47 protein-coding genes, 1 other RNA gene and 1 pseudogene are annotated in these 57,671 nt (G+C 51.0%); 24 read left to right on the top strand and 25 right to left on the bottom strand.

Annotated elements, in window-relative coordinates:
- Nucleotides 1-372: 372 nt before the first annotated feature.
- The 3 genes from ptsH to crr all read left to right on the top strand — a co-directional run bounded on the left by ptsH (nt 373) and on the right by crr (nt 3,063).
- Nucleotides 373-630, top strand: a complete 258-nt coding sequence (gene ptsH / locus ACKQAD_RS07795) for a phosphocarrier protein Hpr (RefSeq protein WP_009114311.1) — start codon at nt 373-375, stop codon at nt 628-630.
- Between the two features lie 46 nt (nt 631-676).
- On the top strand, nt 677-2,404 hold the full coding sequence (ptsI, locus tag ACKQAD_RS07790; protein WP_409159632.1) for a phosphoenolpyruvate-protein phosphotransferase PtsI: 1,728 nt from the start codon (nt 677-679) through the stop codon (nt 2,402-2,404).
- 149 nt (nt 2,405-2,553) lie between these two features.
- Nucleotides 2,554-3,063: a PTS glucose transporter subunit IIA gene (gene crr / locus ACKQAD_RS07785; protein WP_409159631.1), complete on the top strand. Its 510-nt coding sequence runs from the start codon at nt 2,554-2,556 to the stop codon at nt 3,061-3,063.
- A 66-nt stretch (nt 3,064-3,129) separates the two neighbouring features.
- Here the strand turns inward: crr and ACKQAD_RS07780 are convergent, their stop codons facing one another.
- The gene (locus ACKQAD_RS07780) at nt 3,130-4,500 is read right to left on the bottom strand and encodes an ATP-binding protein (RefSeq protein ID WP_409159630.1); all 1,371 of its coding nucleotides are present in this window, start codon (nt 4,498-4,500) and stop codon (nt 3,130-3,132) included.
- Nucleotides 4,500-5,180: a response regulator transcription factor gene (locus ACKQAD_RS07775; protein ID WP_409159629.1), complete on the bottom strand. Its 681-nt coding sequence runs from the start codon at nt 5,178-5,180 to the stop codon at nt 4,500-4,502. The genes ACKQAD_RS07780 and ACKQAD_RS07775 overlap by 1 nt, the downstream gene beginning before the upstream one ends.
- A 447-nt stretch (nt 5,181-5,627) precedes the next feature.
- Here ACKQAD_RS07775 and ACKQAD_RS07770 point away from each other — a divergent pair, with 447 nt between their 5' ends.
- Both ACKQAD_RS07770 and ACKQAD_RS07765 read left to right on the top strand, forming a co-directional pair.
- Nucleotides 5,628-6,824, top strand: coding sequence for an efflux RND transporter periplasmic adaptor subunit (locus ACKQAD_RS07770; RefSeq protein WP_409159628.1), 1,197 nt, complete (start codon nt 5,628-5,630; stop codon nt 6,822-6,824).
- Between the two features lie 3 nt (nt 6,825-6,827).
- On the top strand, nt 6,828-8,789 hold the full coding sequence (locus ACKQAD_RS07765) for a MacB family efflux pump subunit (protein WP_409159627.1): 1,962 nt from the start codon (nt 6,828-6,830) through the stop codon (nt 8,787-8,789).
- A 39-nt stretch (nt 8,790-8,828) separates the two neighbouring features.
- On the opposite strand, the gene cysM is transcribed toward ACKQAD_RS07765, so the two are convergent.
- From cysM to ACKQAD_RS07720, 9 genes and pseudogenes are all read right to left on the bottom strand, one after another.
- Complete coding sequence (gene cysM / locus ACKQAD_RS07760; RefSeq protein ID WP_409159625.1) at nt 8,829-9,710, bottom strand: cysteine synthase CysM; 882 nt, start codon at nt 9,708-9,710, stop codon at nt 8,829-8,831.
- A gap of 112 nt (nt 9,711-9,822) precedes the next feature.
- Nucleotides 9,823-10,160: pseudogene (locus ACKQAD_RS07755) on the bottom strand (hypothetical protein); the annotation flags it as partial.
- A gap of 359 nt (nt 10,161-10,519) precedes the next feature.
- On the bottom strand, nt 10,520-11,419 hold the full coding sequence (locus ACKQAD_RS07750) for a Dyp-type peroxidase (protein ID WP_409159624.1): 900 nt from the start codon (nt 11,417-11,419) through the stop codon (nt 10,520-10,522).
- 164 nt (nt 11,420-11,583) lie between these two features.
- Nucleotides 11,584-12,195: an RpoE-regulated lipoprotein gene (locus tag ACKQAD_RS07745; protein WP_409159623.1), complete on the bottom strand. Its 612-nt coding sequence runs from the start codon at nt 12,193-12,195 to the stop codon at nt 11,584-11,586.
- Between the two features lie 305 nt (nt 12,196-12,500).
- Nucleotides 12,501-14,174, bottom strand: a complete 1,674-nt coding sequence (locus ACKQAD_RS07740) for an ABC transporter ATP-binding protein/permease (protein WP_409159622.1) — start codon at nt 14,172-14,174, stop codon at nt 12,501-12,503.
- Nucleotides 14,171-16,945 carry a M16 family metallopeptidase gene (locus ACKQAD_RS07735; protein WP_409159621.1) on the bottom strand — a complete coding sequence of 925 codons (2,775 nt, stop codon included), beginning with the start codon at nt 16,943-16,945 and terminating at the stop codon, nt 14,171-14,173. The genes ACKQAD_RS07740 and ACKQAD_RS07735 overlap by 4 nt, the downstream gene beginning before the upstream one ends.
- 105 nt (nt 16,946-17,050) lie before the next feature.
- Entirely contained in the window at nt 17,051-19,645 is a 2,595-nt protein-coding gene (locus ACKQAD_RS07730) for a TonB-dependent receptor plug domain-containing protein (protein WP_409159620.1), read from the bottom strand.
- 76 nt (nt 19,646-19,721) lie between these two features.
- Complete coding sequence (locus tag ACKQAD_RS07725; protein WP_409159619.1) at nt 19,722-20,666, bottom strand: TonB family protein; 945 nt, start codon at nt 20,664-20,666, stop codon at nt 19,722-19,724.
- Between the two features lie 335 nt (nt 20,667-21,001).
- Nucleotides 21,002-21,427, bottom strand: a complete 426-nt coding sequence (locus tag ACKQAD_RS07720) for a GNAT family acetyltransferase (RefSeq protein WP_409159618.1) — start codon at nt 21,425-21,427, stop codon at nt 21,002-21,004.
- Between the two features lie 181 nt (nt 21,428-21,608).
- On the opposite strand from ACKQAD_RS07720, the gene hemF reads away from it, so the two are divergent.
- Together hemF and ACKQAD_RS07710 are read left to right on the top strand one after the other, a co-directional pair.
- Entirely contained in the window at nt 21,609-22,541 is a 933-nt protein-coding gene (gene hemF, locus ACKQAD_RS07715) for an oxygen-dependent coproporphyrinogen oxidase (protein WP_409159617.1), read from the top strand.
- A 3-nt stretch (nt 22,542-22,544) separates the two neighbouring features.
- Nucleotides 22,545-22,997, top strand: a complete 453-nt coding sequence (locus tag ACKQAD_RS07710; protein WP_180743372.1) for a YaiI/YqxD family protein — start codon at nt 22,545-22,547, stop codon at nt 22,995-22,997.
- A gap of 190 nt (nt 22,998-23,187) precedes the next feature.
- Here the strand turns inward: ACKQAD_RS07710 and mtr are convergent, their stop codons facing one another.
- The 4 genes from mtr to ACKQAD_RS07690 all read right to left on the bottom strand — a co-directional run bounded on the left by mtr (nt 23,188) and on the right by ACKQAD_RS07690 (nt 29,244).
- A complete protein-coding gene (gene mtr / locus ACKQAD_RS07705; protein WP_409159616.1) occupies nt 23,188-24,462 on the bottom strand; it encodes a tryptophan permease in 1,275 nt (424 codons plus the stop codon).
- Nucleotides 24,463-24,921: 459 nt separating this feature from the next.
- Nucleotides 24,922-27,201, bottom strand: a complete 2,280-nt coding sequence (maeB, locus tag ACKQAD_RS07700) for an NADP-dependent oxaloacetate-decarboxylating malate dehydrogenase (RefSeq protein WP_409159615.1) — start codon at nt 27,199-27,201, stop codon at nt 24,922-24,924.
- Between the two features lie 249 nt (nt 27,202-27,450).
- Complete coding sequence (locus tag ACKQAD_RS07695) at nt 27,451-28,416, bottom strand: sugar-binding transcriptional regulator (RefSeq protein ID WP_409159614.1); 966 nt, start codon at nt 28,414-28,416, stop codon at nt 27,451-27,453.
- A gap of 3 nt (nt 28,417-28,419) precedes the next feature.
- Nucleotides 28,420-29,244: a triose-phosphate isomerase gene (locus ACKQAD_RS07690; protein ID WP_409159613.1), complete on the bottom strand. Its 825-nt coding sequence runs from the start codon at nt 29,242-29,244 to the stop codon at nt 28,420-28,422.
- A gap of 245 nt (nt 29,245-29,489) precedes the next feature.
- Here ACKQAD_RS07690 and pdxA point away from each other — a divergent pair, with 245 nt between their 5' ends.
- The 8 genes from pdxA to ACKQAD_RS07650 all read left to right on the top strand — a co-directional run bounded on the left by pdxA (nt 29,490) and on the right by ACKQAD_RS07650 (nt 38,804).
- Complete coding sequence (gene pdxA, locus ACKQAD_RS07685; RefSeq protein WP_409159611.1) at nt 29,490-30,494, top strand: 4-hydroxythreonine-4-phosphate dehydrogenase PdxA; 1,005 nt, start codon at nt 29,490-29,492, stop codon at nt 30,492-30,494.
- 55 nt (nt 30,495-30,549) lie between these two features.
- Nucleotides 30,550-32,268: a four-carbon acid sugar kinase family protein gene (locus tag ACKQAD_RS07680; protein WP_409159610.1), complete on the top strand. Its 1,719-nt coding sequence runs from the start codon at nt 30,550-30,552 to the stop codon at nt 32,266-32,268.
- Nucleotides 32,269-32,385: 117 nt separating this feature from the next.
- Entirely contained in the window at nt 32,386-33,411 is a 1,026-nt protein-coding gene (locus tag ACKQAD_RS07675; protein WP_409159609.1) for a 2-keto-3-deoxygluconate permease, read from the top strand.
- A gap of 11 nt (nt 33,412-33,422) precedes the next feature.
- The gene (locus tag ACKQAD_RS07670; RefSeq protein WP_409159608.1) at nt 33,423-33,797 is read left to right on the top strand and encodes a PTS glucitol/sorbitol transporter subunit IIA; all 375 of its coding nucleotides are present in this window, start codon (nt 33,423-33,425) and stop codon (nt 33,795-33,797) included.
- 145 nt (nt 33,798-33,942) lie between these two features.
- A complete protein-coding gene (locus ACKQAD_RS07665) occupies nt 33,943-34,401 on the top strand; it encodes an RpiB/LacA/LacB family sugar-phosphate isomerase (protein ID WP_409159607.1) in 459 nt (152 codons plus the stop codon).
- A gap of 180 nt (nt 34,402-34,581) precedes the next feature.
- Complete coding sequence (gene tal / locus ACKQAD_RS07660) at nt 34,582-35,532, top strand: transaldolase (RefSeq protein ID WP_409159606.1); 951 nt, start codon at nt 34,582-34,584, stop codon at nt 35,530-35,532.
- Nucleotides 35,533-35,547: 15 nt separating this feature from the next.
- The gene (gene tkt / locus ACKQAD_RS07655) at nt 35,548-37,542 is read left to right on the top strand and encodes a transketolase (RefSeq protein ID WP_409159605.1); all 1,995 of its coding nucleotides are present in this window, start codon (nt 35,548-35,550) and stop codon (nt 37,540-37,542) included.
- A gap of 230 nt (nt 37,543-37,772) precedes the next feature.
- A complete protein-coding gene (locus ACKQAD_RS07650; protein ID WP_409159604.1) occupies nt 37,773-38,804 on the top strand; it encodes a LacI family DNA-binding transcriptional regulator in 1,032 nt (343 codons plus the stop codon).
- Nucleotides 38,805-38,895: 91 nt separating this feature from the next.
- Here ACKQAD_RS07650 and ACKQAD_RS07645 read toward each other — a convergent pair whose 3' ends face one another.
- From ACKQAD_RS07645 to nudK, 6 genes are all read right to left on the bottom strand, one after another.
- A complete protein-coding gene (locus ACKQAD_RS07645) occupies nt 38,896-40,416 on the bottom strand; it encodes a glycosyl hydrolase 53 family protein (protein ID WP_409159603.1) in 1,521 nt (506 codons plus the stop codon).
- Between the two features lie 184 nt (nt 40,417-40,600).
- On the bottom strand, nt 40,601-41,686 hold the full coding sequence (locus ACKQAD_RS07640) for an ABC transporter ATP-binding protein (RefSeq protein ID WP_409159602.1): 1,086 nt from the start codon (nt 41,684-41,686) through the stop codon (nt 40,601-40,603).
- A 36-nt stretch (nt 41,687-41,722) separates the two neighbouring features.
- Nucleotides 41,723-42,535, bottom strand: coding sequence for a carbohydrate ABC transporter permease (locus ACKQAD_RS07635; protein ID WP_409159601.1), 813 nt, complete (start codon nt 42,533-42,535; stop codon nt 41,723-41,725).
- A gap of 1 nt (nt 42,536) precedes the next feature.
- Nucleotides 42,537-43,415 (bottom strand): carbohydrate ABC transporter permease, encoded by an 879-nt coding sequence (locus ACKQAD_RS07630; RefSeq protein WP_409159600.1) that lies wholly within the window; start codon nt 43,413-43,415, stop codon nt 42,537-42,539.
- A 66-nt stretch (nt 43,416-43,481) separates the two neighbouring features.
- Complete coding sequence (locus ACKQAD_RS07625; protein WP_409159599.1) at nt 43,482-44,747, bottom strand: ABC transporter substrate-binding protein; 1,266 nt, start codon at nt 44,745-44,747, stop codon at nt 43,482-43,484.
- A 393-nt stretch (nt 44,748-45,140) separates the two neighbouring features.
- Nucleotides 45,141-45,722, bottom strand: a complete 582-nt coding sequence (gene nudK, locus ACKQAD_RS07620) for a GDP-mannose pyrophosphatase NudK (RefSeq protein ID WP_409159598.1) — start codon at nt 45,720-45,722, stop codon at nt 45,141-45,143.
- 372 nt (nt 45,723-46,094) lie between these two features.
- Here nudK and ACKQAD_RS07615 point away from each other — a divergent pair, with 372 nt between their 5' ends.
- The 3 genes from ACKQAD_RS07615 to ACKQAD_RS07605 all read left to right on the top strand — a co-directional run bounded on the left by ACKQAD_RS07615 (nt 46,095) and on the right by ACKQAD_RS07605 (nt 48,780).
- Nucleotides 46,095-47,192: a glycerol dehydrogenase gene (locus ACKQAD_RS07615; RefSeq protein WP_409159597.1), complete on the top strand. Its 1,098-nt coding sequence runs from the start codon at nt 46,095-46,097 to the stop codon at nt 47,190-47,192.
- A 192-nt stretch (nt 47,193-47,384) separates the two neighbouring features.
- Complete coding sequence (locus ACKQAD_RS07610) at nt 47,385-48,560, top strand: MFS transporter (protein ID WP_409159596.1); 1,176 nt, start codon at nt 47,385-47,387, stop codon at nt 48,558-48,560.
- A gap of 13 nt (nt 48,561-48,573) precedes the next feature.
- Nucleotides 48,574-48,780: a 2-hydroxymuconate tautomerase family protein gene (locus ACKQAD_RS07605; protein ID WP_409159595.1), complete on the top strand. Its 207-nt coding sequence runs from the start codon at nt 48,574-48,576 to the stop codon at nt 48,778-48,780.
- 69 nt (nt 48,781-48,849) lie between these two features.
- Here ACKQAD_RS07605 and ACKQAD_RS07600 read toward each other — a convergent pair whose 3' ends face one another.
- Together ACKQAD_RS07600 and grpE are read right to left on the bottom strand one after the other, a co-directional pair.
- On the bottom strand, nt 48,850-50,088 hold the full coding sequence (locus ACKQAD_RS07600) for an Nramp family divalent metal transporter (RefSeq protein WP_409159594.1): 1,239 nt from the start codon (nt 50,086-50,088) through the stop codon (nt 48,850-48,852).
- A 240-nt stretch (nt 50,089-50,328) separates the two neighbouring features.
- Nucleotides 50,329-50,916, bottom strand: coding sequence for a nucleotide exchange factor GrpE (gene grpE / locus ACKQAD_RS07595; protein WP_409159593.1), 588 nt, complete (start codon nt 50,914-50,916; stop codon nt 50,329-50,331).
- A gap of 148 nt (nt 50,917-51,064) precedes the next feature.
- On the opposite strand from grpE, the gene nadK reads away from it, so the two are divergent.
- The 3 genes from nadK (at nt 51,065) to bamE (ending at nt 54,174) form a co-directional block, all read left to right on the top strand.
- On the top strand, nt 51,065-51,943 hold the full coding sequence (nadK, locus tag ACKQAD_RS07590) for an NAD(+) kinase (RefSeq protein ID WP_409159709.1): 879 nt from the start codon (nt 51,065-51,067) through the stop codon (nt 51,941-51,943).
- Nucleotides 51,944-52,023: 80 nt separating this feature from the next.
- The gene (gene recN / locus ACKQAD_RS07585) at nt 52,024-53,685 is read left to right on the top strand and encodes a DNA repair protein RecN (RefSeq protein WP_409159592.1); all 1,662 of its coding nucleotides are present in this window, start codon (nt 52,024-52,026) and stop codon (nt 53,683-53,685) included.
- A gap of 153 nt (nt 53,686-53,838) precedes the next feature.
- Nucleotides 53,839-54,174 carry an outer membrane protein assembly factor BamE gene (bamE, locus tag ACKQAD_RS07580; RefSeq protein WP_039355545.1) on the top strand — a complete coding sequence of 112 codons (336 nt, stop codon included), beginning with the start codon at nt 53,839-53,841 and terminating at the stop codon, nt 54,172-54,174.
- Between the two features lie 237 nt (nt 54,175-54,411).
- Here bamE and ACKQAD_RS07575 read toward each other — a convergent pair whose 3' ends face one another.
- Both ACKQAD_RS07575 and ACKQAD_RS07570 read right to left on the bottom strand, forming a co-directional pair.
- Nucleotides 54,412-54,693: an RnfH family protein gene (locus tag ACKQAD_RS07575; protein ID WP_409159708.1), complete on the bottom strand. Its 282-nt coding sequence runs from the start codon at nt 54,691-54,693 to the stop codon at nt 54,412-54,414.
- A complete protein-coding gene (locus ACKQAD_RS07570; protein WP_409159591.1) occupies nt 54,683-55,129 on the bottom strand; it encodes a type II toxin-antitoxin system RatA family toxin in 447 nt (148 codons plus the stop codon). Before ACKQAD_RS07570 ends, ACKQAD_RS07575 begins: the two co-directional genes overlap by 11 nt.
- Nucleotides 55,130-55,284: 155 nt before the next feature.
- Between ACKQAD_RS07570 and smpB the strand changes: the two genes are divergently transcribed.
- The 3 genes from smpB to ACKQAD_RS07555 all read left to right on the top strand — a co-directional run bounded on the left by smpB (nt 55,285) and on the right by ACKQAD_RS07555 (nt 57,567).
- Complete coding sequence (gene smpB, locus ACKQAD_RS07565) at nt 55,285-55,767, top strand: SsrA-binding protein SmpB (protein ID WP_409159590.1); 483 nt, start codon at nt 55,285-55,287, stop codon at nt 55,765-55,767.
- Nucleotides 55,768-55,817: 50 nt separating this feature from the next.
- Nucleotides 55,818-56,180, top strand: a transfer-messenger RNA (tmRNA) gene (gene ssrA, locus ACKQAD_RS07560).
- A gap of 199 nt (nt 56,181-56,379) precedes the next feature.
- Entirely contained in the window at nt 56,380-57,567 is a 1,188-nt protein-coding gene (locus ACKQAD_RS07555) for an integrase domain-containing protein (RefSeq protein ID WP_409159589.1), read from the top strand.
- Nucleotides 57,568-57,671 lie beyond the last annotated feature (104 nt).

Raw genomic sequence — 57,671 nt, 5'->3', positions numbered from 1 at the left:
ACTTTTCACCACATACAGATTGCTTTTCTACATCAGGTTTAGTATTTAACCGAATAATTATTTTGATGCGTGAAATTAATGTCAGACAAATACCACACTCCATAACATTGTTTTTTGTCCTGCACAGAACGATTTTTTTCTGCGCACGATAGCTACATCGCCGTTTTGCGACTGAGGTTAAGATAATGGGTAGCGGAGGCTACGGTATTTGATGGTATTTTATCCAGGAAATACGTTTGACGGTTTTCTTGTCGCATCGTGGCCCGCCCCTGTAACATAAGTCAGGAGCTAACCAAACAGGCTAAAGTTCAGTGAATCAGCTAAACTTTAGTTCCACAACATTAATCTAATCCATAAGTTGGGGAAAAAAGCATGTTCCAACAAGAAGTGACTATCACCGCACCGAATGGCCTGCACACCCGTCCCGCTGCTCAGTTCGTCAAAGAAGCCAAAGGCTTCGCTTCTGAAATCACCGTGACATCCAACGGCAAGAGCGCTAGCGCTAAGAGTCTGTTCAAATTACAAACACTCGGCTTAACCCAGGGAACTGTGGTGACTATCGCTGCGGAAGGCGAAGACGAACAAAAAGCAGTTGAACATCTGGTTAAGCTGATGGCCGAGCTCGAGTAAGTAACGGGTCTTTTTAGTGAACATCAGAATCGAGTAAGGTAGGGTTATGATTTCAGGCATATTAGTATCACCGGGGATTGCTTTTGGTAAGGCACTGTTACTGAAAGAAGATGAAATTATCATCAACCGGAAAAAAATCTCTGCGGATCAGGTGGAGCAGGAAATTGAACGTTTTCTGACTGGCCGTTCCAAAGCATCCGCACAGTTGGAAGCTATCAAGAAGAAAGCGGGCGAGACGCTGGGCGCAGAGAAAGAAGCCATCTTCGAAGGCCACATCATGTTGCTGGAAGATGAAGAGTTCGAGCAGGAAATCATAGCCCTGATTAAAGATGAACATGCTTCCGCCGACGCCGCTGCGTTTTCCGTTATCGAAAATCAAGCCAAAGCACTGGAAGAGCTTGATGATGAATATCTGAAAGAACGCGCCGCAGACATGCGTGATATCGGGAAGCGTTTGCTGCGCAACATTCTCAATATGACCATCGTCGATCTGGGCGATATTCAGGATGAAGTCATTCTGGTTGCAACGGATCTGACGCCGTCAGAAACTGCTCAACTGAATCTGGACAAAGTGTTGGGCTTCATTACCGACCTCGGTGGCCGCACGTCCCACACCTCCATTATGGCCCGTTCGCTGGAACTGCCTGCGATAGTCGGCACGACCGATGTCACCAGCCAGGTCAAAAATGGCGACTATCTGATTCTGGATGCCGTAAACAACCAGATCTATCAAAATCCGACTGCGGAAAAAATTGAAGAATTAAAAACCATTCAGCAACAGTACAACGCTGAAAAATATGAGCTGGCCAAGCTGAAAGATCTGCCAGCCATCACACTGGATGGTCATCAGGTTGAAGTCTGTGCCAACATTGGTACCGTGCGTGATGTCGCCGGTGCTGAGCGTAACGGTGCAGAAGGCGTCGGCCTGTATCGTACCGAATTCCTGTTCATGGATCGTGATTCTCTGCCTACCGAAGAAGAGCAATTCCAGGCGTATAAGGCCGTTGCCGAAGCCGTTGGCGCTCAGGCGGTTATCGTCCGTACCATGGATATCGGCGGCGACAAAGACCTGCCTTACATGAACCTGCCGAAGGAAGAGAACCCATTCCTTGGCTGGCGTGCTATCCGTATCTGTCTGGATCGTAAAGAAATCCTGCACGCCCAGTTGCGTGCCATTCTGCGCGCGTCCAGCTTTGGCAAGCTGCGTATCATGTTCCCGATGATTATCTCCGTGGAAGAAGTGCGTGAGCTGAAAGCCGAACTGGAGATGCTGAAAGCACAGCTGAGAGAAGAAGGTAAAGCCTTTGACGAAAGCATTGAAGTCGGCGTCATGGTGGAAACCCCTGCTGCTGCTGCAATCGCGCCACATTTAGCCAAAGAAGTCGACTTCTTTAGTATTGGGACAAATGACTTAACCCAGTATACTCTGGCAGTTGATCGCGGTAATGAGCTGATTTCTCATCTCTATAACCCGATGTCCCCAGCCGTCCTTACCCTGATCAAACAGGTTATCGACGCGTCTCATGCCGAAGGCAAGTGGACGGGGATGTGTGGTGAGCTCGCCGGTGACGAACGTGCTACACTACTGTTATTGGGAATGGGTCTGGACGAATTCAGCATGAGTGCGATCTCTATCCCGAGCATCAAGAAAATCATCCGTAATGCGAATTACGAAGATGCGAAGGCGCTGGCGGAGCAGGCATTAGCTCAACCGACAGCACAAGAGTTAAGCAATCTGGTGAGCCGCTTTATTAAAGAAAAAACGCTCTGCTGATTTTGCTTTACCTAATAGGTTTCAAGGTGGCAATCAGCACCCCCGACAGGCGATATTGTCGCGGTCGGGGTAGCGAAGAAAGCTAATGCCACAACGACTTGAAAGATTAGGGTATACGCTGGCCCAATATTAATGCTTAGGAGAGAATCATGGGTTTGTTCGATAAATTGAAATCTCTGGTTTCTGACGACAAAAAAGACACTGGCAGCATCGAAATCATTGCCCCGCTGTCCGGTGAAATCGTCAATATTGAAGACGTTCCTGATGTTGTATTCGCAGAGAAAATCGTCGGTGACGGTATTGCTATCAAGCCAACTGGCAACAAAATTGTCGCACCGGTAGACGGCACCATTGGTAAGATTTTTGAAACCAACCATGCGTTTTCCATCGAATCTGACAGCGGCATTGAGCTGTTTGTGCACTTTGGTATTGATACCGTTGAATTGAAAGGCGAAGGCTTCAGGCGCATCGCCGAAGAAGGCCAGCGAGTGAAGAAAGGCGATCTCGTTATCGAGTTTGACCTGGCGCTGCTGGAAGAAAAAGCGAAGTCTATTCTGACCCCAGTGGTTATTTCCAACATGGATGAAATCAAGGAATTGACCAAACTGAGTGGTACGGTCATTGTCGGCGAAACGCCGGTTATCCGTATCAAAAAGTAAACCGCCCTTCTACGGATGGTCTACTACGTTTGCACGAAACGGCACCAAGATGGTGCCGTTTTCGTTTCAGGCTTTCCAGCGCGGTACGCACAGCCGAATCACTAACCCACGCTGTTCGCCATTGTCCGCTTCAATATGCCCACCGTGCGCCAGCACAACTTTACGGGTAATCGCCAGCCCCAGCCCATAGCCCTTGCCAGACAGCGGCGAATCTACACGGATAAAAGGATCGAAGATGCTGGAAAGCTTGCTTTTCTCCACGCCAGGCCCTTGATCGGCGACCTGAATCGTCCACTCATGCTCATTGCCAATGAGCGACACTGAAACCTGCTGTTCGCGGGCTGAAAAACGTAGCGCGTTGCGCATCACATTATCGACCGCCCTACGCATTAGCTCCGCGTTGCCTTTAATCATGTAGTCTTCGTCTTCATTCGCCGTGAGCAAAATTTCGACGCCAGTGACCTGCGCTTCATAGCGCGCATCGTTTACCACGGCCGTCACCAGCCCCAGTAAATCGAAATAAGCTTCCTCGATAATACCGGAATGCTCCGTGCGCGACAGCGTCAGCAGTTCACCAATCATCTTATCCATTAGCAGCGCTTCACGTTCAATGCGCTGCAAAGAATTCTCTATGTTGTCTGGGTTCTGTCTTATCAACCCGATAGCGAGCTGCAAACGCGCCAGCGGAGAACGCAACTCATGCGAGACATCATGAAGCAACTGTTCACGCTCACTGGCCAGGCTGTCTAACCGTTCGACCATAGCATCGAAATCACATGCAACATCGCTAATTTCATCATGCCGCTTATGCATCATCGGCAACAGGCGCACGTTCAAATTCCCCTGTGCAACCTGATCAAAACTGGCGCGGATCTGATTCAATGGGCGCGTCAAACTCCATGCCAGCACCGAGCTGAATAGCAGACCACCAAACCCCGCAATAATCACAAGCGGCAATGGAATGTTAAGAAACTCGATAGGACCAGGAGGAAGGAATTCGCTGCGCAGCCGTTCGGTGTCATAGCGTATCTGGTACAACTTGCCGGCAGGACCACTGACCTGCTTGATTACGTAAGTAGCTCGCGGCGCGCCACTTTTATCCGGCATGAAAGCATCGTCAGGCAATGTATTCTGCGGTTCAGAAAGCATTTTCTGTTCCGACAGTGGCAGTGGCGATTCGGTGACAGAAATATATTGCTTATACTTTTGCGGCAACAGCGACATCACATCGTTCAACTCACCCAACCCACCGTGTTGCAGCACCGCCACCGCCATCTCTGTTTGCATCGTCGCAATACGCGAAACCACGATGCCTTCCAGAGGCTTATGCCGCTCGCCGTAAAAAGAAAAAGCCAGCCACAACAGTTGAGACATAACGAGGAACGTCAACCAGAACCCCAGTAATATCTTCCAGAAAAGTCTTCCACGCATCATCATCAGCGAATCCGGTATCCCACGCTGCGTACGGTTTCAATCGTCATGACGCTGCCCGGCAATGCTGCGAGCTTCTGACGAATATTGCTGATGTGCACATCCACGCTGCGGTCATAGGCTTCACGGCGACGCCCCAGACATTTTTCGGACAATTCATCTTTTGACACCACCCGCTCAGAAAAGCGTAGCAGCAATTCCAACAAATTAAATTCAGATGCCGTCAGATCGAACGGCTTCCCGCGCCATTCGCTGATACGCGTTGCAGGGTTCAATACCAGATCGCCATTGGTTGCCAGACTTTCGTCCCGTTTTGTACTCGGCTGATCGTCATAGCGGCGTAGCACCGCCCGCAACCTTGCCACCAGTTCACGTGGATAGCAAGGTTTGGGCATATAGTCATCGGCACCCATTTCCAGACCGATGACCCTGTCGATATTGTCTCCTCGCGCCGTCAGCATTATGACGGGCAACTGTTGGGTTTTTCTGATCTGACGCAATACGTCAATACCGCTCATATCCGGCAACATGACATCCAGAATCATTGCGGTGTAATCCCCTGACATTGCACCCTCGACACCCTCTTTACCCGTCAGTACCCGCGAGGTCGAAAACCCTTCCGCATTCAGGTACTCACAGAGCATATCGCCCAGTTCTACGTCATCATCGACCAGTAAAATATTCATATCCTGTCCTCATTAATCAGGTATACCCAGCACAATCACCATGCAGGAAAGAAATCCACATATTCTTTAAAGTATGATGGGTATAGATGCTGTATTCTCAGGCTTTGCGTTAATATCCGCAGCCAGATTTACTGAATCCTTACCATTTCTTTCATCAAAGATTACCGCTACCTTTAGGGTAGTCGGGGTAAATTACTCACCTGCGTTATTTATTTCCGTTGATACCCTAAATAATTCGAGTTCTAGGAAGGCGGCAAGCGAGGGACAAATTCGTCGGGAACGAATTTGACCAGCCAACGGCTGGCCTTCGGTGAGAGACAGGATGTCTCTCATTTCATCCCGATGAACTTACTCAGGTAAGTGATTCGGGTGACTAAGCATAGCCAACGTACGTGCAACTTGAAGTATGATGGATACAGATGCATTCATTAAGGATTACTCACCCTGATGCAACCACGATTTTTTACACGACGCCGTATGGCTATCGCGCTTGGACTTATCGCAGTCCTCGTACTTATTTATCTCTTTTCCAACAAACCATCGCCAGCGCAAAACGTGATCACCGCAGCCGCAGAGATTGCAGATCTTGAACAGACGGTACTCGCTGACGGAGAAATTGAGGCGCAGAAGCAAGTCAGCGTGGGAGCGCAAGCCTCTGGGCAAATCAAAGCGCTGCACGTCGAACTCGGCGATAAGGTAAAAAAAGGACAATTGATCGCCGAAATTGATGATCTCACTCAACAGGATACGTTAAAGAATGGAGAAGCGGCGCTCAAAAACGTCCAGGCTCAGCGAGCGGCCAAACTAGCTGAGTTGCGTAACAATGAATTAAGCTGGCAGCGTCAGCAAATGTTGATGAAACGCGGCGTTGGTGCACAGGCCGACTACGATAGCGCGAAAGCGACGCTTGATGCCACCCGAGCCAATATCGATGCGCTGGACGCCCAAATCGTTCAGGCACAAATTACCGTCAACACCGCTAAGGTTAATCTAGGGTATACCCAGATACGCTCACCGATGGACGGCACGGTGGTCGCGATTCCCGTTGAAGCAGGCCAAACGGTTAACGCGATCCAGACGACACCGACCATTGCCAAAGTCGCCAATCTGGACACCATGACAGTCAAGGTAAAAATATCAGAAGCAGACGTTGTCAAGGTAAAAACCGGCATGCCCGTGTGGTTCAGTATTCTGGGCGAACCGAATAAACGTTATGAAGCCACGCTGACTTCAATTGAACCCGCGCCGGACTCCATCAACACAGACTCAACCACAACATCATCCAGTTCGAGCAGCACCAGTTCATCATCCAGCACCGCGATCTATTATAACGGCCTGTTCGATGTGAAGAACCCTGACGGCGTCTTACGCATTTCCATGACAGCACAGGTGTATATTCTGCTGTCTTCGGTGAAAAATGCCATTGTCGTCCCAGCAACGGCATTAACCTCACGCAATGGCATGTGGTACGTGCAGGTGATGAATGCGAACAAGAAGATCGAATCACGTCTGGTCACGATCGGCCTTAATGATAACGTACGCACCCAAATCCGTTCAGGGCTCAGCGTCGGAGAACAGGTGGTTGTCAGCACATCGTCCGATGATGTCGTATCTACGCATCTCGGCCCACCGATGGGGATATAACACATGTCTACATCCTTGCTTAAGCTGACTGGCATTACTCGCCGCTTTTCCAATGGCGAGCAGGAGATCACCGTCCTTAAGAACATCAACCTGACTATTAATCAGGGGGAAATGGTGGCAATCGTCGGAGCCTCGGGATCGGGAAAATCCACGCTGATGAATATTCTCGGCTGTCTGGATAAACCCTCCACGGGGGGTTATCAAGTGGCGGGACGCGCCGTGGGCGAGCTGAACAGCGACCAGTTGGCAGAACTGCGCCGTGAGCATTTTGGCTTTATTTTTCAACGCTATCACTTGCTGGGCGACCTCAGTGCGCTGGGGAATGTCGAAGTGCCAGCGATTTATGCTGGAAAGAGCCGACTGGCACGACGCCAACGCGCAACAGAGCTGTTAACCCGACTGGGGCTGGAACAACGCATCCACTATCGACCCAACCAGCTTTCTGGCGGCCAGCAACAGCGCGTAAGTATCGCACGGGCGCTGATGAACGGCGGTGGCATTATTCTAGCGGACGAACCGACCGGCGCACTAGATACCCACAGTGGCAATGAAGTCCTGAGTATCCTTCGCGACCTGCACAAGCAGGGCAACACCATTGTCATCGTCACCCACGATATGACGATTGCCGAACACGCTCAGCGCATCATCGAACTGCGCGACGGTGAGGTAATTGCCGATAGACAGACCGCCCCTGAAGACGCAATCACACCTTCACCGGAAGCCACCGTGTTTCCGGCGTCTCCGGCAACCTCTGCCCTGAATCAGTTTAAAGACCGCTTTATTGACGCCTTTAAAATGGCGCTTCTGGCGATGAACGCCCAGCGGATGCGCACCGTTCTGACCATGCTCGGCATCATTATCGGCATTGCGTCCGTTGTCTCGGTGGTTGCTCTGGGCAAAGGGTCACAGGAACAAGTGCTAGCCGATATCAACGCCATGGGCACCAGCACGCTGGAAATTTTCCCTGGCAAAGGCTTCGGTGACATGGATGCCAGCGCCATCCAGACGCTGCGGGCCAGTGATATCCAACCGCTGGCCCAGCAGCCCTATGTGCATAGCGTCACGCCTTCCATTTCCACTAGCGTGACAATGCACTACGGCAACATTGCCGTTTCCGCCAGCGTTTCTGGGGTTGGCGAACAGTTCTTCACCGTGCGTGGCTATACCTTGCAACGCGGCGTGCTGTTCCCTCGCAGCAGCGTCGATGAGCTGACGCAGGACGCGGTGATTGACAAAAACACGCGCGACAAGCTCTTTCCTCACGGTGAAGAGCCTATTGGACAAGTGATTTTACTGGGTTCGTTACCGGTGCGAATCATCGGCGTCGTGAGCAAGAATCAGAGCGGTTTCGGCAGCAATGAAAACCTGAATGTTTGGGTACCGTACACCACAGTGATGAAGCGCATGGTCGGACAGTCCTACCTGAAAAGCATCACGGTGCGAGTAAAAGACAGCGTTGATATGAATACTGCCGAAAAGGATATTACCGCGCTGCTCACACAGCGGCACGGTACGAAAGATTTCTTTATCATGAACACGGACAGCATCCGCCAGACGATCGAAAAAACCACCACCACGCTCACGCTGCTGGTGTCGATGATCGCGTTGATTTCACTGCTGGTCGGTGGTATCGGCGTGATGAATATCATGCTGGTGTCAGTCACCGAGCGCACCCGAGAGATCGGCGTACGTATGGCGGTAGGCGCACGTACCAGCGATATCATGCAGCAGTTTCTTATCGAAGCGGTGCTGGTGTGCCTGTTCGGCGGCATCGTGGGCGTGGGGCTATCGCTGGCGATTGGCATGCTATTCGCACAGTTCAGTGGCAATTTCACGATGATCTATTCCAGCACCTCGATTATTGCCGCGTTTCTGTGCTCCAGCCTGATCGGTATTCTCTTTGGCTTCTTCCCAGCCCGTCGTGCGGCACGGTTGGAACCGATTCACGCACTGGAGCGAGAATAGCCATTTTACGCTTTATCCATGATGGTAAGGCGTAAACAGTTAGTCAAATACCCCTGTGGACAGGTACCTATCGCCACGATCGCAGGCTATCGTCACGATCACACTACCGGGGTTTTCCACAGCAATCCGCAGTGCGCCCGCCACTGCGCCGCCGGTACTGACGCCGCAGAAGATGCCTTCCTGACGCGCCAGTTGCCGCAGCGTATTTTCAGCGTCGACCTGCGTCATATCCAGAATACGATCGACCAGATCGGCGCGGAAAATGCCCGGCATATAGTCCGGCCCCCAACGGCGAATACCGGGAATATGGCTGTCTTCAGCAGGCTGTAGCCCGACCGTACAGATTGCCGGGTTCTGCTGCTTCAGATAGCGACTGACGCCGGATATCGTGCCAGTCGTTCCCATGCTGGAGATAAAGTGGGTCAGCTTACCTGCCGTCTGCTGCCAGATCTCTGGACCAGTCGTGAGAAAGTGCGCCAGCGAATTGTCGGGGTTATTGAACTGATCGAGCGTTTTCCCCTCTCCCGCCAACACCATTTGTTTTGCGCGATCACGCGCCCCTTCCATCCCTAATTTGCGATTAACCAAAACCAGTTCAGCGCCATACGCACGCATCGCGGTCTGGCGTTCATAGCTCATATTGTCCGGCATCAGCAGACGCAGTCGATAGCCCTTTACCGCCGCAATCATCGCCAGTGCAATACCGGTATTCCCACTGGTCGCTTCAATCAACCGATCACCGGGAGTAATGTCGCCGCGATCCTCCGCTTGCTGGATCATCGAGAGTGCAGCCCGATCTTTTACCGATCCAGCAGGGTTATTCCCTTCCAGCTTCAGCCAGATTTCACTCTTTAACCCTACCGTCAGGCGCTGCAATTTTACCAGCGGGGTATTGCCAATATACTGCTCAAGCGTTGTCACAAATTGAGTCCTAAAAAGTCTCACCCATTTACGAAGTGAACGATAAAATTAACGTTACTGACAAACCCACGATGGTGAATACGGGATAGGGCTACCACAGGGCGAGGTATCTCTACAGGAACCTCATCCTTGTGTTTCTCCTAAAATAGGACGTTGCCAGCCATCTCAATTTACTGCTTTTCAGGCAGATTCTGTTCCCGCCCTTGCGCCATTTTACCCGGCACGACAAGGCGCTTTTGATGAACAGCGTCAGTATCGCCATCACGGTTAACAGCGCCGTCGCGGTAAAGACGCTCAGGCTGTTATAATCCTGATGCAGTAATTCGACCTGTAATGGCAACGTATAGGTTTCACCACGATCGCCCCTGACACCACGGATACCGCACCGAACTCGCCAATCGCCCAGGCATTGGTCAACACCACGCTATATAGCAGCGCCCAGCAAACATTAGCTGTAGCCCTTGTTCATCCAGTCAGCCTTTCACCTGTACGTGATTCATCTTATGTCCTACAAGAGTTAGAGCCTAGTAGGTCGGCCTTGTTATAACGGTCTATCGTTTATATAGCCGTTTTTTGCATAGCACGCGCTTGTCAGCGCGAATCAGTGTAGGGGGAAGTGGTGGTTAACATATAACCTTTATATATAACATTTCAGGATTTTTAAGCGCTAAAGGGCATAAACCCGCTACGAAGAATAATGAAGAAAAAGAGAGAATCGAAGAGGAAAACGCGGCGAACCAGCCTCATGCAAGAAAGCGGCAAGAAGCAATGCCTGCATACATGCAGGCATCAGGAGCACACGTCGGCGATTACAGCGACAGCAATTGATCCAGAGAAGGCGCGAAGAAGTAGCTGCCGCTGACGGCACGCGTAAAGCGCAACATTTCATCGCGTTTACCGTCACGATCGCCGAACATGCTCAGTAGCTGCTGCTCAATATTATGCAGATGCGCACAGTAAGCGACAAAATAAAGCCCGTTCTTCCCACTCGCGGTGCCATAAGGCAGGCTTTGACGCAGAATTTTCAGCCCCTTGCCGTCTTCCTTTAAATCCACACGGCTGAGATGCGATGTCACGGGGCGCTCATCGGAAGACAACTCTTCGTTATCCTGCTTCGTACGCCCGATCATCTGCTCCTGCTGTTCCACGCTAAAACGCTGTAGCTGCTTCAGATTGTGTTCCCAGCGCTGGGTAAACACGTAGCTGCCGCCAGCGTCCGGCTGACCTTCCGGGATAATCGCCACGGCATGGCGGGCATCCCCCTGCGGGTTTTCCGTGCCGTCAACGAAACCACTGAGATCGCGATCTTCCACCCAACGGAAGCCGTGCGTCTCTTCTTCGATACGAATCGCGCCACCAAACGCGGCCAGCGCCGCCTGTGCCAACGTGAAGTTCACATCGTGGCGCAACGACTGAATGTGGATCAACAGATCGCGTTGCGTCGCAGGGGCAAGCCCGTTACCCAACGGCGTAAAGGGTTTCAGCTCCGCCGCGCCGCGAGTGCAGTCCAGATCGCGCCAGACATCGTTGCCAAAGGCCAGCACCGCGCCTAAGCCCGCATCGGGATATTGCTGCTGCAAATCGTGTAATGTCTGACAGAATTTTTTGCATCCCTGCCGGATAGCATCAAACTCTCCCTGAATCATCGCTTCCATAAAAATGGCAAAACGGCGGTGTTCCAATAAAATACCGCTTTGAATTGGTGTCATTTCTGCTTCCTCAAGCGTCAGTTTTTTCTTTTGTTGTTATGATTTACTACGATAGTTTTTGGCGATACGACCGCCAAAAGCTGTCAGGCGGTGCCGCTATCATACCGGAAACCGCCTGACGTTTACCTTGCGTAAAAACAAACTCGTCTTTACGAGGCGCCCCCTTATAAAACGGGTGTGCTGCGCGCCTGCGCATGCCACACGATCTTACTCACTTTCCAGGTTTTCAAGATATCGTCAGGCGGCATCAACCCTTCCGGGCCACTCCACTCGCCAGAATAGACGTAGCTGATATGCGTACTCTGCGCCGCGGCACACTCCACACTCTGCGCATCATCGCCTTGCCCTAACTGACAGGATTCAAACGCTTTGCTGTAGGTATTGCTAAAAGCATCACCGATTTTCACACCGTCCGCGCTGCCAATCGCCGGATCCATGACTTCAACCTTGCGCACGCTGCCTTTTGGCTGACCGCTGATGACCATCTTCACGTCTTTGCCATCTAGTGCCTGATAAAACGCGACCAGTTGACCGTTGGATGTCCCCATACCACTACGCAATTGATAATCACCGTTCAGCGCAGTCTGTAGTGCCCCTTCGGACAGCGGCGTCCCCGCATTGATACTGCCGACTCCCGCATCGCTCACTTCCAGCGAACTACCAAACCAGTTAAATGGCGACAGGCTGGACCAGGAGAAATGGGAAATCGTGCTGCATCCACTCAGCAACAGCGGTAAACCCAGCACCAGCGATAAACCCAACGGGCGAAAATTCATGGTATGTACTCCTCAAAATTGAACGGCTTCCGGCATCATAGCAAGATGGGGGGTGGAGTCTGCAAGCGACGAAAAGTGCCGTAAAAGACAACATGACGCTGATGTCTGATATTCACCTAATCGTGGATTGAGGGGAAACACGGGGATGAAGCTCCCGTGGGGATGCCTCACACCATGATCGCCCCGGTATCTCGATCCTGAAACGAACGACATAAAATAATCCTGCGGAGGATTATAGAGGGCATGCGAAAAGAAACCTACCAGAACCGCAGGCCTCCCGAACGTCGGCAGGCCTGCGAGCCACATCAACTGCGCTGTGAGGAAAAATCGGTTAAGTCATAACGATGCGGGAACAGATCGTCCAGCTCCGTCTGGTGCGTAATCGCCACCACAGTGCAGGCTGGCAACGCCACCTTGACCAGCGCCAGAAGCTGTCTGGCTGAATCATGATCCAGATTGCTGGTCGCTTCATCCAGATAGAGCGTATCGGGTTTGGCGATCAGCGCGCGGGCAAAAGCGACGCGCTGCCGCTCCCCGCCGGAGAATACCCGATCCCAGTTCAGTTGCTCATCCAGACGATCGCGCCACGCGCCCAGCCCGACGCTGTCCAACGTCTGACGCAGCATCTCGGTGTCGGCCAGTGGCGGATGTGGATAGCAGAGGATCGCTGCCAGCGTCCCCTGCCCCAAATAGCTTTGCTGCGGCAGCAGCAGGCTACGCCCTTCAAGCGACTGCCAGCGACCATCATAATACGGCCACAGACCGCTCAGCGTACGCAGTAAGGTTGATTTCCCCAGCCCGCTGCGGCCAGAAAATTTATTCCAACTCCCCGCCTCACAACTCAGGTCCACGTTGTGCAATAGCGGAGAGCCCTGCGGCGTGGTGAAGGAAAGGTGCTCAATACGTAAATCCTGACCGACTGGTGCATCGGCCTGTTCAGACTGATGACGTTTGATTTCTTCTTTGAACTGACTCAGGCGCGCCATACTGGCGGAAAGAATCATCAGTTCCTTATACATGCGAATAAACCAACTCAACGCAATATGTATCTGACTAAACGCCCCACGAATCTGCATCAGCCCACCCAGCGTCACTGTTTTACTGAGGAAAGCGGGAAGTGCAGCAAAAATAGGGACAATCTGGCTAACGCGCATATAGCCAGAAGTGAAGAAAACCAGATTACGTTCGGCGTTCATCAACCGCCAATAATGGGTGACGATAGAAGTAAAATTACGCTTGAGGTGGTTTTTTTCCTGCTGTTCACCACCGTACAACGCAATTTGCTCCGCATTATCGTGCTTGCGTAACAAAGAAGCACGGAAATCCGCTTCCGCACGCTGTTTGTCATAATTGATACCATGCAGACGCTTACCGACCACATGCGTAATCAGGCTGCCAAAGAGCGTATAGAGAATGACGACCCAGACCAGATAACCTTTAATTACCCACTCTTCGCCAAACAGGGTAAATCGCTGAACGCCCGACAGCTCCCATAAAATAACAGTGAAAGAAAAAAGCTGTACCGTCACCACTAAAAATGACACCGTCAGGCTGACCGTTTTATCCACAAACAGGCTGATATCCTCAGCGATACGCTGATCGGGATTATCGATCTTGCCAGCAAGCGACATGCGGTAAAATGCCCGCTTCGCCATCCAACTATCAACCAGTTGTTCCGTTAACGCGGTACGCCATCGAAGCACCAGCCAACTGGTAAACCAGTCCTGATGCGCGAATACCCCAATATAGATCAGAATATAAATGGCATACGTCTTCATCAGTGAAAATAGCAGTCCACTGTCGAATGCCCCTAACGCGTCATAAAACGTTTTACTCCATTCGTTTAACAACACGTTGAGATAGACAATCATCCATCCCATCGACACCGCAGCCAGCAAAAGCCCCCATGCCTGCCAGCTTCGCTTACCGCCCCAAAAGGGACGGCAGAGATCGACAAATTGAGCCATTACCTTCTTCACTCTTTCACCTCTTGCGGTAAGGTGATGTAAAGCACACGGTTATCCGGGTTATACAGTTTCGCCGCCATCACCCGTACGCCTTCCAGCGTAATGCTGTCCGCCAGTGTGGATACGTTGCTCAAATAGCGCGGATCGTCATAGTGGCGATAACTCAGGAGCAGGCGGCGCTGTATTGTCATGAGATCGCGCTGACGCCCATTCTCCGCACGAATGAACTGTGCCTTCTGATCGTCCACGTCCTGCTGAGTAATCGTCGTTGGCAGTTCAGCAAAGACATGCTCAGCCAGTTTCCACAGTTCCTGCGCACGTTCAGGCGCGCTAGTGAAGCTCACCTCTGTCTCAATACGCTGTTTCTTATCTTCCAACTCGCTATCGACACGCATACGATAAATACCCAGCGCGTCATCACGCAGGCTGGTCTTGAGATATTTATTTGCGATATTGCGGGCGATGCTCACCTGAACCGCGGCCTGCGGCGTCCACGTATATGGCGTGAAACTCCAGGTCAGGATATCGGCACGCGGCTCAATATTGATAGCCGATGTCGCCTCACGTTTACCCGGCAGCGCCAGATGCGTTTTTACGTCGCTGGCAGGCTGACGTGGGATTGTTGCCAAATAGCGTTCAACCTGCGGCAAAATCTGTGCAGCAGGCATATCGGCGATCAGATAGTAGGTGACCGGCGCAAAAGCGGCTTTATGCCACTGTGACAGTAACGCCGGTGCCGTAATTTGCTTCAGCTCTGCAATTTCAGGCTGCTGCCAGCTTGGCCCACCAAAACGCAGTGTAGTGATTTCGCTCGCACGTTTTCCTGAAACAGACTGATCGTCATTGGCCTTCTGACGCGCCAGACTCATCATGCTCTCTTTCATCACGTCAGGAGCGATACCCGGCGCCACATTCAGCTCGCGGTATAATCCCAGCAGGTTTGCCAGTTGCTCTGTGGGGGCACTCCCATTTACTGTCAGTTGATCCGCTTCCTGATCGATGCTCAGCGACAGGGATTTATCTTTTTTCCAGTTCGTTAGCGCTTCACCACCCCACGTTGCGGGTCCGCTCTGATTGACCAGTTGACTCGCCAACTGTGCCTGCCACGGATTCAACGAGGTCGACATGAATCCAGCCTGACTCGTCGCAGTGAGATACACTTTCTTGCCCGCTTCCGGCACCCGCAGCCATACGACGCGATCGCCATTACTCAACTGCCACTGCTCGACCTTCTGTGCAGCAAAGACTTTCACCGCCGTGCGTTTCCCGCTTTGCTTCACGGCAGGAAGCTCAGGGATGACTTTTTCTTTTTCCACCCGTAACGGTGCCAGCGTCGCTGCCGCCCACTGAGCCTGTAACTTACGCATCGCCTCCGGCTTCGGTAGCGTGAAAGGCGTCGCGCCCGGCACGCTAAACTGTACCAATGTATCCGGAGAAGCTAACCAGCGTTGAAAATGACGATTGACGTCTTCTGCGGTGATGGTATCCAACGCTTCCAGCGCCTCTTTACCACGCTGCTGGCTACCGACATAGGGGCGATCCTGCTGCCAGACGATAGTTAATTGCTGAACCCAGTCTGCAAATTCACGCGATTCAGGAGTATCGTTCATACGCTGCGCGACTTCACGAATGTCGGAGGTGATCTCCGTGATGTCCTGATTGTTTAACGGATAGCGTTTGAACCGCTCAATTTCTTTCAGTACGGCGGAAATAGCAGCGTCATGACCACCCGGCATCACATTGGCGAAAAAGCCCAGCGCGGCCGTCGTTTTACCGATACCCGATTTGCGCACGACCAGACTACTGGCGTCCTGCGGCAGCTCGGCCTGCTGTCGACGAACCTGACGTGTAACCGCAGACATTGTGATTTGCGTCAGCAAACGGTGACGCAAATCGGGTTGGCCGAATGTGTCTTTGTCATTAAAACGGTAGACAAACGACACTTGACTACTGCCACTTTGGCTATCCTGCAAACGCGCCACTTTGAGCTGCGGTTTCAGTAACGGCTCATAGTAATCACGGGCTGGGACAGCAACATTCGGTAGCGGTGCAAAATAGCGTTGAATTTCGCGTTCCACCTCCGCAGGCGTGATATCACCAATAATCATCAAACGCATATTCGATGGGTGATACCAGCGCTGATAGAAATCCTGTAGAACGCTAGCTGGCGTGTCGTTAATCGATTTTTCCGTGCCAATCGTCGGGCGAGAAGGATAGCGAGAGTCATGGCGAATCGCCTGTACACGCTGCTGGTTCATACGTTCTGCTACACCCAGCTTACCGCGCCATTCTTCCAGAATGATTTTGCGCTCATCATCGAGATCGCTTTGCAGCAGCTTGGCGTGACCTGTCATCTGGCTCAGCGCCTGCAAGGTCGTCCCCAGATCGCGATTTCCTTTCGGCGGGCTCATCATGTACATGGTGCGCTCGTAGTTGGTCACCGCGTTATAGCTCTGCCCACGCCCCCAGCCTTGCTTGTGCAGTTCCGTACTCACGCCTTGAGGAAACGCGTCGCTGGCGCGGAACACCATGTGTTCAACCATGTGCGCCACGCCGGATTCGTTGTCTTGCTCATCAATCGAACCGACATCCACAATCAGGCGAACATCTACCCGCGCGTTCTGCCCTTCCAGCGGTACGAGGGTGTAGCGCAGTCCATTTGCCAACGTTCCTTCTTTAATGATCGGCAACGGGCTTTTTATTTCTTCAGCCTGGCTCACCACGCTTCCCGCTAATAGGCCAACAGCCGTTAGCGATAACCAGCAATATTTCTTCCAGTTCATAACAACCTTTTCGTTTTTATTTTTGCCTGCAAGGCAATTTCTTCGCGCATAGATGCAAAATGCCCCGCCATATGTCAGCATGTGACGGATGACGGGGCATAGGGTTTACCAGGTGTAAGAGACGCCAAGCCAGAACTGGCGGCCAGGTTTGTAGGTCACAATAGAGTTGCCCGTTCCCACGTTTTGGCTCGTTTCCACGACGTTATCCAAAACATTCAACACATCCAGGGTGATATCCAGCGTCTGATCTTTATAGACTGGCTGCGAGTAGGAAAAACGCCAGTCGTAGGAGATAAAGTCGTCGTATTTCGTTGAGACGTATTCCGTCACACTCCCAGAGAAGCTAGGATCGGCATCACATGCAGGACTTCCACCAGGGCAAACCGTCATTAACGAACCCGTGCTATACCCCTTATAGCCGGAGGTATAACCCACGCGTTGCCCCCAATTAAGGCGTATCGCCGGGAAGTAGGTATCCACATTTAAGAAGGCATTCCAAGGCGTATTGAAGTCCATCGCATCCATGTCGCCCTTATACATCAGCTTATTGTCAACAATAACTCGAACGTCATCCGAATCGACATCATCATAGTAAGCAATGGAGTTAGATTTATTTTTCGAAATAAAAGCACCAAACGACCAATTTACTTCAGCAAAGCTAAAACGATGAGGACTGATGGGCTCTACTTCTAGAGACAATGAATTCCCTTCTGTCCGACCGGCATTATTCATCACACGGTAGCTTGCACCATTATTAGCAATCGTTTCACGACCAAACTGATCTTTCCCCTGACGATTAACCCATTTGGCAGTCCATACGGTATTCATGACGCGTTGAGATAGCCCTAGCGTCATTTCATCGCTGTAAGGCGTTTTTAAATCAGATACAGTGTAATTAGTGCCGGTTCTTTCTGGGTTAGAGGTCCACGGCGCAGTAGAGGAGGTTCGCCTTTGCACAGTACTCGTACCGATCCCCTGGCGTAGCTTATATGACAGCATATTCGCTGCATAATAGCGGTTTGCCCCGCCGAACAAGCGAGTCGAACGATCGCCGAAGACATCATAAGAAGCGGCGAAACGAGGTGCAACATCCAGATTTTCCAGGAAATCATCGTATGTAACGCGCACCCCAGGGGTTACTTCCAAGCGCCCATAATTCATGCTGTCTTGCAGATAGGCGGCATAACGGCTATAGCTGACTTGCACAGAACGAGCCGGATAGAGTGTGCGAGTACCTGCAAATTGCTCACCGGCAATACACTGTGAATCACCGGGTAAGCACACAACGCCACTATTCACGTAGGTAGCGTTCGATGCAACGCTGGCTGAGTAGGCATCCTGAAAACGGCGATACTGTGCATTCGCAAAATCAGCTTGCCAGCCGAAATCAAGCTGATGAGTCATCCCCAGTAAGAAGGCCGGATTTAACTCATAGTCTTGTTTAAAGGTGGTGGTATTTTTTTCTGTGGCAAATGACCCATAGCCACCAATCTGTGACGTTCTACTTGTAGTTTGCCAATCCAGTGAGGGGGAAGTAAAACCTAACGATGGAGTATTATAGACCCAGCTAATAAATTCATTCGATTCATGTTCGATTTTGTTTTGTTCGAATTGGTATCCCGCGAGGCTGGTCATTTTCCCCCAATTAGCGTTGTGCTCCCACTCCATATTGAAGCGATAACCACCACCGGTATTGGTAAACGCACCATTCTTCACATTTTTTTTGTAATATTTAGATTCATGCGGGGAATACATTCCAGTCATACGAATAATATCGCCGTTATCCGTAAGATAGGTGCCTTTTAACAGGTACGTTTCACTAATGCGTTGCTGATCGTCCCATTGTCCCAAAAAGTCATGATAATAAGGTATATCTGACTGCTGACGGTTATACGAAAAAATAAAACCCGCTTTATCACTTAATGGCTGATTAAAGCTAGCTGAATAGAACTGCTTCTTAAATTTCGGTTGGTAGTAGAGGTTAGTGCCAGAGTAAAACTCCTCACTGGTTTGAGAATCAACATGGTAACGTGTCCAGCTGTCACGCGTCGTGCGGTAAGAGACTTTTCCGGATGCCTTATCCAACTTGGGATCCATGAGTTTGGTATCTACCACGCCACCAGTGAAATCACCGTACTTAGCAGAGACATTGCTGTCGAAAACTTGCAATGTTTCAATAAGTTCAGAGTTTATCCAAAATGACTGCGCACCTCCAGCAGGAAGATCCGTCGGGCTATAACCATCCGGATTCGTACCTAACTCACCATTATTGGCACCAGGGTTGATATTGTTATTATTCGATAATCCATCGATCATAAAGTTATTGTTGTAAAATTTCTCGCCGTGGAACGAGACATTTTCCGGTGCCAGTTCCCCTGGAATATTGCTGCTGCTTGCCGTATTGGCAAACTGTACATTCGGGTTATTCTTTAATAACTCCGTGACCGATCCGTTTCCAGTCGGCATCTTTTTAATCTGCTCGGCATTAATGATCTGCGTTCCCATCGACTGGCTAGTCGGGGTTGAGCGAACTAAAATCGTATCTTCGCCATTTCCCGAAACGGAATCACCCTGCTGTTCTTCTTCGGCTTCTGCATTGTTTTTCTGCTGATTTTCATCAGCAGAGGTGTCGTTTTGCTGTGCGAGCGCCGACCCTGATAATAATGACAAAATCATTATTAAATAGACGTTTTTATTCATTTATTCAAAATCCCCAGTGAACCTTAATATTTGAAAATAAAATTATTTTTGTAATTACCGCATGTAACATGTATTGCTAATCATCAACCTGAATATGACCATTCAGTTTGAAAACGATGGAAACCACCTGATTCTCAACGGGTGCCTCCGTCCGATAGCGCCAGCGCGCCATGTCTTTCACTACGTCATCGCCAAATACGCCGTCTGGCGTTTCAGATAGAACCTGTACGTTAGTGACTGTACCGCTACCAGTGATATCGAATTTGACGCGCACTTTTCCTTCCACACCCAGCGCTTTTGCCCTAGCGGGATAGTTCACGCGACGATGCAATGCTCTAAAATTTTGGCTGTTGCTTTTCCCTGCTCCTCGCGCTGCCTGACCGTTCTCGCTCTCTCCAGCTTTGGCTGTTGCCGCACTGCCCGGCATACCAGCAGAAGCTTGCAGCGGCGAAGGCGCATCGCCTGTCTGGCTTGTCGCGACAGGAGACTCACTTTTCTTCTCTGCCTGCTGTGCCTTGGCCTGCTGTTGTTCTCTAGGTTGTTCTTTCGGCCTATCTTCTGGTTTCTTTTCAGACTGCTTTTTCTCACGCACGGGCGGCTTCTTTTCCGCAACGGGCGTGACAGGCTTGCGCTCAATGACAGGCTGTTTAATAACCGGATTGGGGTGTTCTGGTAACGGCGTTAAGATTGGCATCACCACGGGAGTAGGTTGCACAACGGGAGGGTCAACCGGTGGTGGTGCCGCTTCGGCTACCTGTGACATCGCCGCAGCCATCATCGTCACCTGCATACTTCCACCTGCATTTCCCGCCATATCGTCAATGCTTTCTTTCGGGGAATAGTGCAATAGAAAGAAAACTGCCAGCGCTGCATGCGCCACGCAGGACAACACAAAAAAAGCCAGAGAGCGCCAGTTAGGGGACGTGGTCGCAGAAGGATGAGCAAGTGAGGGAGTCAGCAATGCGCCGCCGCCAGTGCGATTCACACCCAGTAAAGCCCCCTGAAGATTTTCACCACTCACTATCCAACTCCATCTCTTGAACGTCAACTTCCTGGTGTCAGCAGTGCAGTCACAATCTTCCAGGCGATAAAATGTAAGCAAGATCGGCACACGAAAAAACATGTCAAGACCGATCGGACAATATTAATAAATAATAATACAAATGATAATCATTTTACAAATGAAAACTATTACCTATAAAGTCTCACAAATTGCCAGCAATATCATTACATAAATTAGTAAACATTTGATAATTAATGAAAAATGTGCGCTAACGAGGCGCACTTTTTACTTGAAAGGGGAATGGAGGGGAGATACTGCACGGGTATAGCGGTTTAGCATCTGTGAGATAACAATCAATATTCCCGATCTTCAATCAGGCGTTTTCCCAACGTGATGCAGTCAACGATCTCGTAGTCGAGTTTTTCATACATGCCGATCACGGCATCATTGTCCTCACGTACCATCAGGTGAATCTTCGGACAGCCTCGGGCAATGAGTTTTTTCTCCAGCCGGCTAATCAATGCATTCGCAATGCCGCGTCCGCGAAAATCAGGGTGTACACCCAGGTAGTACGCCGAGCCACGGTGACCGTCGTAACCGCCCATTACCGATCCCACGATTTCGCCGTTCACCTCTGCGACCAGAAACAGATCGGGATCGTGATTAAGCTTACGTTCGATGTCCATTTCAGGATCGTTCCACGGGCGCAGCAAGTCACAGCGCTCCCAGAGGGTGATCACGACTTCAAAGTCATCCTGCCTGAATATGCGGATTTCCATCACAGTCGCCATTTTGCAATAAGGTAAATCGTGATTATCGCGTGATTTTTATCAGACGCAATCTCAAATTGCGCGCCGCCATCAGGAATCACACAACAGGTGACCGGGGATCGATTTTATTGGTGGTATACTGCCGCCTTTATTATTGTGCCCTCATCGCCAGAGAAACGAGACGCCCACTATGTCTGACGTCAATGCGGTAAAACATTTTTTGCTTAGCTTACAGAAAGATATCTGTAAGCAGCTTGCAGCGATCGATGGTGAAGCTGACTTCGCCAAGGATGAATGGCAGCGTGCCGAAGGCGGCGGCGGATGTAGCCGCGTGTTGTCCGGCGGGCGCGTCTTTGAACGCGCTGGCGTAAACTTTTCTCATATCACGGGTAAATCTCTGCCGCCTTCTGCCAGCACCCATCGCCCCGATCTGGCTGGCCGGAGTTTTCAGGCGATGGGCGTGTCGCTGGTGATTCACCCGCTAAGCCCGTACATTCCTACCAGTCACGCCAATGTGCGCCTGTTCATCGCCGAAAAACCGGGAGAAGAGCCGGTGTGGTGGTTTGGCGGCGGGTTCGATCTCACCCCTTATTATGGTTTCAAAGAGGACGCGGTGCACTGGCACCAGACCGCTCACGACCTGTGCCAGCCGTTCGGTGACGGGGTATACCCGCGCTATAAAAAGTGGTGCGACGATTACTTCTTCCTGAAGCACCGTAACGAAGCACGCGGTATCGGCGGGCTCTTTTTCGACGATCTCAACACGCCTGATTTTGCTACCTGTTTTGCCTTCATCCAAGCTGTCGGTAACGGCTTCCTCAATGGCTATCTGCCCATCGTTGAACGGCGCAAAGAACTGCCTTGGGGAGAACGCGAGCGCGAATTCCAGCTCTATCGCCGCGGTCGCTATGTGGAGTTCAACCTGATTTGGGATCGCGGTACGCTGTTTGGGCTGCAAAGTGGCGGACGCACCGAGTCAATCTTGATGTCCATGCCACCGCTGGTACGCTGGGAATATCAGCACCAGCCAGAACCGGGTAGCCCGGAAGCTCTACTATATCAAGATTTTTTACCGGCCAGAGACTGGCTGGCAGAAAGTCACACGCAAAACAAGGAAGCATAAATCATGCAGATTTGGGTTGATGCCGACGCCTGCCCGAACGTCATCAAAGAAGTGCTATTTCGCGCGGCGGATCGCACGCAAACACAGGTCACGCTGGTAGCTAACCAGACCATAAAAGTGCCGCCGTCGCGTTTTATCCGCACACTGCGCGTCTCATCGGGTTTTGATGTCGCCGATAATGAAATTGTACGCCGCACGGAGGCCGGTGATTTGGTGATTACCGCCGATATTCCGCTGGCAGCAGAAGTGATAGAAAAAGGCGGCGCCGCGTTGAACCCGCGCGGCGAGCGCTATACGCCGGATACCATTCGGGAACGGCTGAACATGCGGGACTTTATGGACACCATGCGCGCCAGCGGGATACAAACCGGCGGCCCCAGCGCATTAAGCCAGCGGGATCGTCAGCAGTTTGCTAATGAACTGGATAAGTGGTTACAGCAGGCGAAAAAGCCCTAACGCTCTGTCTGATTACCCTTACGTAGACTACCGATCGTTACAAGATCGAGATACACGGAGCGATCACGGGGGCGAGGTGTCCTTACAGGAACCTCATCCTCGTGCTTCTCCTAAAAACAGGCTCAGGCAACCAACATTAATTCTCTCGCCTCGTCTGCTTTAGCAGGCAAGGCGGGATGGCGATGCATACTTAGCGATAAACTGGCAGCAGGTCGAGGCTGGAAAGAATATGTATCAGCGCGGTGCCGACGCCAAATAGCAACACCAGTGCAATCATCGTATTGCCGCCGCGCACGCGGAACAGCGGGCTGCCGAAACGGGCGCGCGACGCGCGAGCCAACAACGCAGGCGTAATCACCGCCCATACCGTCGCCGCCAGCCCGGCAAAACCAATCGCATAAATAAAGCCGTTCGGATACAACAGGCTGCCGATAACAGGCGGAAGAAAAGTCGCTAGCGCCGTTTTCGCTCTTCCCATTCGGCTATCGTCAAACTTCAGCAAATCCGCCAGATAATCAAACAGTCCCAGCGTTACGCCGAGAAACGAGCAGGCAACGGCAAAGTTGGAAAAGACGGTGAGCAACACGTCCAGATAAGGGCTGTTCAACACCCCACCCAACGCCTGCACCAGCACATCAATATTCCCGCCCCGCTCGGCAATCCCGATAAAGTCAGGGCGAGCGATATTCCCCATCGTGCCAATCAGCCAGATGGCATACATCACCAACGCCAGCACGCTGCCAATAAACAAACAGCGCTTGATGATTTGCGGTTCACGGCCATAGTGCTTCACCAGACTGGGAACGTTGCCATGAAAGCCGAAAGAGGCAAGACAAAAGGGTAACGTCATCAGCACATACGGCAGATAGCTGGGCGCTTCTTCGGCAACATTAAGTAAAACAACCGGCTTAACGTTCCACAGCAAACTGCCGAACGTCATGAAAAAAGTGAGTACTTTCGCGGCCAGGAAAAAAGCGGTCATGCGGCTTACCGCCGCCGTACTCCACCACACCGTCAACGCGACAAACAGCGCAAATAGGAAACCGCCGATTCGGGCGGAGAAGTCGATCGACATCTCCGCAAGCGTGTGGCGGATGATTGAACCACTCGCTGAAATGTAGGCGTAAGTCAGGATATAGAGGACAAAAGCAATCGAAATGCCGTTAACAATATTCCAGTGCTTGCCCAGAAGATCGTTGGTCAACGTATCGAAGCTGGAGCCAGTCGGATAATTAAGGTTGGCTTCCAGTATCATTAACCCCGAGTGATACATGCAAAACCAGGTCAATACCAACACGGAAAATGACCAGAAAAACCAGGCGCCCGACATCACCACCGGCAGGGAAAACATCCCGGCACCGATAATCGTTCCTGCAATAATCATCGACCCGCCAAACAGCGAAGGAAGACGCTTTTCTGTACCGCTTTTTGCTACTGTATTTTCGTTCACTGCGCGTGTTGCCATAACCGATAGTCGCTCGTTGGATTTTTCATCGAGTCTGGGGAGGGCCCCTACAGACAAGGCAGGATCATGGCATAAAACGAAAATTATTCCATTGATTTAACTTATGCCACGGTATGGAAAAAACCATGTTCTGCTAAAAACGACGTGCTATGTTGTCAGCAAGTAATAGGTTGTAAGCGATTAAAAGGAAAAGTGATTTAAGGATGATGACGTTATGCTAAAGGCGGTGAAATCTGTTTTATTCGATATTCTCTCCATGATACTGACGTTTATCCTCTGGATTATCTCTCTTCTCATGGTCACCTATTTACTCCCAGAAAATATCGCGTTCCCCGCCTTTGCGTTTTGCTTTATCGGTTCTATGTTTTTAAGCGACTATGACTATATAGTCGATAAGCTCAGAGAATAAAAAAACCCAGCCATGTATCGACTGGGTTTGTCTGTATGACTGAACATGCCTTACAGCGGCTGAGTTTGGGCTTCTACTACCGCCAGCGCCACCATGTTCACGATCCGGCGTACCGAGGCAATCGGCGTCAGGATATGTACGGGCTTTGAGATCCCCATCAATACCGGCCCAACGGTTACACCTTCAGAAGAAGACACGCGCAGCAGGTTATAGCTGATACGCGCAGACTCCATGTTCGGCATGATCAGGATGTTAGCCGAGCCTTTCAGCGGACTGTCCGGCATTTGCTCGCGGCGGATCGCTTCCACCAGCGCGGCATCGCCGTGCATTTCACCATCGATCTCCAGTTCCGGTGCCAGTTTGTTGACCAGTGCCAGCGTTGCCCGCATCTTCTGCGCCGTCGGCGAATCTGAGGTGCCGAAGCTGGAGTGCGACAACAGCGCGACTTTCGGTTCGATACCGAAACGACGTACGCTTTCTGCCGCCATCAGGGTGATTTCCGCCAGTTGTTCCGGCGTCGGATCGGCATTGACGTAGGTGTCGGCAATGAAGGTATTGCCGCTCGGCAGCATCAGCGCGTTCATCGCGCCCGCCGCCTGCACACCTTCGCGGTAGCCGAACACTTTTTCAACCACGTCGAAGTGCTCTTCATACGTGCCAATCGTGCCACAAATCAGCGCGTCCGCTTCGCCACGGTGTACCATGATGGCTCCGATCAGCGTTGGATTGCCGATCACCGCGCGCTGCGCTTTTTCCTGTGACACGCCACGGCGTTTCATCAGCTCGAAATACTCGCTCCAGTATGCTTTGAAGCGCGGATCCGATTCGTTGTTGACCACTTCGAAATCTTTACCGATGGTCAGTTGCAGACCCAGTTTTTGTAAACGCATTTCGATGACACTTGGACGACCGATCAGAATCGGGAACGCCAGCCCCAGCGTGACCAACTCCTGCGTAGCATGCAGCACGCGCGCATCTTCACCTTCCGCGAATACCACACGCTTCGGCTGCTGACGCGCCTGTGCGAAGATCGGCTTCATGAACAGGTTGGTTTTATAGACGAACTGAGTCAGTTTTTCGATGTAAGCATCGAAATCTTCGATCGGGCGCGTCGCCACGCCGGAATCCATCGCCGCCTTCGCTACTGCGGGGGCGATCTTGATGATCAAACGTGGATCGAACGGTTTTGGAATCAAATAATCCGGCCCAAATGACAGATCCTGATCGCCGTAGGCCGATGCCACCACTTCGCTCTGCTCCGCCAACGCCAGATCGGCAATCGCGTTCACGCAGGCCAGCTTCATCTCTTCGTTAATCGTGGTCGCGCCCACATCCAGCGCGCCGCGGAAGATGAACGGGAAGCACAGTACGTTGTTCACCTGATTCGGATAGTCGGAACGACCGGTACAGATAATCGCATCCGGGCGCACTTCTTTCGCCAGCGGCGGCAGAATTTCCGGTTCAGGGTTTGCCAATGCCATGATCAGCGGACGCGGCGCCATGGTTTTCACCATATCCGGTGTCAGTACGCCAGGGCCGGAGCAGCCGAGGAAGATATCCGCATTAGGGATAACATCGGCCAGTTTGCGCGCGCCGTTATCTTCCACCGCATACGCCGCTTTGGTTTCTTCCATGTTTTCATCACGGCCGTGATAAATCACACCACGCGAATCACATACGACGATGTTGTGCTTCTGAAGACCCAGCGCTACTAGCAGGTTCAGACAGGCGATAGACGCCGCACCTGCACCGGACACCACCAGACGCACGTCAGAAATATTTTTTTCTACTACGCGCAAGCCGTTCAGAACAGCGGCAGTACAGATGATCGCCGTGCCGTGCTGATCGTCGTGGAAGACGGGAATCTTCATGCGCTCACGCAGCTTCTTCTCGATGTAAAAGCACTCCGGTGCTTTGATGTCTTCCAAATTGATACCGCCGAACGTCGGCTCCAGCGCGGCGATTACGTCGATCAGCTTGTCCGGATCCAGCTCGTCGACTTCGATATCGAAAACATCAATGCCGGAGAATTTTTTGAATAGAACGCCTTTACCTTCCATCACTGGCTTACCGGCCAGTGCGCCGATATTGCCGAGGCCGAGAACGGCCGTCCCGTTAGAGATCACGGCGACCAGATTGCCGCGCGCGGTGTATTTGTAGGCAGCCAGCGGATCTTCCGCGATTTCCAGACAGGGTGCCGCGACACCAGGAGAATACGCCAGCGCCAGATCGCGCTGCGTCGCTAGCGGTTTCGTCGGGGAAACCTGAATTTTTCCGGGGATCGGATACTGGTGGAAATCAAGAGCGCTTTGCTTTAGCTGTTCATCCATTTTATGTACCTTTTCGGTTTTGTTGTGTCTGTAGGGTAAAGAGTACCCAGTATAGTGTTTGCCAATGGCTAAACCACCGAGGATGGCAAAAACTGAGGGGGAATGCTGGTTAATATAGTTATTTTATTTGACGGTTTTTCGTTCAATAGCCGGATAAACGATTGAGCGAAATCGCGCGGTGCAGACGCACCACGCGATAAAGCAGAGGGTCGATGAAACAGATGGATGACGAGAGAAGATAGGGCAAAACTAGTGTTTGGCAGAGATCAAGCTCAACACCGTGCGGGCATTGCTGGCGCTGGTGGCGATCACATCCACAATACCAGAGCGCAGCGCAGCCAGAATCGCCGTTGCTTTGGTGTTTTCAGAAGCGATCGCAATGACATAAGGGATTTTGCGTAACTGATCGAGACTCAGCCCAATGACCCTATCGTTCATCACCGTATCCACAGCCCGCCCCTGAATATCCAGAAAGGCATAGCCGGCGATATCCCCGACCACCCCTTCATCCTGACGCGCCGTGATGATCTCCTGTGAGGTAAACCAGCCGAGCTGAACCATGAAACTGTTTTCGTTCATGTCACCCAATCCCACCAGCGCAATATCCGCCTTGCTTGCACGTTCAAGTGTTTCATTGATCAAACGATTTTGCATGAAGGAAGATTTCAGTGCCGGATTTTCGACATAAGCGGGCGCGTACAGCGTTTCACTCGTGGCATTAAATTTCCGCGCCAGATGACGGCTGATATGGTCAGCATCAATCAGTTCCCCGTCGCGCTGCGTGCCGCCGATGCCACAGATAAACTTGCAGTGTCGTTCTGGAAACACGCCCACGTGACTGGCGACAGCCGCCACGTTGCGCCCCTGCCCGACCGCCACGGACATACCGTTTTTCAAAATGCTGGATAAGTAAGTGGACACCAGCGACGCCACCTGCTGGCGCTGTTCATCCTCATCATGGTGATCGATCGCAATCAGCGCACGTTTGATGCCAAAGCTCTTAATAAACTGTTGTTCGAGCTGAGAGCTAAAGACCGGGTGATAGCGGACATTGATTTCAACAATCCCTTCCGCCCGCGCCCGCTTCAACAAACGCCCAACCTTAATACGCGAAATGCCAAAACGGCTGGCAATCTCTTCCTGAGTTTGTTGATTTTCATAATACGCGACGGCTATTTCCGTTAGTAGTTCACTGTCTGAATCAAATTCACTCATGGCTTAACCCATTTTGATTTCGCTTCGGGTCAATCGCTCACCCTGTGCATGCAACAATGCTGAAACACTGCGCACCAGTTGGCAAAAATGCTCCGCATCCCATGCAGACCTGCCAATAAATAACCCGTCAATATCGGCGCATTGAATAAGTTCGCTCGTATTATGCGGATTCACACTGCCGCCGTACAGAAACGTCATGCGAGAGGCAATGTTTTCGTCATAAAGGGCAACCAGCGCCTGACGCAGAGCAGCGTGAATCGCTTGCGCTTCCTGTGCGGTGGCTGGCGTTCCCCCTTCGCCGATGGCCCAGACAGGTTCATACGCAATGATGACCTTTTCCGCCTGCTCTGCGTGTAACCCCGCAAACGCAATTTTCATTTGTCGAATGACGGTTTCTTTCGAAACGCCCCACGCTTTCTCTTGCGCACTGTCGCCCACGCAAACCAGCGGACGCAGTTGATAACGCAGCGCGGCCTGCACTTTTTTCTGAATATCCGCATCGTTTTCCGCAAAGTGCTGCCGACGCTCAGAATGCCCCAGCTCGACAAGCGACGCGCCGCAATCACTGACCATCAGCGGAGAAACCTCCCCCGTCCACGCGCCGTTGTCAGCATAGTGCATGTTCTGCGCTCCTGTCAGGCAATTCACCTGGTGTGCAGACAGGTAGTCGGTCACTTCCCTGATCAGCGTAAAAGGGGGAATGACAAAAGGCTGAATGCCTGCACCAGCCGCATCGTTGAGTTGTCTGGATAACACCGCGCAGTAGTCCACCGCGTCCTGCCGGGTCTTATTCATTTTCCAGCTCGTCCCTATCATCACTTTTTTCATCTCATCTCCATCGCTTACACAGGGGGCTTTCGTTCTATCGTAACAAAAGACCACCCAACAAACTTATATTCAACCTACAAACAAATGTTTGATCACTAAAATGCATAAAAAAGAAATCAATTGTGGTTAATGTGATCGAATTCAAAGCTATTTCTCAATTAAAACGTAAAATCCCATAAAACAAAAGTTCAACATATGAACATATGAACAAAAACCACGTCGGTTTATGATAAAAAGGGGAAGTTATGTCGACCACAAAAAAACCCGTTGTTGCTCTGACCATCGGCGATCCCGCAGGGATTGGCCCTGAGATCTCGGTAGCGACCATGATGGATAAAGAGGTGTATGAAGAGTGTCATCCTTTCCTCATTGGCTCCGTTCCCATCATCCGCCGCGCGATGGCCATCAAACACTGTGATTTTTCGATCAATGTCATCACTTCTCCTGCCGAAGCCAAATTCACCTGGGGTACGTTAGATGTTCTGGAAACCGGTGAATATGATTGCGATAGCATCGAATGGGGTAAGGTCCAGCAACTGGCCGGGAAGATGTCCCTTGATTACGTCATGAAATCCATTGAGCTGGGCATGGCTGGCGACATTGATGTGGTCTCTACCGCGCCGATCCATAAAGAAGCGATCAAACTCGCGGGCTGTAAACTGCCAGGGCATACGGAAATTTATCAGGTGGAAACCGGTTCGGACTACGGCCTGACGATGTTTCATGTGCAAAAACTGCGGGTGTTTTTCGTCAGCCGCCATATCGCGCTGAAAGCAGCCTGCGACTATGCGAATAAAGAAAGTGTTCTCGCCTGCGTGCAGCAAATTCATCATGAATTCACCGCGTTGAATATTAACAATCCACGTATCGCCGTCGCCGCACTCAACCCGCACGCCTCGGATAACGGCCTGTTTGGTCATGAAGAGAAAGACAACCTGATTCCTGCCGTCAAAGCCGCTCAGGAAATGGGCATCAACGCGATAGGCCCGATTCCGGCGGATTCTGTTTTCCATCTCGGAAAACAAGGGCATTACGACGCCATTTTGTCGCTCTATCACGATCAAGGGCATATCGCTTGCAAAACGCTCGACTTCGAGCGCTCCATCACCATCACTTTCGGCCTGCCATTTATGCGCAGCTCTGTCGACCACGGCACGGCTTTTGATATTGCAGGCACAGGCAAAGCCGGCACGGTCAGCATGCTGGAATCGACGCTGGTTGCCGCGCGTTACTGGAAGATGAAGCACTAATCTATCGCGGGACACAGCCTAATGCTGGTTTCAGACCACCGGGGGAGAACACACCATGACGCGCTATTTGGAAATTATCAAGGGCGGCAAAGGTTGGGGCGGGCCGCTGCTCGTTAATGTCACACCAGGGAAAAAAATTGCTTATATCACCGGGGGGATTCGTCCCACCGTGGTCGACCGGTTAATGGAGCTCACCGGCTGGGAATCGGTGGATGTCTTCAAACACGGAGAACCGGATGAACAGGAGATCGGTTTAGTGGTCATCGACTGCGGCGGCACCCTGCGCTGCGGTCTGTATCCCAAACGCGGGATCCCGACGATAAACCTTCACCCGACCGCGAAAACCGGCCCGCTGGCCGAATACATTCGAGAGGATATCTACGTTTCTGATGTCACACCCGCCGGTATTCGGTTACGGGCGGAGGGGAAGCAAGGGGACAAACTGGGCATCGTCGCTGACGACCTCACTGGCGCAACCACGATCGGCGTTCTGCTGGCCCGTAGCGGCATGAAGACCGCGGCCTTTTTTGATACTGCATCATTCAGCGACTGTGAGTCAGACTGGCAGGCCATGGTGATCAGCAGCGATAGCCGTCCTCTGCCTAAAGCTGAAGCGAAAAACCGGGTGAGGAATGCGACTCAGGCTCTGCTGGAACGCGGCGCGGTATATTTCACTAAGCGGGTTGATACCACACTACGTGGCGGTATTGGCTACGAAATTGATGCCATGCTGGAAGTGCTGCCGCAGAAAACCGTCGCGGTGGTGGTGCCAGCCATGCCACAGTCACGCCGTATTGTAGTCGGCGGCTACTCGGTCATTGATTCCGTCGCCCTCTCTTGCACTGATGTGGCTAAAGACGTGCGTACGCCGGTGACAGAAACCTTTGTTCCAGGGTTGCTTAGTGAGCAAACCCATCATCAGGTGAAACATGTTCCCCTGTCTTGCGTGCTAAAGGGCTATCACGCCATCAGCGATGCGCTGGTTCAGCAGCAGCGGGAAGGCGCTCGCGTGATTGTCGTCGATGCGATTTCACTGGCCGATGTGGAAAATATTGCTCGCGCGGTCACCAGGCTGAACTGGAATGTGCTGGCCGTCGACCCCGGCCCCTTCACCGAGCGTCTGGCCTTTACCCGAGAAATGATCCGCGACGAGGAACGCAAAGAGAAGGCGCACATTCCTCAGGAACAACAGCAGGGTTCCATTATTGTCGTCGCAGGCAGCGCAACGCCGGTCACCAAAAAGCAGCTTACCGCACTTATTGAAACCGACCCGCGCGTTTGCCACATTCCTGTGGATGCCGAATTGCTGATTGATAAAGAACATTCGGCGGATATCGAAGTAGAAAGGGTGGTCAGGCAGGCGCTGGAATGCGTGAAAACTCACGCCAATGCCATCTTCGTATTTGAATCCGCATTAACAGGCCGTCTGCTCGATCTCAATGAAGAAGAACAGCGCTTCGGGCTGGCGCACGGTCAGGCAGCGGAAAATATCAATCAGGGTCTGGGAAATATCGTCAAAACGGTGCTTGATGCCGCCGCCTCTGAGATTAAAGGGCTGTATATGACAGGTGGCGATACCATGGTCAACGTGCTCAAACAGCTCGGCGCTAACGGTATTGAAATGGTGGATTACGTTATTCCTCAAACCGATCTGGTCAAAATTATTGGCGGTGAGTATGAAGGGTTAGTTTGTGTCGGGAAAGGCGGCCTGACCGGACCAGAGGATATTATCCACACCATTATTCATCATATTCACCGGGAAACGCTGCAATAAATAAAACGCAGTAAAAAAGAGAGAAAAAGAAAGTCGATATAAGCAATAAATCCGACGTATTGCATCGGTCTGATTAACAGGCCTGGATGTTGCTCTACCCTACAAGAGAGAAACACCATGAAAAATATAAATATTCTGGAAAAAATGAATAAAGTCCCTGGCGGACTGATCATTATCCCCCTGCTGGCGGCGATATTGATGAATACCTTTACGCCGTCGCTCCTGCAAATAGGCGGCCCCACAACGGCATTATTTAAAGCAGGTTCCAGCGCCATGATGGGAATATTCCTTCTCATCTGCGGCTCATCAATTAATATTCGTCAGGCGGGTCTCCCTCTCTATAAAGGTACCATTCTACTGATGCTGAAATTCAGTGCGGGCGCACTGGCGGTATGGTTGATGGGCACCTTTTTTGGGCCTGCTGGTTTCTTCGGAATTTCAACGCTGGCGTTTATTGCCTGCATCACCAGCTCAAACAGCTCGCTGTATATTGCGTTATGTAGTAACTACGGTGATGCCAGCGATGCGGGTGCCATCTCCGTTTTCTGTATTAAAGACGGCCCCTTCGTCACGATGGTGGTTCTCGGTGTCAGCGGTTTAGCCAATATACCGTTTGCTGCCTTGCTTTCCATGCTTATCCCGCTACTCATCGGCATGCTGTGGGGCAACCTTGACGAGAAATTCAAGCAACTCTGTGCCGCATCTCAGCCGTTGGTCATTATTATCATGTCCTTTGCTATCGGTGCTAATTCCAGCATGCACACCGTCTTTACGGCAGGTTTATCCGGCATTGTTCTGGGCATCATTTCCGCCCTCACCGGGTTGGTTTTCTACTTCCTGTACAACTTATTTCTGAAACGAAAAACAGCGCTGGGTGCCGCGCTGGGTACCACCGCGGCCAGTTCGGCCCTCACCCCAGCCATGGTGGCACAGGCGGATCCCAGCCTTCAGGTCTTTGTTGATTCCGCCACGGCGCAGTTGGCAACAGCCAGCATTATTACCATGCTCACCGCGCCCGTGCTCGTCGCCTGGTTTGATAATCGGCTGAAGAAAAAAGGCATTATTCCATCAGGCGAAGAAAGTCATGCGCTACAGGCTGAACCATCCCATGCACTCAATACACCAGCAGATAAGCAAAAGTAAGGGAAAGAAAAATGAGGCGGATTATCTGGCAGGCAGCAATAAGCTCGGTAGGAGAAAGTGCAGCATTATTTCTGGCTGAGAAACGCCTCATTCTTTTCAGTGATAACGCGCCTAAAGATATTCGAGATTATTGCATTACTCACCATGATGGAACGTTAATTCAGCCACTTTCCGTTCATCAGAAAATGGAATTATTCGGCATCACGTATTCAATTAGTGCAGTCGGTGATGTAGCAAGCCAAAACCTGAAAGAACTGGGACATATCACACTGTTATTTGATGGAGCAGAAAACGCGGAACTACCCGGCACTCTTCACCTGATAGGGCCGGTACCCACGGTCTTATCAGCACAGGGGAATATGACGATCTTCGAAGAGTCATCGTAACACTGGCATGAAAAGACGACGCTTTTGATAACTGACGGTTTTTAACTATTAGTCGTTTTAACTATCACTATTTTTAAATGTTACTTTTTTAAACATCGCTATTTTTAAATATTAATGGCTTTAATAAAACGTAAGGACAATCACCATGAAACCAATCGCTATTGGCGCAGATGATGCCGCCTGGAGTTTACGCGATATTCTCACCCGTTATCTGGATTCGCTCTCTATTCCCTGGGTCGACTTTAGCAGTGACAAAAATCAGGACAACACCATCTACCCCGACGTCGCACATGCGGTCGCGGTATCGATTAAAGCGGGAACACACGAACGCGGAATCCTGCTGTGTGGCACTGGCATCGGTATGAGCATTGTGGCAAATAAGGTGACTGGCGTACGTGCAGCACAGTGCCATGACACCTATTCCGCTCAGCGGGCCAGAAAAAGCAACAACGCGCAGATTATCGCGCTTGGCGCACGAGTCATTGGCCCCGAGCTGGCAAAAGAGATTGTGGGTGCCTGGCTGGATGCCGAATTTGAAGGCGGCGGCTCCACATCGAAGGTTGAAAAAATCGGCTATTACGAGCATCAGGAAAGCGCCCGTTAAGCAGCGCTGGCGGCGGCGTTCGCACAATCACGCCGCATATGTCCCTCTTCGCAACGTCTTTTCCAATGACAGTAATCAGAAAAAGCGCATGTCATTCTGCCCACTCATGGTGCAGTGTGGCATGGCGTGGCGGACACAATTCCGCTCATTTCCTTTTTTGCTATACCAAGGAGCTCACTCATGAACCAACTCGACGCCCTTAAACAATTTACCGTGGTGGTCGCCGATAGCGGTGATATCGACTCCATTCGTCAATTTTCACCGCAAGATGCCACCACCAACCCGTCGCTGATCCTGAAGGCTGCGACGCTGCCGCAGTATCAGCCGCTGTTTGATGACGCCATTGCCTACGCGCATCAGCAAGGCGGTAGCCAAGAGACCCAGCTCATCAACGCCAGCGACCGACTGGCGGTAAATATCGGTGCGGAAGTGCTGAAAAGCATTCCGGGGCGCATCTCCACCGAAGTGGATGCCCGCCTCTCGTTCGATCGCGGCATGTGTGTGGCGAAAGCCCGCAAACTGATCGGAATGTATCAGGAAAAAGACATTCCACGTTCACGCATTCTGATTAAACTCGCCGCCACCTGGGAAGGCATTCGCGCCGCCGAAGAGCTGGAAAAAGAGGGGATCAACTGCAACCTGACGCTGTTGTTCTCATTCGCTCAGGCACGCGCCTGCGCCGAAGCGGGTGTCTTTCTGATCTCCCCGTTTGTAGGTCGGATTTATGACTGGTATCAGGAAAAACAACCCACCCGCGACTATCAGGCCGAGAACGATCCCGGCGTGATCTCCGTGCGTAATATCTATGACTATTACAAACGCCACCGCTACCAAACGGTGATCATGGGGGCCAGTTTCCGTAAAGTGGAACAGATTCTGGCGCTGGCGGGATGCGATCGCCTGACGATTTCCCCTGCGCTGCTGGAACAGCTAAAAAACAGCAATGCGCCCGTTGAACGTCAACTGACGCCATCAACCGAAGGGTTCCATCATCCTTCGCCGCTGTCTGAAGCCGAGTTCCGCTGGGAACACCATCAGGACCCGATGGCCGTCGATAAACTGGCGGAAGGCATTCGTCTGTTCGCCGCCGATCAACAAAAGCTGGAAGCGCTGCTGGCAGCCAAGTTGTAATTTCAGGAGTCAAGCATGTCCTCTCGTAAAGAACTTGCCAATGCTATCCGCGCGCTGAGCATGGATGGGGTGCAGAAAGCCAAATCCGGTCACCCGGGCGCACCGATGGGCATGGCCGATATCGCCGAAGTCCTGTGGCGCGATTACCTCAACCATAATCCCGCCAACCCCAACTGGGCCAACCGCGACCGCTTCGTGCTGTCCAACGGCCACGCGTCCATGCTGATTTACAGCCTGCTGCATCTCTCCGGCTACGACCTGCCGATTGAAGAACTGAAAAACTTCCGTCAGTTGCATTCCAAAACTCCGGGTCACCCGGAATACGGCTACACCGCTGGCGTGGAAACCACCACCGGCCCGCTGGGTCAGGGGATTGCCAACGCGGTCGGTATGGCGATTGCCGAGCGCACGCTGGCGGCACAGTTCAACCGGCCGGGTCACGAGATTGTTGACCACCACACCTATGCCTTCCTGGGGGACGGCTGCATGATGGAAGGGATTTCCCACGAAGTCTGCTCGCTGGCGGGCACCATGAAGCTCGGTAAGCTGACCGCGTTTTATGATGACAACGGCATCTCCATCGACGGCCACGTTGAAGGCTGGTTTACCGATGATACTGCTGCCCGCTTTGAAGCCTACGGCTGGCACGTGGTGCGCGGCGTGGACGGCCACGATGCGGACGCCATCAAACGCGCCATTGGCGCAGCGCAGCTTGTCACTGACAAACCGTCGCTGCTGATGTGCAAAACCGTGATTGGCTTTGGTTCACCGAACAAGGCGGGTACGCACGACTCCCACGGCGCGCCGCTGGGTGAGGCAGAAGTGGCGGCCTCCCGCGAACAGTTGGGCTGGACGCACGCGCCGTTCGACATTCCGGCTGATATCTATGCCGCCTGGGATGCCAAACCGGCCGGTCAGCGCAAGGAAGCAGCCTGGAACGAAGCGTTTGCCGCCTACGCCAGCGCCTACCCGGAACTGGCTGCCGAGTTCAGACGCCGTACTGCCGGTGAGCTGCCTGCCAGCTGGCAGGCGGATGCACAGAAATTTATCGACGAGTTGCAGGCCAATCCGGCAAAAATCGCCAGCCGCAAAGCCTCACAGAACGCACTGGAAGCCTACGGCAAACTGCTGCCGGAATTCCTGGGCGGCTCTGCCGACCTAGCACCGAGCAACCTGACCATCTGGTCCGGCTCGGTCTCGCTGGATAAAGACCACGCAGGCAACTACATCCACTACGGCGTGCGCGAATTCGGCATGACAGCGATTGCCAACGGGATTGCGCTGCACGGTGGCTTTGTGCCGTACACCGCGACCTTCCTGATGTTTGTAGAATACGCGCGTAATGCGGTACGCATGGCCGCGCTGATGAAAATCCGCAGTATCTACGTCTACACCCACGACTCCATCGGTCTGGGTGAAGACGGCCCGACGCACCAGCCGGTTGAACAGCTGGCCAGCCTGCGCGTGACGCCGAACATGAGCAACTGGCGTCCGGCAGACCAGGTGGAAACGGCGGTGGCGTGGAAATACGCCATTGAGCGTCAGGACGGCCCGACGTCGTTAATCCTGTCCCGTCAGAATCTGGCGCAGCAGCCCCGCACGGCGGAGCAACTGGCAAACGTGGCGAAAGGCGGCTATGTGCTGAAAGACAGCGACGGCCAGCCTGAGCTTATCCTGATTGCCACCGGCTCTGAAGTCGAGCTGGCGGTTGGCGCGTATGACAAGCTGACTGCCGCAGGCCGCAAGGTGCGCGTGGTGTCAATGCCGTCTACGGATGCGTTCGACAAGCAGGATGCGGCCTACCGTGAAGCGGTGCTGCCGAAGGCGGTATCGGCGCGGGTGGCGATTGAAGCGGGTATTGCGGACTACTGGTACAAGTACGTCGGCCTGAACGGCGCGATTATCGGCATGACGAGCTTCGGCGAATCCGCCCCGGCTGAGCTGCTGTTCGCAGAATTCGGCTTCACCGTGGACAATGTGGTAGAAAAAGCGCAGGCGCTGCTGAAGTAACAGTGTAATAAAGTCGTACCACGATGTGGTGTGAACAAGGATCGCAAATAGATACACCGTTTGCGATCCCACACCATTCATTGGTTTCATTATGTCGGCAGTATCTGTTAGTTCCTTCCTGACACGACGATAAAACTGAGTATTGAATCGTATTTTTAGCTCATGAAGATGTTAAATGAATTAGGTATTAGCTACTATCAGCCTCACAGTAAAATTATGGAAACTTTTGTGTGGCAACGATTACCGATATCGCTCGAAAAGCCGGAGTGGCAGCCTCAACCGTTTCTCGCGTACTTAATAACGATCCCAGCCTGTCCGTAACCAAAGAAAAGCGCCAACTCATCAAGAGCATTGCCCATGAGTTGGCCTATTTATCGCCCACACAACGTAAGCAGCAGAAAAAAAGGTTAGATAACTCGCTTGTTGTACGGTCCCATTTCAAAATGGATAATGACAATTTATTAAATCTTGCCGTCGTCCACTTTCTTACCCCCTCAGAAGAACTCAACGACCCTTATTTCACCGCAATGCGTATTGGCATTGAAAACCGCTGCCACCATTTTAATATTTCGTTACGCAATCTATTCACCACAAATTTATCATCCAATAGTCATACTTTAACTCAGGCTCAGGCGATCATTTGTGTCGGCCACTTTAGCGATAACGATATCGCCTTAATCTATTCATTAAATAAAAACCTGATCTTTATTGATTCTGCCCCTCTCGATAAAAAATGTGATGCCGTGCTTTTTGATCGGGAAGCGGCTGCACGCGAAGTATTACATTATATTGTTAATAGCGGCGCTCAACGCCCGGCATTTATTGGAAACAACGAAAGCCGGCTGCATGTATTTCAAGAGATAACCCAAAAATACGGCATCTACCACGAATCACGGTGTAAAGTCAGCCAGTTATTCTGTATCGAGTCCGGCTATCAGGCGATGAATGAGTTGCTGCAACAAAAAGAATGGCCTGATGTCGTATTCGCAGCGACAGACATTATCGCGATTGGCGTGTACCGCGCGGTTCAAGAGAAAGGCATTGCTATTCCCAGACAAATAAAAGTGGTCGGAATGAATGATATCCCTACGGCACAGCATCTCAATCCCAGTTTGACCACAATGCGGCTCTACCCTACGGAGATGGGCGAAGCCGCCGTCGATCTGTTCTTAGAGCTAGTGGCAGGACGCTATTATAAGAAACACGTACAGGTTGGTTATGAGATGGTCTGGCGTGAAAGTTTTACTCTCAGCACGATGTAGCGGTGTCCAATTTATAATCCCCCTTTCAATGGCTTACTTTTTCCTACCTTTACCAATAAAACGGCCACGCAATCTACGCGGCCAGGGAGCATCAATTAGCGGTTATTTTCCATAGCTGATTCCATCCTCCATTGTCATGCCATTGAATACCGAGTGCACCATTCTCTGTCGAACGACTACTGATATCCAAAAGCTTTCCACTATTTCTATTCATGATTTTATAATAGCCATCGCCAGCATCCAAAATCAGCCATTGCTGGCTAAAATGGCCCGTGTTGTACATTTGTATAATTTGCGCGCCCTCCTCATTGGCACTGGAAGCAATATCGATGTACTTTCCACTATTAACATTCACCAGATTAAAATAACCATTACCAATCGCGTTAAAATAAAAACGCTGACTGTCCCAGTTATCATCACTATATTGTTCAAGCCATGCGTTATCTTCATGCGAACCGCCCACGACATTGAGCGATTTATCGCTATGCCGATTAGCGATCTTATAACGTGTTCCGTTGATAAAATTGATTTGCGATTCAGCAAACGCGTCCAATGCGCGGGTAAATTGCAATACATTGTTTGAAACTCGCGTCGTTGCACCTAATGCGTAGCCATCCGGCAACACACTGGCATTACCCGCAGGTTCCCAATAAAAAACGCCAATCCCTTTATTCTCCGGCACCGCTTTAACAAGATTAATCGTATCTTTAATCGTCCAGTAACTGTCTGTCGGGTTGGTTTCCAAACCGCCGACTTCAACGACCATGACTTCCTTACCATACCGGCTCGCCATATCATTGAGATTACTTGCCAGTAATCCAGTAAGCTCCCAATAGTTTTTCCCCTCCCAATAAGGGTAGAAAGAAAAGCCAATCACATCGGTTTTCCCACCGTGCGTGGTGAGGAAATTGTCAAAAAACCAGCGAGCGTTTGAATTATTATCCCCATGTGCCAGATGGCTAATGACTTTAGAGGAAGAGCTGACCGCTTTAACCGCATCATAACCCGCGTTCAGTAGCTGCGTTAAATTGGCAAACCGACTGGTACTGCCTTCCGGTAGTAAAATGCCGGGGTTCATTTCATTACCAACCTGTACCCATTCAGGCGTCACGCCTGCGGATACCAATGCGCTCATCACCTCATGCGTGTGGTTATAAACGGCCGTCGTTAATTGGCTAAGATTGTAGTTCGCCCACGCTGCGGGTTTGATTTGATGGCCAGGATCCGCGAAAACATCGCTGTAGTGAAAATCCACCATAACGCGCATTCCCATCGCTTTGGCACGCTGCGCGGCCTCTACCACGCGGGTTTTATCCGTATAGCCGAGCATCGTCCAGGTCGTATTATCTTTATGCCATAACGCGCTGGGATCGGGATTAACAAAAACACGTAAGCGCACAGCATTTATGCCGTGATCGCGCAATATCTGCAATACATCACGCTGAGTTCCGGCATCGTCACGCCAGGTGACTCCCCGATCTTCCAATTGTTTTACCCAGCCAATATCTGCGCCATAAGCAAACGGCTGCGCCTTAGCCAGATTCGTCGCCATGAACCCTATAAACAGCATTAACAATACAGAGATCATTCCTGAATAATTATTCTTTTTCATTCATTTCTCCTTGAGGTCACACGCAGGTACAGATTTAAAAAAACTGGAATATTGATAAAAATAAATCTCATATAAGAAACCAAGTGGCTAATATTGATAGCCACCTGGTTAGATTTATTATTTTCCATTTACGCCACAGAGCCTTTTTAATGGCGTTATTCTCAACGTTAAAGACAGTTATTTTTTAATTAATGCGTTTTCCATTTTCATCAAAAAAATGCAGATTTTCACTACGACATCTCAGCGGGATGGTTGAGTAAGGCGCAATACTGTTGTCACCCGACAAATGTACCTTAAAATGATTCACACCAGAGTAAGCACCAAAAATATATGTCGCATTGCCCAGTCTTTCGGTGACCTCACTATTGATCGACAAGCTGACATCACCACCATTCGGGTCAATACTCAGGTGTTCAGGGCGAATACCCACGGTAATTTTCTGATCGGTTCGTAGCCCGTGGTTCGCAAGATTAACGGAAAGTGTATTGAGATTATTGATCAAGAGACTCACGTTATTCCCTTCGACCTGTGTCACCTCTCCGGGTAGAAAATTCATATTCGGCGAACCAATAAAACCGGCGACAAAAAGATTCTCTGGCTTATGGTATAACTCCATCGGTGTGCCAACCTGTTCAATATATCCTTTATTTAACACCACGATTTTATCCGCCAACGTCATCGCTTCTACCTGGTCGTGCGTCACATATATCATGGTATTACGCATTTCCTGATGCAGTCTGGCAATCTGTAAACGCATTTCCACACGCAACTCGGCATCGAGGTTCGATAGAGGTTCATCGAATAAGAACACTTTAGGATCGCGTACAATTGCCCGCCCAATCGCAACGCGCTGGCGTTGACCACCAGACAGTTGTTTTGGTGTACGGTCTAACAAGGCTTCAAGCTGAAGCGTCATCGCTGCCTTGCGCACCATTTTTTCTACTTCGGCTTTAGGGTGCCCATTCATTCTTAACCCAAATCCCATGTTTTCAGCCACGGTCATATGCGGATACAGCGCATAGGATTGGAAAACCATCGCAATCCCTCGCTCTGCGGGATCAAAATGGTTAACTAAGCGGTTATCAATATGAATTTCGCCCTCTGTTATTTCTTCCAATCCAGCGATCATTCTCAGCAACGTCGATTTACCACATCCCGATGGGCCAACGAATACCACAAATTCGCCAGAATAAATGTCAAGATTGATACGATGGATCGTCTCCGTCTTATCGTAACGTTTCACTATATTTTTGAGTAAAATATCAGCCATGTGAACCTCAAACTTTAATTTTCTATTGAGAGCGTATTACTTTACCGCGCCCGTCATGCTGGCGATAAATTGCTTCTGCATGGCAAAGAAGATAAGTAAACTGGGAAGTGTTGAAATCACCGTTCCAACCATAATCAATCCGAAATCTGGCGAGTAGGCAGAAGCAAAACTCGATAACACCAGATTGATCGTTTTTAATTCATTAGATTGAAGGACAATAAGCGGCCAGAGAAAGGCATTCCATGACGTCATGAAAACAATAATAAAAGCAGCGGAATAACTGGCACGCATAATCGGCACATAGACATACAGGAAAATTTTCCATTCTGCGACGCTTTCAACGCGCGCAGCATCAATCAACTCTCTCGGAAACGTTTTAGTACACTGCCTGAAGTAAAAAATAATAAATGCCCCGGCCACGGTCGGCATGATCACCGCAAAGTGCGTATCCAGTAACCCTGCCTTACCAAACATGGTGAAAAGCGGGATCATTAATGCCGCGAACGGAATCATCATCGTCGTGAGTAGCGCAACATAGACACGCTCACGATTCTTACTAGAGTAAATTTCAAACGCATAGCCTGCGATAGAGCACACGACAAGCGTTGACACCGTGCTGATCAACGCAATTTTTGACGTATTCCAGAACACCAGAGCCAGATCCACCTGGCTCGTCAGGTTGGTAAAATTGACCAGTAATTGATCGCCAAACGTGAATTTCCCCATGTTGATTTGGCTGGTGCTATTCGTGCTCGACACCACCATCCAATAAAAAGGGAAAAGCGAAAAAATACTCATCAACACGAGAAAAACATGCATGAGTATGCTGTTAACTTTACTTTTCCTCATCTCATCCCTTCCGTGCCGCTTTAAACTGAATCAGTGCCAATATTGCTGAAAAAACAACAATGACGTACGAAACCGTTGCCGCATAGCCAAAGTTAGGCACAAACTTGAATGACAGGTTATAAATATAAAGCGATAACGTCAGCGTCGCATTTGCCGGGCCACCATTCGTGATATTCATCGCCTCATCAAACAGCTGTAATGTGCCAATGGTTGATGTCACACTGGTAAAAAGAATAACCGGTTTCAACAAGGGTATCGTAATGAAGAAAAATTGCTTAATCGGGCTGACGCCATCAACTCGGGCAGCCTCATAAATCGATTTATCAATATTCTGCATAGCGGAAAGATAAAATATCATATTATATCCCGTCCAACGCCATGTAATGGCAATAATGATCGTTACCTTCGCCCAGAAAGGATCGGATAGCCACGGAATGGGATCATCAATAACATGAATAAACAGCAAGAATGAGTTAATCACGCCATCCAATTCAAACATGCTCTTAAAAAGAATTGAGTAGGCAACCAGTGAGGTTACACAGGGTAAAAAGATCGCTATTCTAAACCATTGGCGATATTTAAGCTGAGACGAATTCAAACAAGAAGAAATGGCCAATGACAATAAAATCATAATCGGAACTTGGATTACCAGAAACGTCAACGTATTCCAAAGTGCCGTTTTGAACATAGGATCATGAAATAAACGAATGATATTCCCCAGGCCAACAAATTGTGTCACCACACCGCGGCCAGACTGAAAAGAGAGCCAAAGTGATTTGAAAATAGGGTATATCGTCATTAAGGCAATTAATCCAACAGCGATAGCAACAAAAGCCCAGCCGTTGATGTTATAAAGCCTATTCATTTTAGGTTTATACATCTTTATCACACCATCGATTTCCGGAGAGAACTGCTTGAGGGCTTCCCGCCCTCAAGCTCACACTCGCTACTGCATAATCTGATTTTTTAGTGTCGTTTCGGCGCGTTTTAACACGTCATCGACAGAATCGCCTTTCAGTAATGCAGGTATTTCAGCAGCAATGGCGTTATCAACTTCCTGGGTATACATACCGTAGGAAACCTGTGGGATTTCAGTCACCCATTTAGAAAAATCAGCAAACACCGGTTGCCCACCAAAGAACGGATCGTGTACCGCGTAAGCAGAGCCGGAAGTCGCAGGGAGGAAAGTGGCAAGCGCACCACGATCAACCAAAAGGGTTTGATACATATTGCTATCGGCCGCGAAGGTTTTCTGCAAAAACTCAATCGCCTGTTTCGTGTTTTTGCCGCCCTTTAAGACATACCAGCTTGAGCCCCCTTGATTAGAGGCATGTACCGCTTTGTCGAGGTTCAACCGTGGGATCGGTGCGACACGCCATTTTCCTTTCTGGTCTTCAGCGCTTTTAATTGAACCAATTACCCATACACCAGAAACTACACTCGCCGATTTTCCGGCATTAAAGCTCCCCACAAAACTTGACCAACCCGAAATAGGACGTGCAATTTTCGCATCGTTAATCGCTTTAATCGTTTTTAATGTTTCTTTCAGTGCATTATTTTTAGTGAGATTGAGTTGCCCTTGATTATCGAAGAACCATTCTCCACCAGACTGCATCATAATATGAGGAAGAACCACATCGTTCATATCGTAGGTCAGCATATCAACACCGGTTTTCGCTTTTACCTGCTTACCGATCTCAATATATTTATCCCAGGTAATACTGACCATATCACTCTCTTTATATCCGGCTGCTTCCAGATAATCGAGTCGATAGAACATTCCCGCCACGCCGGAATCAAAAGGAACACCGTAGACCTTATTCTCTACCGTCATCACTTTCGTTTTATAAGGTGCAAACTGGCTATAATCGATAACATCCTGTAATGGGATAAACGAGTCAGGATAAGCCTGAAGATATTTCTGAGCATTATAATCTTCAATCAGTACAATATCAGGAAGCGAGTTTTTAACCCCAGAAGCCAACATGGTATTCAATTTCTGTTCAATATCTTCTTTACCAGAGTCGATCACTTTCAGACTAAAACTGGGATCGGCTTTTTTATATATCGACGAGGCCTCATGCATTGCCGCGACATTGAAGTTAGGATCCCAGGCCCATACGGTGACTTCAGCAGCCAGACTTTGACTTGATACGCCCAGCGTGAGCAATGAAACTGCAAATAGGGTGGATACTTTATTCTTGATCTTCATCAGAGCAGTCCTTCTTTACTTTTTGTAAAGAAAGAATATGAGTTACTGCATAATGAAGCAACGAGTTACACCGCTTACATTCTTTCATCCGGTGATACGGGTCACACAACGGGGTGAGAAATGACTAAATATTCGATCTAAATACAAAAATTTTAGGAAAAATTTCCCCCCTATAGCGCACATACCAACCGATAAAAGCGACTAAAATAAAGACAAAATCCAGATCATACCATTGAAAATAAAACAAAAAATGAAAATATAAAAACAGAGAAAAAGGTTATTCGGTTAATATTAACCACAATCACGCCGTCACCATGAAATGACACAAGAATGAAAGCGTTACCACACAACTTCAAGAGGCACACGAGGATACCCGTGTGCCGCAAACCCTGTCTATGTTCTGACAAACCAGCCGCGAATGATCGCGTGCTGTAGCAGCATGATGGTTTTGCCGTCTTTAATCCTACCATCGTTCATCATCGCGACGGCTTCGCTGAACGGCAATTCCAGCACTTCGATATCTTCATCTTCCACACCGCCGCCCGAGTTATCCCGTAGCGATTCATCGTATTCGGCCGCAAAGAAGTGCAGCCGTTCTGTGACACCGCCGGGCGACATGTAGGCATCGAACAACTTCTCGACGTTACCAACCGCATAACCGGTTTCTTCTATCGCCTCATTACGGATGCACTCTTCGGGCGAATGATCGTCCAGTAACCCCGCGCACGCCTCCAGCAGCATGCCGCTCTCGTTACCGTTGACGTAGGTAGGAATACGGAACTGCCGCGTCAGGATCACCGTGCCTTTCGCCCGGTTGTACAGCAGAATCGTCGCACCATCACCACGGTCGTAAACCTCACGAATTTGGCGCACTACACCGCCATTCTTTCTTTTTAAATCAAAAATATATTTATGAAGAATAAACCAGTGGTCGGACAGCAGCTTCTTTTCGACGATATCAATGGGAGACGACATGCAAACACCTCGACGATCGATGGCTGGAGGAACGCTTTTCATATAGTAGAGTCACACATCATATCCCCTTTTCGCCCCGACATAAACGGGCAGGGAAACGCAGGCGCAGCGGTAATTACGACATAACCTTTTCACTAACCGAATGATTTTTATGATTTATCGTCGCGCTTCCATTTCGCTCTTTTCGTCCATCTCTGGTTTCTCGTCTATGCTATACCCTAAGTTATTCGCGTTTCAGGAAGTCACGCTGCGCTTTTGTTACCTCCACCACCACCGCCAATTCGCCATAGCGTGCATACCGCAACCGCCTTCCTGACCCGCTCAAATTCCATACCGCATCACTTCTCCAACAACATCATCGAGGTAGACAACATGAGCCATTTCATTTTCTCTTCACCTAGAAAATATGTTCAGGGTCGCGGCGTGCTGGATGAGCTGGGCGAGCAGCTTAAGCCGCTAGGTACGAAAGCCTTTCTGATGGCGGACAGCATCGTGTGGGACATCATCGGCCAGCGCGTCGATACCTCTCTTAAACAGGCGAGCATCGGCCACCATTACGAGCGCTTTAACGGTGAGGCGTCCAGTAACGAAATCACGCGCCTTGCCAAGTTGGCGCGTGACGCTGGTACGAATATCGTCGTCGGATTAGGTGGCGGCAAAACGCTGGATACCGCGAAAGCTGTCGCCGATGAACTGAAACACAACGTCGCGATCGTCCCAACCGTGGCGTCAACGGATGCACCGTGCAGCGCGCTGTCTGTCATCTACACCGACGACGGCGTGTTTGAATCCTATCGCTTTTACGATAAAAACCCCGATCTGGTACTGGTCGATACCGCCGTCTGCGCTCAGGCTCCTGCCCGCCTGTTTGCCTCAGGCATTGCCGATGGGCTGGCTACGTTTGTCGAAGCACAGGCGGTTCTGCGTTCTCACTCACTTTCCATGTTGGGCGGTAAACCCACGCTAGCGGGCATGGCGATTGCCGAAACCTGCGAAAAAACACTACTCACCTACGGCTACAGCGCCTATAAAGCAGTGGAGAAAGGTGCCGTCACGCCAGCGGTGGAATCTGTGGTTGAAGCGAATACGCTGCTTTCCGGCCTCGGGTTCGAGAATGGCGGGCTGGCTGGCGCTCACGCTATCCACAACGGTTTTACCGCGATTAAAGGCGATATCCACCACCTCACGCACGGGGAAAAAGTCGCCTATGGCACGTTAACGCATATGGTGCTGGAGCAGCGCCCCGATGAAGAAATCGCACGCTACATCCGCTTTTACCGCGCCATCAACATGCCAACCCGGTTAAAAGATCTGCATCTGGAAAATGAGTCGTTTGAGAATCTGGTCAAAGTCGGAGAGCTGGCGTGCAGCGACGCCGATACGCTGAAAAATCTGGACAGCGGGTTAACGGCAGAAGACGTCGCCCACGCGATTGTTGCCGTCGACGCGTTCAGTAAAACGATCGCATAGCGGTAGCTGCGGTAAAAAGCCCGACGTCAGCACGATCGATCCAATGGCGTCGGGTGTGATACACAAGCCTCTCCACATCACAAAGAAAAACGTTCTCTTTACGTCATCAACCTGCTCATTACTATTCACTTTTATTTGCTGAGAAAATGGGCAGGATAACGGCATGTTCTCTGTACTTTGGGTCATCGCATAATGGATCGTCCTCGCCTTATTCCCCTCTCGGATACGCTGACGCTTGCCCTTTTCGGGACGATCGTGCTGGCGTTAGGCATGGGGCTTGGACGCTTTTTGTATACGCCGATGCTGCCCGTGATGCTGGAAGAGAGCAGCTTCACCTTCAACCAGCTTTCCTATATTGCCAGCGCGAACTACGCTGGCTATCTGTTCGGTAGCCTGTTTTTCTCTTTCAGCCGTCGCGCCTCAGCCTCTCACCCCATGTTCCTGATGTTTAGCGCTGCCGCCGCGAACGGCATTTTGCTCTTCGCGATGGCACTGACCACCCACACGATGCTGGTCATGCTTATTCGTTTCCTCGCCGGGATCGCCAGTGCAGCAATGATGATCTTCGGTTCGTTGACCATTTTGCACCATACCCAGAATCACAGTAGGCAGACTCACGTTATCGCCTCGCTCTACGCCGGAGTAGGTGTGGGGATCGTATTGGGCAATGAATTCATCATCATCGGACGGCATTACGCCCTCACCGCCGGGTTATTATGGTGGGGTGCCGCTCTGCTCTCCACGCTACTTCTGATTGCCTTATTCATCCTTTCTCCGCCTAAATCCAGCGTCGCGCCGCAGCCGCTGACGAATACCGATGAGCCACCTCTGCCTGGCTGGCGGCGGCTTGCGTTGTTGTATGGCCTTGCAGGCTTCGGGTATATCATCATCGCCACCTATCTGCCGTTGATGGTGACTGCACTGGGTATGCCGCATTTATCTCTTCATCTCTGGTCGCTGGTTGGGCTGGCCATCATTCCCGGCTGTTTTTTCTGGCTATGGGCTGCCAGCCGCTGGGGAACCTTGCCCAGCCTAACAGCAAACCTGCTCATTCAGGGCATATGCGTCCTGCTGACGCTGTTCAGCCACTCTCCCATAGCGCTGATATTCAGTGGTATCGGCTTTGGTGCTACCTTTATGGGAACGACCTCGCTGGTGATGCCCTTCGCCAAACGGCTACGCGCACCGCACAGCATCAACCTGCTTGGTCTGGTGACGCTCACTTACGGCATTGGCCAAATTCTTGGTCCACTGCTCACCAGCGCCTTGACGAATACCAACGCTATCGCGCCAGCGATACTGTGCAGCGCAGCAGCACTTTTCATCGCGGCAGGGCTCTGTTTCCCCTTCCGTCGACCACAACCATAACCCCGGAGAACCCATGCCATACGTCAACATCAAAATCACCAATGAAGGTGCCACCACTGAACAAAAACGTCAGTTGATTGAGGGCGTGACCCAACTGCTGGTCGATGTGCTAAACAAAAACCCGAAAACCACCGTCGTCGTGATTGATGAAGTCGACACGGACAACTGGGGGATAGGCGGCGTTCCGGTGACGGAGCTGAGGAAGGCTAGTAACCAGTAACCAGTAACCAGTAACCAGTAACCAGTAACCAGTAAATAGTGAAACGGTGCCACATACGTGGCACCAGACTTATATCCCCAGCATCGTATCAATGAGCAGATACATATTCAGAGAAACCACGAGAACGACAATAAGTTGCCCAATACGCTGTACCCATTTGCCGTTGACCATCGTTCCCATCAGTTCACGGTTGCCAGTGAAGGACAACAGTGGAATCAGCGCCAGCGCAATCCCGAAGCTCAGTACCACTTGACTTAGCACCAGCACGCGCGTCGGATCCATACCGGACAGGATCACGATAAACGACGGCAGCATCGTTACGGTGCGGCGAACCCAAAGCGGAATGTGGAAACGCACAAATCCCTGCATCACCACCTGCCCCGCCAGCGTACCGACAACCGTAGAGGACAGGCCGGCGGCCACCAGGCTCAGACCAAAAATTATTGCAGCAGCTTTGCCTAACAGCGGCTCCAGCGTGAGGTAGGCTTTATCCAGATCGGCAATATTCTGATTGCCGCTGAAATGGAACGCTGCCGCCGCCGTCGCCATCATCGCCAGATTGACGAATCCGGCTATCGTCATCGCAATCGCGACATCGACTTTCGTTGCGGAATAACGCTCGGCACGGGTATGGCGGCCTTCGTGCTGCGTCAAGGAAGAGTGAAGGTAAATCACATGCGGCATAATGGTCGCCCCCAGAACACCCGCCGCCAGCAGCACGGCATCGGAGGTCGGCAGACTAGGGATCGCCATACCTTTGGCTAACGCGGATAGCTCCGGCTGAGAGAAGACCAACTCGACAATATACGCCGCTGCAACAAACAGCAGCAGTCCGCCGATAACCATCTCCAGCGGCTTCTGACCGCGCTGTTGCAACATTAAAATCAGGAAAGTTGCAATAGCGGTGAGGATCGCGCCTTCCAGCAACGACACGCCCAAGAGCAGTTTGAAACCAACCGCCGCACCGATAAATTCGGCCAGATCGGTCGCCATCGCAATAATTTCAGCCTGCACCCAATAGGCCCAAACGGCCGGACGCGGAAAGCGATCGCGGATATGTTCCGCCAGATTTTTACCCGTCGCGATCCCTAATTTGGCGGACAGCAGTTGGATCAGCATCGCCATCAGATTCGCCCACACCACCACCCACAGCAGCGTATAACCATAGGCTGCGCCAGACTGGATGTTCGTAGCGAAGTTACCCGGATCGATATAACCAATCGCCGCGATAAACGCCGGGCCCATCAAAGAGAGTTTGATCTTCCTTGATGTACGGCTTGTTGACTCAATAACACGGCTACCCGGCATAGTATGACCCTTCTAACACTGTTGTTTTATTACTCTCACAAAAACGATAATGATTATCAAGTGCATTTAGAGCGGTGATACCAATTCTTTTGATAGTTAAAGATGATGAGCCATTCAAAACCTAAAAAATATCTTTTTTATCAAACAAACCTTAACAAGATATAAACAAAAAACCCCATGCGATGGCACGGGGTTTGGAATGAAGATGCGTTGTAAATACAGTCTTAAAAGCAAAAACTATCAGTCTTGTGCTTTTGATACCGCAACCATTGCTGGACGCAACAAACGGCCGTTCAACGTATAGCCTTTTTGCATTACCATCATGACGTGGTTCGGCTGGTGATCGGCCGAAGGCAGCATCGTCATTGCCTGATGCACTTCTGGGTTAAATGGTACGTTGACCTCACCGACAACCTCAATACCAAATTTGCGGACGGCATCCAGCAATGATTTCAGCGTCAGTTCAACCCCTTCAATCATCGCAGCCAGTGATTCGTCGGCTTTGTCCGCCGTATCCAACGCACGTTCCAGATTATCGATAACTGGCAGCATTTCGCTGGCAAATTTTTCTACCGCAAATTTATGCGCTTTCTCAACATCCATTTCCGCACGGCGGCGAATGTTATCGGCTTCAGCACGGACGCGAAGCATATTGTCACGTTCACGCTGTTGCAGTTCGCTCAACTGGGCTTCCAGCTCAGCGATGCGTACATCACGCGGGTCAGCTACGTCTGCCGTCTCTGGCGTGGCATCCGTTTGCTGCCCTTTTGCTGCTTCCGTTTGATCCAGCACTTGCTCGTCAGGCGTTTTCTGTTCTTTACTACTCATGAAATTCTCCGCGGTTTAGCATTAATCTCGCTAGTTGCTTATTATGGGGATCAAAATCGGGGATTCAAGGGAACCCGTCATATATTGCTTCCCGTCGCTGCCGATACACCACGCTGAGGACAAAACAGCAATGAACACACCGCTTACAATGAACAGGCCGTTTAATTGTATTGGCATAGTCGGCCACCCGCGCCACCCAACGGCGCTGGCAACTCATGAGATGCTTTACCACTGGCTCACCGACAAAGGTTACTCGGTTCTGATCGAGCAGCAAATCGCCCGTGAACTGAACCTGAAAGACGTGCCGACCGGTAGCCTTGCCGATATCGGCCAGCAGGCAGATCTGGCCGTTGTCGTCGGCGGTGATGGCAATATGCTCGGCGCGGCGCGCGTGCTGTCGCGCTATGACATCAAGGTTATCGGCGTGAACCGTGGTAACCTCGGTTTTCTGACCGACCTCGATCCTGACCAGGCGCAGCAGCAGCTTTCTGACGTGCTCGACGGTCATTATCTGAGCGAACAACGCTTCATGCTGGAAGCACACGTTTGCCGTGCAAACCAGCCCAACAGCATCAGTACTGCCATTAATGAAGTCGTACTTCACCCGGGGAAAGTCGCACATATGATTGAATTTGAAGTCTATATTGACGACAAGTTCGCCTTTTCCCAACGTTCAGACGGCCTAATTATCGCTACGCCTACTGGCTCAACCGCCTATTCCCTTTCCGCTGGCGGCCCGATTCTGACGCCGTCGCTGGATGCGATTGCGCTGGTACCCATGTTCCCACATACGCTGTCTGCACGCCCGCTGGTCATCAACAGCAGCAGTACGATTCGGCTGAAATTTTCCTGCATTACCAATGACCTGGAAATCAGTTGCGACAGCCAGATTGCGTTACCGGTACAGGAAGGCGAAGAAGTGCTGATTCGCCGCAGCGAGCACCACCTAAATCTGATTCATCCGAAAAATTACAGCTATTTCAATACACTAAGCTCAAAACTCGGCTGGTCAAAAAAATTATTCTAAAATTCTATCCAGCTACTTTACTGTATATAAAACCAGTTTATACTGTATGTAATCACATGTGATTACATACAGGAGCTATCATGCTGGCGCAACTCACTATCAGTCACTTCGCCATCGTGCGCGAATTAGAAATCGATTTTCAGTCAGGAATGAGCGTTATCACCGGAGAAACCGGTGCGGGGAAATCGATTGCGATTGATGCCCTCGGTTTATGTCTGGGAAATCGTTCTGACGCCAGCATGGTCAGGCCGGGCGCAGCCCGCGCCGACATTTGCGCCCGCTTTGCGCTGGCAGATACCCCAACGGCACGCCAGTGGCTGGAAGAAAACCAGTTGGATGACAGCAACGAGTGCCTGCTGCGCCGCGTCATTAGCGTCGATGGTCGCTCGCGTGGCTTTATTAACGGCACCGCTGTGCCGTTGTCCCAGTTACGCGAACTCGGTCAGCACCTGATTCAAGTACATGGCCAACATGCTCATCAGCTACTGCTGCGCCCCGACCACCAAAAACACCTGCTGGATGCCTACGCCGATGAACCGAAGCTGCTGGTTGCTATGCAGCAGGTTTGGCATCAATGGCACCAAAGCTGCCGTGCGCTGGCGCAACTGCAACAGGCGGCGATTGAGCGCGAGGCCCGCCGGGAACTACTGCAATACCAGTTGAAAGAGCTGAATGAATTCGCCCCACAGTCCGGTGAATACGAACAGATTGACGTTGAATACAAGCGCCTCGCAAATAGCGGCCAGCTATTGACGATGAGCCAACAGGCCATGCAACTGCTGGGCGAAGACGAAGAGCAGAACATCATCAGCATGCTGCACAGCGTAAAGCACCAGCTTAGCGAACTCATCAGCATGGATGACAAGCTGTCTACCGTGCTGTCCATGCTCGAAGAAGCAGGCATTCAGCTCAGCGAAGCGAGCGATGAACTGCGCCACTACAGCGAACAAATGGATCTCGACCCGGTTCGCCTGTATGAACTGGAACAACGCCTGTCGCGGCAGCTCGCACTGGCTCGCAAGCACCATGTTGCTCCAGAGGCGCTCCCGGCGTTCCATCAGCAGCTACTGGAAGAACAACAACAGTTGGAACAGCAGGAAAGCGACCATGACGCGCTTAGCGCTTCCGTCGGCGAATATCATCAGCAGGCGTTGCACCTTGCAGAACAACTGCACATGCGTCGTCAGCACCACGCCAGCGAGCTGGCACAGCTCATCACCACCAATATGCGTGAGCTGGCGATGCCACACGGTCACTTCACGATTGATGTGAGATTTACACCGGACAGCCTGACGGCCACCGGTGCTGACAGTATCGAGTTCCGCGTGACCACCAACCCCGGCCAGCCACATCAGACGTTGGCGAAAGTGGCATCGGGCGGCGAACTGTCGCGTATCGCGCTGATTATTCAGGTAATCACCGCACAGAAGATGGACACGCCAGCGATGATCTTCGATGAGGTCGATGTGGGTATTAGCGGACCAACCGCTGCCATCGTCGGCAGAATGCTACGCCAGCTCGGCGAATCTACGCAGGTGATGTGCGTGACGCACCTGCCGCAGGTCGCAGGCTGCGGACATCAGCACTTCTTCGTAAGTAAACAAACGGACGGTGCAGAAACAGAAACCCTGATGCAGCCGTTGGATAAGCGCGCTCGGCTACAGGAACTGGCCCGTCTCCTGGGCGGCAGCGCCGTAACCAAAAACACGCTGGCAAATGCCAAAGAATTGCTGGCAGCCTAAAATCTACCGCAGGCAAAGGCCAGAAAGGTGCGTTACTGGTAAAAAAGCTCAACTTTTTTACCTTCCTGAGGTCATACAATCGCCTTGCAGGTTTCCAAGTCCTGCAAGGTCTATTATCATCGGCAACCTATGCCCTTAAGGAATGTAATCACTATGCGCTGTAAAACGCTGACTGTCGTCGCCGCGGTGGTTGTTATGCTGACCGCCGGTTGTTCCACACTGGAAAAGGTGGTCTATCGGCCGGACATCAATCAGGGAAACTATCTGGCACCGGCTGACGTTGCGAAAATTCACACCGGCATGACCAAACAACAGGTCGCTTATACGCTGGGTACGCCTATGATGCAGGATCCGTTTGGCAGCGATACCTGGTTTTATGTCTTCCGCCAACAGCCTGGCCATGAGTCGGTAAAACAGCAGACGCTGACGCTGACCTTCAGCGGCAGTGGCGTGTTAACCAATATCAACAACAAGCCTGCGCTGAATTAATGCTTTCAATGCCGCTTGGCTGAATCAGGATTAACGATCCCGGCAACCAGAAGCGGCACGTTAAGACGAACCCCACAATGGGCAGAGTCCTTGAAGAAAGCCAACGCACACGCGGCTTGATGTATGGCGGGTATAACAGCAGGCAAATCTGAAGGTTTCAGGTTTGCCTGTGTTTTTTGTAAGGGTATCTAAGTAACAACGAGCAGGGAAACGTCATTTTTTGTTTAGCGGTATTGCTCAGGATTTGCTCTTAGAGCGCTCGGCGCGCTGGCGACGTAGCTCTTTTGGATCGGCAATCAGCGGGCGATAAATTTCCACGCGATCACCATCCTGCACAACGTCGGCCAGCTTCGCTGCACGACTATAAATACCGACTTTATTCACCTGCAAATCGATATCATGGCGCAGCTCCAGCAGGCCCGATGCCACAATAGCCTGCTCAACCGTGCAGCCCTCTTCCAGCTTCACCGTGCGCAGATACTGGCGTTCCGGCAGCGCGTAGACCACATCAACCTGCATTGCGGACACTGTAGACCTCTTTGGCTCGCTGCGTGAAAGCTTGCACCATATTTCCGGCCAGCTCCTTGAATACTTTGCCAAAAGCGAGTTCAATCAAGGCATTGGTGAATTCAAATTCCAGATGCAGCTCGACTTTACAAGCATCAGCGCTCAGCGGCGTAAAACGCCAGTCGCCACCCAACTGACGGAACGGGCCATCGACCAACTGCATATTGATATTATTGTTATGCGTCAGCGTATTACGTGTGGTAAATGTCTTGCTTATACCCGCTTTGGAAACGTCGACTGCGGCGGTCATCTCCTCGTCGGACGAGGAGAGCACACGGCTCCCCGTACAGCCCGGTAAAAACGCGGGGTAGGAAGCGACATCATTCACCAGCTTGTACATCTGTTCAGCACTGAACGGCACCAGTGCGGAACGACTTATCTTTGGCATACTATTTTCCGAGATTCATAAAACGCGCAAAATAATAGCACTGATAGCCCGACAGACAAAAATTCTGCGAAGCTGATCGCACGATATCATTAACCACGACACGGACACACGGCGGGGATTTCATTCCCAATGACATCCAGTATAATGACGGCACTATGACAAAGAGAAAAGCATACAAACCCGGTTCCGCCACCATTGCGCAGAACAAACGCGCCCGTCACGAATACTTCATTGAGGAAGAATTTGAGGCTGGCCTTGCGCTGCAAGGATGGGAAGTTAAATCACTGCGCGCAGGCAAAGCAAACCTCAGCGACAGCTATGTCACCTTCATGAACGGTGAGGCTTACCTGTTTGGCGCGACAATCACGCCGCTGAATGTGGCTTCATCACACGTTGTTTGCGATCCTATTCGTACTCGCAAACTCCTGCTCAACAAACGCGAGCTGGAATCGTTATTTGGCCGCGTCAGTCGTGAAGGCTACACCGTCGTCGCGCTGTCTATGTATTGGAAAAATGCCTGGAGCAAAGTCAAAATCGGCGTGGCGAAAGGCAAAAAGGATCACGATAAGCGTGACGACATCAAAGAACGTGAATGGAAGTTAGACAAAGCCCGTATCATGAAGAACGCCAATCGCTAAGCCACTGGCTTAACAACGGTAAGTTCTGGTATACTGGCGACAGTTTCTTGGGGGCTGATTCTGGATTCGACGGGATTTGCAAAGCCCAAGGTGCATGCCGAGGGGCGGTTGGCCTCGTAAAAAGCCGCAAAAAAATAGTCGCAAACGACGAAAACTACGCTTTAGCAGCTTAATAACCTGCTTAGAGCCCTCTCTCCCTAGCCTCCGCTCTTAGGACGGGGATCAAGAGAGGTCAAACCCAAAAGAGATCGTGTGGATGCCTTGCCTGGGGTTGAAGCACTAAATCTAATCAGGCTAGTTTGTTAGTGGCGTGTCTATTCGCAGCTGGCAAGCGAATGTAAAGATAGACTAAGCATGTAGTACCGACGGTAGAGTGGTTCCGGACGGGGGTTCAAATCCCCCCAGCTCCACCACATTATGATCCGGATACGTCCGGTGAAATCCAGAAAGCCCGCACGGCACAAGCCCTGCGGGCTTTTTTGTGTCCGTTATTGTCCGACGATATTCGCCTGAATCCAGAGATTATTGGTATACGAATTGGTATACGGTAGGATATATACCAAAAGGCGTATACCAATTGCATGTGTATACCAATGACAAAGGATTCCCCACATGGCACGGACAACCCGCCCCCTCACCCACACTGAAGTACAAAAAGCCAAAGCGACAGATAAAGATCTGACGTTGCATGACGGCAACGGGTTATTTCTCTTAGTCAAAACTACCGGGAAAAAGCTGTGGCGGTTCCGCTACCAGAAACCAACAACCGGCCAACGCACCATGATCGGGTTTGGCGCTTACCCGGCATTATCGCTAGCCGACGCCCGCGCAATGAGAGACGAAAAACTCTCTTTGTTAGCCAAAGGTATCGATCCACAGGAAAAAGTGGCTAAAGAAGAGGAAGAAGCGCAAATCGCGGTGGAAAGCATCTTTATTAACGTGGCGCGTAGCTGGTTCACGTTGAAACAGACGAATGTCAGCGCCGATCACGCTAAAGACATTTGGCGATCGCTGGAAAAAGACGTGCTCCCAGCAATTGAGAATATCCCGGTACAGGAAATCAAAGCCCGCACGTTGATACAGGCGTTAGAGCCGATTAAAGCCCGTGGCGCACTGGAAACCGTAAGACGTTTGGTACAGCGCATTAACGAAATCATGGTTTACGCGGTCAATACGGGGCTGATTGACGCTAACCCAGCCTCTGGCATAGGTATGGCCTTTGAACGCCCTAAAAAGCAGCATATGCCGACTATCCGGCCAGAAGAACTCCCCAAACTAATGCGCACCATTGCCATGTCTAACCTGTCCATTCCGACCCGTTGCTTATTAGAATGGCAGCTATTGACACTAATCCGCCCGGCAGAAGCCTCCGCCACAGCATGGGCAGAGATCGATATAGAGAAAAGAACGTGGAGTATTCCGGCTGAACGAATGAAAGCCAAGCGCGATCATATTGTGCCGCTCTCCAATCAGGCGCTGGAACTGCTCGACATCATGCGCCCTATCAGCGGCAACCGGGAGCACGTATTTCCCAGCCGTAATGATCCTAAAAAGCCCATGAACAGCCAGACCGCGAACGCTGCATTAAAACGCATCGGCTACGGTGGCAAACTGGTCGCACATGGTTTACGCTCGATAGCCAGTACTGCCATGAATGAAGCTGGTTTTAATCCTGATGTGATTGAGGCGGCGTTAGCTCATTGCGATAAGAACGAAGTTCGACGGGCTTATAACCGCTCAACCTATCTTGAACAGCGAAAAGAGTTGATGGATTGGTGGGGAAGCGAAATACGGAAATAAAATGATGGCCTCAATCAAGAGGCCACTACTTTAAAGTTTGTTTTTAAAAGAGACTGTAATTTAAATTGTGTAATTGCCTGTTTTTGATATGTTCACTCCAACAG

This window comes from Pectobacterium artocarpous, assembly GCF_046159765.1.
In the GTDB taxonomy this organism is placed as follows: domain Bacteria; phylum Pseudomonadota; class Gammaproteobacteria; order Enterobacterales; family Enterobacteriaceae; genus Pectobacterium.
Note: the sequence above shows the minus strand (reverse complement) of the source record. Positions and strands in the feature narration are given on the sequence as shown.

Coding starts and splice junctions, on each gene's coding strand:
- ACKQAD_RS07615 (WP_409159597.1), top strand. CDS start 46,095: ATGAGCCATTTCATTTTCTCTTCACCTAGAAAATATGTTCAGGGTCGC.
- ACKQAD_RS07570 (WP_409159591.1), bottom strand. CDS start 55,129: ATGCCAAAGATAAGTCGTTCCGCACTGGTGCCGTTCAGTGCTGAACAG.
- ACKQAD_RS07710 (WP_180743372.1), top strand. CDS start 22,545: ATGCAGATTTGGGTTGATGCCGACGCCTGCCCGAACGTCATCAAAGAA.
- pdxA (WP_409159611.1), top strand. CDS start 29,490: ATGTCGACCACAAAAAAACCCGTTGTTGCTCTGACCATCGGCGATCCC.
- ACKQAD_RS07680 (WP_409159610.1), top strand. CDS start 30,550: ATGACGCGCTATTTGGAAATTATCAAGGGCGGCAAAGGTTGGGGCGGG.
- recN (WP_409159592.1), top strand. CDS start 52,024: ATGCTGGCGCAACTCACTATCAGTCACTTCGCCATCGTGCGCGAATTA.
- tal (WP_409159606.1), top strand. CDS start 34,582: ATGAACCAACTCGACGCCCTTAAACAATTTACCGTGGTGGTCGCCGAT.
- ACKQAD_RS07640 (WP_409159602.1), bottom strand. CDS start 41,686: ATGGCTGATATTTTACTCAAAAATATAGTGAAACGTTACGATAAGACG.
- ACKQAD_RS07765 (WP_409159627.1), top strand. CDS start 6,828: ATGTCTACATCCTTGCTTAAGCTGACTGGCATTACTCGCCGCTTTTCC.
- ACKQAD_RS07575 (WP_409159708.1), bottom strand. CDS start 54,693: ATGCAGGTTGATGTGGTCTACGCGCTGCCGGAACGCCAGTATCTGCGC.
- smpB (WP_409159590.1), top strand. CDS start 55,285: ATGACAAAGAGAAAAGCATACAAACCCGGTTCCGCCACCATTGCGCAG.
- ACKQAD_RS07645 (WP_409159603.1), bottom strand. CDS start 40,416: ATGAAAAAGAATAATTATTCAGGAATGATCTCTGTATTGTTAATGCTG.
- ACKQAD_RS07600 (WP_409159594.1), bottom strand. CDS start 50,088: ATGCCGGGTAGCCGTGTTATTGAGTCAACAAGCCGTACATCAAGGAAG.
- ACKQAD_RS07775 (WP_409159629.1), bottom strand. CDS start 5,180: ATGAATATTTTACTGGTCGATGATGACGTAGAACTGGGCGATATGCTC.
- ACKQAD_RS07555 (WP_409159589.1), top strand. CDS start 56,380: ATGGCACGGACAACCCGCCCCCTCACCCACACTGAAGTACAAAAAGCC.
- ACKQAD_RS07770 (WP_409159628.1), top strand. CDS start 5,628: ATGCAACCACGATTTTTTACACGACGCCGTATGGCTATCGCGCTTGGA.
- tkt (WP_409159605.1), top strand. CDS start 35,548: ATGTCCTCTCGTAAAGAACTTGCCAATGCTATCCGCGCGCTGAGCATG.
- ACKQAD_RS07690 (WP_409159613.1), bottom strand. CDS start 29,244: ATGAAAAAAGTGATGATAGGGACGAGCTGGAAAATGAATAAGACCCGG.
- nudK (WP_409159598.1), bottom strand. CDS start 45,722: ATGTCGTCTCCCATTGATATCGTCGAAAAGAAGCTGCTGTCCGACCAC.
- ACKQAD_RS07780 (WP_409159630.1), bottom strand. CDS start 4,500: ATGATGATGCGTGGAAGACTTTTCTGGAAGATATTACTGGGGTTCTGG.
- ACKQAD_RS07720 (WP_409159618.1), bottom strand. CDS start 21,427: ATGGAAATCCGCATATTCAGGCAGGATGACTTTGAAGTCGTGATCACC.
- ACKQAD_RS07635 (WP_409159601.1), bottom strand. CDS start 42,535: ATGAGGAAAAGTAAAGTTAACAGCATACTCATGCATGTTTTTCTCGTG.
- ACKQAD_RS07730 (WP_409159620.1), bottom strand. CDS start 19,645: ATGAATAAAAACGTCTATTTAATAATGATTTTGTCATTATTATCAGGG.
- ACKQAD_RS07670 (WP_409159608.1), top strand. CDS start 33,423: ATGAGGCGGATTATCTGGCAGGCAGCAATAAGCTCGGTAGGAGAAAGT.
- ACKQAD_RS07695 (WP_409159614.1), bottom strand. CDS start 28,416: ATGAGTGAATTTGATTCAGACAGTGAACTACTAACGGAAATAGCCGTC.
- ACKQAD_RS07750 (WP_409159624.1), bottom strand. CDS start 11,419: ATGACACCAATTCAAAGCGGTATTTTATTGGAACACCGCCGTTTTGCC.
- ACKQAD_RS07735 (WP_409159621.1), bottom strand. CDS start 16,945: ATGAACTGGAAGAAATATTGCTGGTTATCGCTAACGGCTGTTGGCCTA.
- nadK (WP_409159709.1), top strand. CDS start 51,065: ATGAACAGGCCGTTTAATTGTATTGGCATAGTCGGCCACCCGCGCCAC.
- maeB (WP_409159615.1), bottom strand. CDS start 27,201: ATGGATGAACAGCTAAAGCAAAGCGCTCTTGATTTCCACCAGTATCCG.
- bamE (WP_039355545.1), top strand. CDS start 53,839: ATGCGCTGTAAAACGCTGACTGTCGTCGCCGCGGTGGTTGTTATGCTG.
- mtr (WP_409159616.1), bottom strand. CDS start 24,462: ATGGCAACACGCGCAGTGAACGAAAATACAGTAGCAAAAAGCGGTACA.
- grpE (WP_409159593.1), bottom strand. CDS start 50,916: ATGAGTAGTAAAGAACAGAAAACGCCTGACGAGCAAGTGCTGGATCAA.
- ptsH (WP_009114311.1), top strand. CDS start 373: ATGTTCCAACAAGAAGTGACTATCACCGCACCGAATGGCCTGCACACC.
- hemF (WP_409159617.1), top strand. CDS start 21,609: ATGTCTGACGTCAATGCGGTAAAACATTTTTTGCTTAGCTTACAGAAA.
- ACKQAD_RS07675 (WP_409159609.1), top strand. CDS start 32,386: ATGAAAAATATAAATATTCTGGAAAAAATGAATAAAGTCCCTGGCGGA.
- ACKQAD_RS07630 (WP_409159600.1), bottom strand. CDS start 43,415: ATGTATAAACCTAAAATGAATAGGCTTTATAACATCAACGGCTGGGCT.
- ACKQAD_RS07605 (WP_409159595.1), top strand. CDS start 48,574: ATGCCATACGTCAACATCAAAATCACCAATGAAGGTGCCACCACTGAA.
- ACKQAD_RS07665 (WP_409159607.1), top strand. CDS start 33,943: ATGAAACCAATCGCTATTGGCGCAGATGATGCCGCCTGGAGTTTACGC.
- ACKQAD_RS07745 (WP_409159623.1), bottom strand. CDS start 12,195: ATGAATTTTCGCCCGTTGGGTTTATCGCTGGTGCTGGGTTTACCGCTG.
- ACKQAD_RS07625 (WP_409159599.1), bottom strand. CDS start 44,747: ATGAAGATCAAGAATAAAGTATCCACCCTATTTGCAGTTTCATTGCTC.
- ptsI (WP_409159632.1), top strand. CDS start 677: ATGATTTCAGGCATATTAGTATCACCGGGGATTGCTTTTGGTAAGGCA.
- ACKQAD_RS07610 (WP_409159596.1), top strand. CDS start 47,385: ATGGATCGTCCTCGCCTTATTCCCCTCTCGGATACGCTGACGCTTGCC.
- crr (WP_409159631.1), top strand. CDS start 2,554: ATGGGTTTGTTCGATAAATTGAAATCTCTGGTTTCTGACGACAAAAAA.